This is a genomic window from Gluconobacter sp. (genome assembly GCF_047723935.1).
In the GTDB taxonomy this organism is placed as follows: domain Bacteria; phylum Pseudomonadota; class Alphaproteobacteria; order Acetobacterales; family Acetobacteraceae; genus Gluconobacter.
Map to the genome: position 1 here is coordinate 189,600 of NZ_JBDOBO010000001.1, position 57,671 is coordinate 247,270.

Sequence of the window (57,671 nt, forward strand, 5' to 3'; positions counted from 1 at the left end):
ATCAATACCAACGAAAATCAGGCCGTGATCACGGAGGTACGGACCGATCGAATCACAGATCTCCCGATCCCGCTCCGTCAGTTCCACACGTTCTGCACGGCCGCCTACATGCATGTTCGACCGTGCCTCACCCGTGGCCGGGACGCGGTTGATTGCACCGATTGGCGTACCATCCACGAGAATGATGCGTTTATCACCCAGACGGACAGCAGGCTCATATCGCTGGATCATCAGCGGCTCGTTAGTGCGGGCAAAGTGCATTTCCAACAGAGCCTTCAGATTTTCATCATCCGGCTTGATACGGAAAATTCCTGCACCACCATTGCCGTAAAGCGGCTTGACGATGATGTCTCTGTGCTGCTCGCGGAATGCCAGAATATCCCGGCTATCCCATGCAACCAATGTCGGCGGCATAAGGTGCGGAAAATGCGTGACAAGCAGCTTTTCCGGGGCGTTCCGGACGGCGACTGGATCATTCACGACCAGTGACAGTCCCTCGCCCACCCCATGAACGTGCTCAAGCATATGGGTCGCGGTGATGTATCCCATATCAAACGGCGGGTCCTGACGCATCAGGATCACATCGGTCTCGCCCAGCGGAAGAATTTCTTCTTCACCAAACGTCGCATGATCTCCGCGGACACGGCGAACCTCAACCCGGCGCGCGCGCGCCTGAAGGCGGCCGCCCTTGCCCTGACCTTCAATCAGACTGAGCGTGCTTACAGGATAAACCCAGAGCTCGTGTCCACGCGCCTGCGCTTCAAGCATGAGGGCAAAAGTGGAGTCGCCATCGATGTTGACCTGTTCTAACGGGTCCATCTGTACGGCGACCCGGAGTGAGCGGGACATGTCGGAAACTCCGGCTAAGGAAAAATGGGATTTTATTCTGTAGCGGCCAGAATGGCTTTTTCAAAGCCACCCACAACTCGCTCTCAAAAGATGTCGGCCCGGCTACGCAAAGCGGCCATAGCCTGCACTGTCGGTGTGGTCAGGGGAGAGGGAAGCTCACCCAAAGGAAACCAGCCAAAATCACTATGCTTTTCTGGCTCCATGAGCGTTGGCGTTCCAGTCAGTTTCGTCACCAGATAAACGGGGGCGATCCAATGCGTACCGCTCTCCCGATCAGACTGCTCGACCAGACACAGCATGTCCCGGGCGTGGATCGTAATGCCAAGCTCTTCCGCAACTTCCCGCTCGACAGCATGTGCAACCGGCTCGAACAGATCCACCTTACCGCCCGGCAGTCCCCAGCATCCGGCTTCGGGCGCCTTTTTGCGTCGAATCAGCAGAAGCTTTCCATCCACGAGAATGGCAGCGCCACATCCAACACGCGGTTCAGATTGCACGACGTTCTCTTTCAACCCTGAGACTCAGGATAAGTGATTTTGAGAATTTCGATTTCGACAGGACCACGAGGGGTCTGCAACATGGCCACATCCCCGACACGGGTTCGCATCAGGGCACGTGCGATCGGTGAAATGAGACTGACCTCCCCACGAACCAGATCCGACTCGTCTACACCGAGGATCGTTACGGTGTGTTCGACATCGTCCTCATCGACATAGGTTACGGTCGCGCCAAAAAAGACCCGATCCCGCGTGGTCTGCGCCGCTGGATCAACGATGACCGCATTTTCCAGCCTTTTTCCCAGAAACCTCAGACGCCGGTCGATCTCCCGCAATCGGCGTTTGCCGTACTGATAATCGGCATTCTCAGACCGATCTCCATTGCCTGCGGCCCAGGAGACGATTTCGACAATGCGCGGACGCTCTTTTTGCGCCAGTTCCTTAAGCTCGGCCCGCATGACATCAGCACCGCGCGGGGAAAGATAATGCGAGAGTGGTGTTTTTTCAGACATCAGAGCGCCTGAACCCGAAAGCGCATCCGACCACCAATCCGTGTTTTCGGTTTGAGGAGATGGAGCCCGCTGGCAACAACATCAGCCTGATTAATGGCGTCTGTCATGTTCGTAACGGGTTCCACAGCAACAAAAGGACTATCCGGTGAGGTAAAGACGACCAGATGCTTGAAGATGGGGTCCGCCTCAACCGTCACTGCCAGCCCATCGTCCGGACGCTTCAAAACAACCCGCCCGCCAAAACCTGCAAAGCAGTTATCGATAAAACGATCATGAGCAGGCTTGGGCGTATGAAAAGACCACTCCCCGTCACAGGGAGCACCCTGCACAGGCAAACCATCCGGAGACGTCAGCCAGACCTTTTCAGCATCAAATGACAGCGTTGCGTTTTCATCTGCGGCGAGAAATGGATGAAAACCAAACCCGACTGGCTGCTCCGCCTCACCCCGGTTTTCAATGGCAATTTGAACATCCAAACCTACGTCTGTCAGTTGGTAAGACAGAGCAGCACGATAGGCGAAAGGCCACGCTTGATCATTTTCCTGCGGGACGTGATCTAGCGTCAGTACCGCATGGTTTTCCCCTTGATGAGCAACAGTCCAGGCCTGCTCCCACGCATTACCGTGAATCGTGTGCGGATGATCCGCCATGTTCGGAGCCAGATCATAACTCTGTCCGCCGAATGAAAAGCGGCCATTGGCAATACGATTTGAATACGGAATCAGAGGATACGCACCGACTGCTACTCCGTTCAGTGCGCGCAAAGCATCATTCGGGGTTGGAAGAAAAATATCTTTTCCATCCCACAGCCAGAGGCCGACAGAGCCTCCCGTTTCGGGAAGAAGAGCGAGCCGGCTCTTGCCGCAACTCAGTTCAATCATGACAGTCTGCAATCCTGATAATAGCGGTCGGTCATGGGCAACCCGGGGCCCTCATATAGCCGGATCAGCGACGCCCGCCACGTTTGCGCTTGTTCGGGTCATAGCCTCCGCCGCCCGGCCCGAGGGGCGTTGGGCCTTTTGGCTTTTTCCCGCCCCCCGGTCGCCCGGCGGTAGACGTTGCCAGCGGCGGTGGCTCCAGCCCCATATCAATAGCTTCCAGACGCCGCACCTCATCACGCAGCCGGGCAGCCTGCTCGAAATCCAGATTGGCGGCGGCTTCGCGCATCCGCTTTTCCAGCTCCTGAATCGTAACAGGCAGAGACTTGCCAACGAATTCTTCCGTGTCGCCAGCATCGTCAGGGGCGACAGTGACGTAGTCCTGCTCAAAGATAGACGACAGCGCATCACCAATCTTGGAGCGAACCGTCATGGGCGTAATCCCATGAGCTTCGTTCCACTCAGTCTGCCGGGCGCGTCGCCGAGCGGTTTCCTCAATCGCGAATTTGAGGCTGTCCGTCATCTTGTCCGCATACAGCAGAACTCGACCATCCACGTTACGGGCTGCACGGCCGATTGTCTGGATCAACGATGTCCGGGATCGCAGGAAACCTTCCTTGTCTGCATCCAGAATGGCGACGAGGGCACATTCCGGAATGTCGAGCCCCTCTCGCAGCAGGTTGATCCCGACCAGAACATCAAAAGCACCCAGACGCAGATCACGAATAATCTCGATCCGCTCCAGCGTATCCACATCAGAATGCAGATAACGCACTTTGATCCCCGCTTCGCCCAGATAATCCGTCAGATCTTCCGCCATCCGCTTGGTCAGCGTTGTGACAAGAATGCGTCCACCCTTGGCAATCGTCTCACGCGCCTCGTGCAACAGATCGTCAACCTGACCTTCCACGGGCTTCACATCTGTTACCGGATCAATCAGACCTGTCGGACGAATAATCTGCTCGGCAAACACACCTCCCGTCTGTTCCATTTCCCACGGACCAGGCGTTGCCGAGACGAAGATACTCTGCGGCCGGAAAGCATTCCACTCACCAAAGGCGAGCGGGCGATTATCAATGCAGGATGGCAGCCGGAATCCAAAGTCAGACAGCACGGACTTCCGCGCCCTGTCTCCGCGCTCCATGCCGCCAATCTGCGGCACTGTGACGTGGCTCTCATCTACAATCAGAAGAGCATCTTCCGGTAGATATTCGAACAACGTCGGCGGCGGATCACCGGGGCCACGGCCCGAGAGGTAACGGGAGTAGTTCTCAATCCCTTTGCACGCCCCCGTCGTTTCGATCATCTCCAGATCAAACGTCGTCCGCTGTGACAGGCGCTCTGCCTCCAGCAACTTTCCTTCTTCTGTAAACTGCGCAAGCCTCTGCCGGAGCTCGTTCTTGATCCCGATCATCGCCTGATTCAGCGTTGGTCGCGGTGTCACATAATGCGAATTTGCGTAAACACTGATCTCAGCCAGATCAGCCGTTTTATTTCCCGTTAAAGGATCAAACTCGGTGATCTGATCAATTTCATCTCCGAACAGAGAGACACGCCAGGCGCGGTCTTCATTCTGCACGGGGAAAATGTCGATCTGTTCGCCCCGCACACGGAATGTCCCGCGCTCAAACGCCGCATCGTTGCGACGATACTGAAGCTCGACAAGGGCTTTGATGAGCTTCTCGCGATCAATCTCGCCGCCCACCTCAAGCCGGACAACCATCTTCGAATACGTCTCAACCGAACCGATACCGTAAATGCAGGATACGGACGCAACGATGATAACGTCATTCCGCTCCAGCAGAGCCTGCGTTGCCGCATGGCGCATCCGGTCGATCTGTTCGTTGATCTGGCTGTCTTTCTCGATATACGTATCTGACCGTGGAACGTAGGCTTCAGGCTGATAGTAGTCGTAGTACGAGACAAAATATTCGACGGCATTATCAGGAAAAAACTGCCGCATCTCGCCGTAAAGCTGGGCAGCCAGCGTCTTGTTCGGCGCGAGGATCAAGGTAGGCTTCTGTGTCCGCTCAATGACCTTGGCCATGCTGAACGTCTTACCCGACCCCGTCACACCAAGCAGAACCTGATCCCGCTCTCCGGCCTCTACACCCTGAACAAGCTCCCCTATTGCGGTGGGCTGATCCCCTGCGGGCTCATAGTCAGCTTTGACCACAAACTTCCGCGTCTTGGCCTTGGCAGGCTGCTTTTCAGGGATGAATGCTGTCACGGGCATTTCGGTCGCATTGCGGAGCGCGGAAGGTTTTTTGGCCATAGGGTCCAAGATGGGAAAGAAACGGGAACATCACAAGAGCGTCTCACCTGCCTTGTCGTTTCGTTTTGCAATGACGAATGATGAAAATCGTGATGATTGCCCATCATCCGTTTCCAGAACCAAAGCCACCGCGCCAACCGCCTGTCCCGGGAATACAGAAATCTGCGAAACTCAATTTATGACATAACATTTCTAAAAATGGATAGTGAGACTCGTTTTCTCGCGCTATTGAGGCGAGCACATTTCGGAGGGAAGACCGATCATGGACGTCCAGACGATCGAGCAGACGTACAATCAGCTTCAACAACAGGCTCAGCAATCCGCCCAGACGCTTCAGGCGCTAGGAGGCAAAATGCAGACTGCCGCACAGACCGGAGACTTGCAGGCTCGTGAGTGGTCTCTGGACCTGCGTGAGTTGGCTCTGTCCTTTCAGGCGGAGCAGCAACAGGTCACCAACCTGCTTCAGCAATTGCACGCTGCACTCGAAAATGCCGCTAACAGCCAGCAAGAGACGATCACTGCATCATCGTCCTACACTGTTCAACCACCCGTTCAGGCTATTGAACAGGCATCTGACAACGGATTTTTCTCCAATATCCTTAACTCCGGTTTTGCGCGCTCCGTGGAAGCCGGTGCAGGGTTCAGCATTGGAAATGATCTGATCAAAGAGATTTTTTAAATCTCCCAGTTCTGATGCAGAATGAAGGGGGCACGTGCGCCCGCCGCACAACGGACACGCTCCTTTGCCAGCATCTCCCACCACAACATCATGCGCCCACGCATTGACCGTATTCAGCCTAAAGCGCTAACCCACAACAGACTCATGCGGCCAGATGACTGGCGCGGATCGGTACCAGAACCGAGATCAGGAAAACCATGACTACAGCCCTCATCACAGGAATCACCGGCCAGGACGGCGCATATCTCAGCCAGCTTCTGCTTGAAAAAGGCTATCGCGTTGTAGGTCTCCTGCGTCGCTCCGCCTCTGCAGATGTAGTCGGAGAGAGACTTCGCTGGCTCGGCATTATTGACGATGTTGAATTGATCGATGGCAATTTGACCGATCTTTCGTCCTTAATCCGTATCATGGAAACTGTGCGACCGGACGAGATTTACAATCTCGCAGCTCAGAGCTTCGTCGCAGCCTCCTGGCAGCAGCCGCTTCTCACTGGAAATGTAACGGGCATCGGCGCCGTCAACGTTCTGGAAGCGGCGCGTATCGTGCAGAGCAAAGCCAGATTTTATCAGGCATCTTCGTCTGAAATGTACGGCCTGATCCAGCAGCCGGTACAGAACGAAAATACGCCGTTCTACCCCCGCTCACCCTACGCAGTTGCCAAACTTTACGCTCACTGGATGACAGTGAACTATCGTGAGAGCTTCGGGATGCATGCCTCATCAGGCATCCTCTTCAACCATGAGAGTCCCCTGCGCGGCATCGAATTCGTAACCCGCAAAGTCACGGATGGCGTCGCACGTATTAAACTGGGGCTGGCAAAGGAACTACCACTCGGCAACCTGGACGCAACGCGTGACTGGGGCCATGCCCGCGATTACGTTCGCGCCATGCACCTGATGCTGCAACAGGACACGCCGGACGACTACGTCGTCGCTACCGGCCGTACCACCAGTATTCGCGACCTTTGTCGCATCGCATTCTCTTACGCAGACCTCAACTACGAAGACCATGTGGTCACAAACCCGGCCTTCCTGCGTCCAGCCGAAGTAGAAGTTCTACTGGGGGATGCAAGTAAGGCCAAAAGAGTTCTTGGTTGGGAAGCCGAGACAACGCTTGAAAGCATGGTTGCCGAAATGGTGGACGCTGACCTCGCCCGCCATCGCAACCGGGCGACTATTTAAGGACGCTTCATGCGTATTCTTGTTACGGGCCAGCGGGGCTTTGTCGGGCAGCATTTAAAAGACCGGATGAAGGCTCGCTTTCCGCAAAGCAAGATCCTTTCTTCCAGTCCAGACATCCGTGACGCAGAAGCGGTTGATACCGCTATTGCGGCCTGTAAGCCGGACCATTGTATTCATCTTGCGGCCATATCAAGCATCGGCGACGCCAGGCAGGACCCTAATCATGCCTGGCAGGTCAACCTGCACGGCACGCTCCATGTTGCACGAAGCATGCAGCGCCATGCCCCGGAAGGCACAGTCCTTTTCGCCTCAACGGCTGAAGCCTACGGCTCCACATTCCAGCGCGGCCTTCCCGTCACGGAAAATGCCCCCCTTGCTCCTGGCAATACTTATGCAGCAACAAAAGCCGCAGCCGACCTTGCTTTGGGCGCCATGGCGAAAGAGGGCCTGAATGTCATCCGGATGCGGCCATTCAATCACACGGGTCCGGGCCAGTCAGTCGATTTTGTCGTCCCGGCTTTCGCCTCGCAGATTGCTCACATTGCCAAGGGCCTTCAGCCGCCGGAAATTCACGTAGGCAACCTTGATGCCCAACGTGATTTCCTGGACGTACGGGACGTCTGCGATGCGTATCTTGATGTCCTGATGACCGCCCCCTCTCTCGAACGCGGTACAATCCTCAATCTCTGCTCCGGACAGACACGATCCATTCGGTCCATTCTGGACGATCTGATCGCTATCAGCGGAATCAAGGCTGATATTATCATCGACCCTACTCGCCTGCGCCCTTCCGACACACCCATCGCACGCGGTGATGCCACCCTCGCCAGAAGCACTCTCGGATGGGCCCCTCGTATTCCATGGCTGCAAACATTGGACGATATTTACAGAGACAGCCTACAGCAAGCCACCGCGAATGGTCTGTCACTATAAAGGACGTTACTGTTCGCCCTGTTCGATCACTCCATATTCCAGCATTTGACGGGAAACTGCTCACTGGAGCAGGATGTTCTACCAACTCTGCTTCGTTGTGGAGATCTGAAGGGTCTGTCCCTTCCCAGCGACATCCATAACCTCAGCGTGCCGGCAGATTTGGTCTTGGCCGAAAACAATGTACCGAAGAGACTACGCCGTCCATCTGTGTTTCTTGACCGTGATGGCGTTATCAACCGCGATCATGGGTGGGTTGGAACACGCGAGCGCTTCGAGTGGGAACCAGACGTTCTCGAAACCATCGCTCAGATGACGGATAGCGGCCATCATGTTTTTATCGTCACAAACCAGTCAGGCGTTGCCCGCGGCTTATACACTGAAGACGATCTCAAACAGCTTATGGACTGGGTCATCGAGACTATCCGCGAACACGGTGGCACCGTTGATGACTGGCGATACTGCCCCATGCATCCAGAAGCGGTGGTGGAACAGTATCGGGGGCAGAGTCCTGACCGTAAGCCAGCGCCCGGAATGATTTTAGACTTAATCACACGATGGGAACTGGACCCGGCCCGATGTGTGATGTTTGGAGACCAGCCTACCGATATTCAGGCGGCGGACGCTGCTGGAATTAAAGGTATTCGCGTTGGCCCGTCCACTCTCGCTGAACTGGCTTCCCACAGAGGTTCATTCCAATAAGTGCAAATATTCACACCTCAGTAGCACTGGCTTTGTGTGTCCATATCAAGAACCCTTAACGGCGAGGCTTTTAGATTGGACTGTCACGCAGGCAGGTTGAAGAACACAGACCTTTCCCCATCCTCTCAAAGACGTCTGATATCTGCCTTTGCTTCAGATGCGATCTGATCGATGGCGTCCTGATCAATTATGTCAAAAACAAAGTAATACCGAGAAATAAATAACAATTTATCGATACCTGGGAAGTTAGCCCCTCACCCTTGCTCACCCAAGGACACTTATTCTACAATCATCACTCAAAATATCTTGAATGACTGCCGTTTTCGTCGGCCCTACTGAAGCTAGCCTGGACCCATGAACAAAGATTACATTATCTGGATCGACGTTGAAGACATCTTTCAGTACTTCGAAAACAATGCGCGCCCCAGCGGAATTCAGCGCGTTGTCTTTGAAATACTGCATGTCATTCGGCAGCAGGCTGCCCAGAAACCTGGTATTGGCCGCATTGTTCTGACGCGCCGCGGCCAAGGGGAAACACACCTTCTCTCGTCCGTCTCTTTTGAAGAACTGGAAGCTCTTTTTTCTGTCCGTTCGGAAGAAAAAATTGCCTCTACACGCAAAAGCGCACCAAAAAAACGACAGAATGCTCGCTCGCTCCTGCGCGGGCTGCGTCACGCATTCATCCGGCGCCTAGAAAGTCTGCCGCCAGAACTTGCACGGCCTCTTCTGAATATTGCTGTTAATCAGTTGCGTGCATTGCAGTTACTGAAACGTTATGCACGTTCGAAACTGCACCGCACATCTTCTGCGCCCGCTCAACCAGCGCCCGTTACTCAACCTTCTGCTGCCTTTGTATCAGCGAATTCTGATGCCTCCCCTCAGCCGGGTGATATTTTCCTGATCCTTGGTGCCGCATGGTCCGAGCCAGACTTTGGAGAGCGCCTAGCAAACCTCCGCAAGGTATTTGGCATTAAACCTGTTCTCCTTGTTTACGATCTCATTCCTGCCGTCAGGCCGGAATGGTGTGCCCTCTCTCTGATCTGCGATTTCCGACACTGGCTGGACACGACCCTGCCACAGTGCGGACGCCTCCTGGCAATCAGCCACTCCACAGCCAACAGTGTCGAAGAATATGCTCGCAAACAGCGCCTGACATTACAGGGCCCGGTCCAGACCATTCCAATTGGCAGTGGTTTTGGGCCCCCTCGACACGCTGAGGGCGAAAGACCCAAGGGACTTCCCGCAAAAGACAGCTATGTGCTGTTCGTTTCGACCCTTGAAGCCCGCAAAAACCACCTGCTGGCGTTTCGGATCTGGCGGCGTATGGTCATTGACCTGCCGCGAGATCAGGTTCCGACGCTCGTTTTTGCAGGACGCGTTGGCTGGCTGGTTTCTGACCTCATGCAGCAACTTGAAAACACGGAATGGCTCCGCGGGAAAATTCGCCTTCTGCGCGACCCCAGTGACGATGAACTAGCCCATCTTTACGACGGCTGCATGTTCACTCTTTTCCCGTCTCTCTATGAAGGCTGGGGCCTGCCGGTTACCGAAAGCCTCGTGAATGGCCGCCCCTGCGTGGCATCCAACTCGACTTCCATTCCGGAAGCTGGCGGTCCGCTGACCCGCTACTTTAATCCGGAAGATTTTGACGATGCCTATCGTGTTGTACGCGGGACAATCGAAGACAGGGCCGACTTGAAAGTCTGGCAGGATCAGGTCCGCACGCAGTTCAAACCCGTTCCGTGGGAAGACAGTGCAAATGCCGTGCTGGACGCCTGTCATGCCGCCTATCTGAGCGGGGACCAATCATGACGCTCTGGGTAGATATTGACGACCTTCTGTTCCACCTGCTGCATCACAGTCGACCAAGCGGAATTCAACGTGTCGTTTTCGAGATCAGCGTAGGATTGCGGGAACTCCGCGGACATGATGTCCAGTTCGCTCGCCGGGGCCCAGACCCCGAAGACCCTCGCGGTTTCCGAACTGTGGACTGGACGTCTATTGAGGCCCTGTTCCGGCAGATCATGGAAGGCAAGACTGCCAAAGCGGGCTCTTCCTCCCCCGGATCATTTCCCGTTACACCACCGATCGACAAAATTGCCTCAAAGGACGTTCTGACCACCTTCTTTAGAGCAGAAAGCCGGGCACTCCGGGAACTCAGCACGCTACCCCGCGCCCTTGCTCACCTTGCTCTGGACATCGGCCGCTCCAAGATAAAGGAACGTCAGAAAGGGCAATCCTCCATACAGTACGATGAAGGGACCAGGCTAGCTGACGCCGCCCAGCCCGGCGATGTTTTTCTGACTCTTGGAGCACCCTGGCATCATCCGAACTATGTTCAGAGCATCCGATGGATGCGTGATGAACTGCGTATGTCGTTCGGAATGCTCATGCATGATCTGGTTCCGGTTCGTCATCCCGAATGGTGCGACCGTGGGATTATCATGACCTTCAAGGCCTGGCACAGCGCAATCCTCCCACTGGCCGATATAATTTTCGCAAATAGCGATGCCACAGCGCGCGATGTGCAGTCCTATCTGGCCGAACAGGATATCGGCACCAATATCACCGTTCAGACCATTCCGCTGGGTACGGGCTTTGGTCTCGCGGATGCTCCCATGGCTCCTGAACCCGTTGTGCAGGAACCATACGTCCTCTTCGTCTCCACCATCGAAGCCCGTAAAAACCATGTCCTGCTTTTCTGGGTCTGGCGCAAACTGCTTGAGGACATGCCCGCAGAAAGCGTTCCCACCCTCGTCTTTGCAGGACGAGAAGGGTGGCTCGTTTCAGATCTCATGCAGCAGCTTGAAAACGCTCGCTGGCTGGATGGGAAAATCCGCTTCGTTCAGAACCCTACTGATGCCGAACTGCGACGTCTGTACGCTGATTGCAGCTTCACGATTTTTCCTTCATTTTTCGAAGGCTGGGGCCTGCCGGTGACAGAAAGTCTCTCCATGGGACGCCCTTGCCTGGCATCAGGGACAACATCCATTCCAGAAGCCGGGGGAGAACTCACCCGCTATTTCAACCCCGACAATATCAACGAGGCCTACACGCTCGTTCGTAAGACCATCGAGGATGCCGATGGCCTGAAAGCCTGGACCCAACAGGTGCGTTCAGACTTCAAACCCGTTCCGTGGAACGAAAGCGCCAAAGCTATTCTTGACAAGATAAACTAACGATACCTTCGATCATCACCTTGAACAAAAATTAAAAAAGGGTGTTCCCGCATGGGAGACACCCTTTTTGCGTTCAGAGTGTGGATAGCGCAGGTGGCACCTTGGCTTTGGCCAAAGCTTCTTTCTGTCGCTCAGCCAGAACATTCACATCGAAGCCTTCAATGAGTTCCTGGAACATCTGATGCCAGTTCAGACGAGCTCCCAGACGTAAGAAAGCGCTTCCCAAACCGATGGCCGAGCGATCCATCAGAACAAACTCGCGCGGCAGCTTCACACCGCCCGTTCGCTTCAGTCCATCATAGACCCGTTCCAGAACCTGCTTGGCTTCCGCCGGATCATTGCTCTCCTGCATGGAGCAGACCCGATCCGTCATGAGCGGCCGATAGAAGAAGCGTGCCCACTCGTTCAGAACTTCAGCCGTCTCACGTGACAAGCCTTCAAAGCCCCATTTGCTATAGGCGTGGAAGGCTTTGTCTTCATCGTTATCCCGAAGCGCCGCAAACAGATCCACAACACCTTCAACAAAGCGAGGGGAAAAAATGCGGACGGCCCCGAAATCCAGCAGGTTCAGACCGTAATCATCGCGCACGGTGAAATTGCCCATATGCGGGTCACCGTGAATGACACCATAGCGATAAACCGGTGTGTACCAGGCCCGGAACAACGCCCGCGCCATATCGTCCCGCTGTTCCTGCGTCGCCTCAGACGCCAGAACCGCCTTCATGCCACGACCAGACACCCAGTCCATCGTCAGAAGACGCCCAGTGGACAGTTCCTCAATGGGGGCCGGAACGGTCACAGTCCGGGTCTCAGACAGCATGTCCCGATACAGGCGCAGATGGCTGGCTTCCCGACGATAATCCAGCTCTTCCCGAAGCCGGTCAGACAGTTCGGTGTAAACCTCGTCCTGACGGATCGTTGTCTCAAACCGCTTATATACGCCAAGAGCCGCACGGAACTGCCGCAGATCAGAATCCACCGCGCCCTGCATGTCCGGATACTGGAGTTTGCAGGCCACTTCGCGTCCATCAACCAGACGGGCACGATGCACCTGCCCCAGAGACGCCGCAGCTACGGCTTCGTGACTGAAAGAGCGGAAGTTCTTTTCCCAGCCAGCACCCAGTTCCGCCATCATCCTGCGGCGTACGAAGTTCCAGCCCATTGGGGGGGCATTAGCCTGAAGGTGAGCAAGTTCTTCCGCGTATTCATCCGGCAGGGCGCCGGGAATAGTAGAAAGAAGCTGAGCGGCCTTCATGAGCGGCCCCTTCAGATTGCCAAGCGAGGACTTCAAACCTTCCGCGTGGACACCTTTATCGGTCTTAATGCCAAGACGGTTACCAGCCAGGCGCGCAGCGATACCGCCGACTGCACCAGATGTCCGAGCCATCCGGCGGAGTTCGCCCATCAAACCGGTATTATCGAGATCGCGCGCCATGGTATTTTCAGCCCTCCTGCTCGAGTTGATCAATCAGACCCGAGATCACATCCAGTCCTTTACGCCAGAAACCCGGATCCGTCGCATCAAGACCGAACGGAGCGAGAAGTTCTTTGTGGCGTAGTGTTCCGCCTGCTTCGAGCATGGTCCGGTATTTGTCGGCAAAACCGTCAGGCTGATCCTGATAGACGCCATACAGCGCATTCACCAGGCAGTCTCCGAACGCATAGGCGTACACATAGAACGGCGAATGCACGAAGTGCGGGATGTAGGACCAATAGGCGTCATAATCCGGCGTAAAGTGGAACGCCGGACCAAGGCTTCGTTCCTGTACATCGCGCCAAATGGAGCCAAGCTGCTCTGCTGACAGCTCACCCTTGGCCCGCTCGTCATGCACGCGAACCTCAAACTGATAGAACGCGATCTGGCGGACTACCGTGTTCAGCATGTCCTCCACTTTCGCTGCCAGAAGATGACGGCGGCACTTCGGATCAGTTTCCCGGTCGAGCAGAGACTGGAATGTCAGCATCTCACCAAAAACGGACGCTGTTTCAGCCAGCGTCAGAGGCGTCGCGGAGTTCAGATAACCCTGCTTCTGGCCTGCAAGGATCTGGTGCACGCCATGCCCAAGCTCATGAGCCAGCGTCATCACGTCGCGGGCACGACCATGATAGTTCATCAGAATATAAGGATGGACAGAGGGTACTGTTGGATGTGCGAACGCCCCCGAAGATTTGCCCGGCGCAGCTTCCGCATCAATCCACGGGTGCGTCAGGAAGCGATTTACCAGATCGCCAAGCGCCGGATCGAAACCCGTATAGGCATTCAGGACGATCTCCTTGCCGTTCTCCCACGGAATAATCGTGTCAGCCACGCCCGGCAGAGGTGCGTTCCGATCCCAGTGTTCCAGCTTTTCCAAACCGAGCCACTTGGCCTTCATCGCGTAATACCGATGGGAAAGACGCGGATAAGCTTCATCAACGGCGCTGACCAGCGCGTCCACAACTTTATCCTCAACCATGTTGCCACGGTTCCGACTGCTGGACGGACGCGGATAGCCACGGAGCTTGTCTCCGATTGCCTTATCCTTGGCGAGCGTGTTCGTGATCATCGTCAGCAGACGGGAATTATCGGCCAGAACAGCACTGATCTGCTCGGCAGCCGTGGCTCGCTTCTCGCGCTCTGAGCTCGTCAGGGTATTGAACGCGGCGCCCAGCGGCTTGATCTCACCATCGAGCGTGACGGTCAGGCTCGCCATTGTCTCGTCAAACAGCCGGTTCCAGGCACTACGCCCGGTTACGGACTTGTCCATCAGAACCTGCTCAACTTCATCCGAGAGCTGATAAGGACGGAACACTCGCAAATCACGCAGGAACGGCTGCCATTTAGCCATTTCTGGCGCCGCTGACACATTAGCAAGAACGTCGTCCTCCAGACGGTTCAGTTCCAGCGAGAAAAAGAGCAGGTCAGCGGAAATGTCAGTGACACGCTCCTGAACGCCCTGCGTGAAGCGGCCCCAAACCGGATCTGTCGTATGTGCGGCAAAACCCAGTTGGGCGAAGGAGCCGATGCGCCCCAGCCCTTCCTCGATCCGCTCATACTCTGCGAATGCCTTCGCCAGAGCGGTACCTTCTGCCTGACCGAGCTTGCCTTTCCAGGTTTCGCTGAAAGTCTTTGCCGCAACCGTCAAAGACTCGAAATCTTTTTCAATCGCAGGATCTTCCAGCGACGCATAGAGATCGGACAGGTCCCAGCGGGGCGGCGTACCGCTCTCGGCAGGAGGAGCGGACGGGCCAGCAGGCGCGAAAGGGTGCAGACTGTTCATACCCTGAATTTAGACTGCTCAGCCGCTTGGTCAAACGGGTGCTTAATGACAAATCCGTAGTAATTGCACTCAGCGGATCGGAGAGCGCGGGTTTAATCTGCCAGACGCAACGCCGCTTCAAGATCTTCGATTGTATGCTGGCTAAAAACCTGGATGCCATTCTGCCGCAAGAGAGCTGCCGTTACCCCCACACCGGCATGTTTATGGCCTGTAAAGCTGCCATCATAAATCGTCTGGCTTCCGCAGGACGGACTGCCCTCCATCAGTAATGCAAACCTGCATCCCTGCGTTTGGGCAACGTTGAGCGCGATGCGTGCGCCGGCGACGAATTCATCCGTAACGTCCGCTCCGGAAGTATCCATGACGCGCGCTTCGCCCTTCAGGACATTTCCGCCTGCCTGACCCCCTTCTATCTCTGCCGGAGGCCGCGGCACAGACATACCGCCCGCCAGTTCAGGACAAACCACGATCAGTCGCCCCTCGTCCTGCCATTGTTGAAGCACAGGATGCAGAAGGGTTTTTGCCTTACCATCATATCGGACTGGTTGACCCAACAGACAGGCACTGACCAGAATTCTGTTATTCACAAGCGGCAATATCCTGCTCTTAATTCAAACCTTGAGGCATCTGCCCCAATACGAACGTCGCAAATTCATCCGGGCGGACATAGCTCTTAAAAGCATCACGAACGCTCTCAGGTGTCGCGGCCTGATAGGCTCTGGCAGCATCGTTCAAATGCTCCCAGCCAAGTCCGCGCAATATCAGATTTGCGTCCCTGCGACTGGGCGCCACCATGGTCGCGTTTGAGATAATCATTTCGCGGATCAGATGTGCTCTGGCCCTGTTCAGTTCCTCAACGGGGACTGGCTTGGCTGCCATGCTTTGCAGTTCTTGCAGAACATGCTGCCGCGCGACCTTCACGGAGCCCGGATCAGCACCGAAACTCACACTGTAGGTTCCAAAATTTTTCTGGGCAAAGACCATCGATCCGACAGTATAAACGTATCCCGTTCTGATCCGCAGATCCTGATACAGGCGACTGTCAGGGCCGTTGGTTAACATGGTATCAGCCAGCATCATGTTGTAACGCTGAGGATCATTCCATCCGTGGGCATTCGCCTGTGCGATAATCACCATATCCTGTGACCGAACAGGATCATTGAGGGACTGAATTTCCGGAAGGGTACGCAATGGAAGGGCTGGCAAATCCACATCTGGCTTTGGTCCGCTGGCTTTCCAATCCCCAAAGGCCGCTGTGATCTTTCTGCGTGCCTCTTCGACGGAAATGTCACCAACAACTTCTATCGTCGTCATATCTGGCCGATAAACGGACGTGTAATAGGACAGCACATCCTCACGGGTCAGATCCGATAGTGTCTTCACGGTTTGCATGCGACGAGAGGGAAAACCTTCCGGCATCAATGTGTTCGTGATGCTTCTCTGAAAACGATAGGCAGGCATCTGCTCAGCACCTGCCTGCAGACGGATCATGTTCTGACGTATCAAATCAAACGCGTATTGGGGGAACGCCGGATGCAGTTCCAGGTCTGCCAAAATGGTAAGGGCGGCACCGAAATCCTGTGTCCGGCTCCGAATGGAAAAATTGGTCCCGCCTCTTGCAGTAGCTGCCAGATCATCCAGATTTTTCTCCAATGTCTCCCGGTCTCGTGTAACTGATCCGAACGAAAACAACTGACCTGTCAGGGCGGCAACGCCCTCTTTTCCAGTTGGGGCCTGCATGTCAGGGTCGGACTTTATGTACCCAAACAAAAACACCGTTGGACTGACATGTCTGGTTCGCACCAGCACCCGCAAACCGCTTGGAAGCATGAAGTCTGCATCCGGTGCGACGTAGATTGGGGGCGCAGGAACATTCTCAATCGGCTTGGCCCAATCAGGCAGCGGCCCCGTCGCGCCCGCCTGACCGCCAAAGGATTCTGCACCACCAAAGCCTTTTCCTGCTGGCGAAACCGCATGATCTGATGACAGCATCGTCACCGCAACGGCCCGTTCCGGATCCAGCAGTTTACGCGCCAGAGCATTGACGTCCTGCACAGTCACTTTCGCAAAACGATCGTAGACAGCATCGGGGCTATCGAAATTTTCTGCTGTCAGAGCGGCAGACCCTTGGCTAGCGAGCCCTGCAATGGAGTCCTTTTCAAAATCTTTAGAGGAAAGCGCCCCTTTTTTCATACCCTCGAGCACATCCGCCGATACACCCTTGGCCCGAATTTCAATAAGTGTCGCCTTGAGAAGGGCCATAGCCGCCTTTGGGTCGCCCCCTTGGGAATTGTCAAAGATGCTTGAACGGTTCCCGTGTGAAGACCCCGGGCGATACCCAAGTCCGCCGACAGTGCCTTATGTTGCAGCACCAATTTGTAGAGGGGCCCACGACGGTTCGAAAGAACTGCGTCCAATAGAACTGCAGCCGGAGCATCACTATCGCGGAGAGTGGGCCCTCTCCAGAACAACCCAACCCCATCGACCGCATAATTTGACTGCATACTCAAGGACTGGGGAACAACCGGTGCAATAGGAGCCTTCGGGCGCTCTGGAAGCGGATGTGCGGGAATAGACCCGAAGATCTGTTCAACATGCTTCAGGGTCGCAGCCGGATCGACATCTCCGACAATAACCAGAACAGCATTATTAGGCACATACCATTTACTGTAGAAATCTCGTAGGAGCTTCACGTCTGTCGCCTCGAAAGACGGCCGGGTTCCTAACGGCGAATGATCGTAGCCACTGTTTTTAAACAGAATAGAATTCATTTGTTCTTTCAGCCTGAAATTAGGGCTCGAAAGATCCCTGGATACTTCCTGCTCGATCGCACCCCGCTCTTTCGCCCAGAGCCCTGCATCCAGTGAGAGATGCTGCATCCGGTCCGCTTCCATATGCAGGACAACATCCAGATCCTGCGCCGGTATCAAACAGTGGTAACGAGTCAGGTCGGTTTGCGTAAAAGCATCGAACTGACCTCCCAGCGTTCCTATAACTGTTAAAAGCTGATTTCCGCTGAGCGTTGGCGTCCCGCGGAACATCATGTGCTCAAGCGCATGGGCTGTTCCTGGAAAGCCTTTCGGAGCCTCAGCAGACCCAACCATATAGGTCAGTTGCACGCTGGCAGCAGGCGCGATCGGATTGCGGACCACAACGACCCGCAAACCATTTGGCAAAGTTTCGCGCCCTACGTCTGCGCCATAAGCCGTTGAGCAGCCCAGACCCGTGAGCAGGGAAATCGCTAGAAATGTCTTTTGAAAAATATGCATCGACATGACTTCATCAGTGTATCGGTCAATGTAACGTAACAGTTACAGACCCCAAGTCATGTGGATATTTTGTGACCCGCCTTCTGCGGCGGAACTATCGCCTCAGCATGCCAAGAACCATGCTGAGGCAACAATATTCAGTGACGGATGACTTCGTGAGTGTTCTCGTCATCACCTTCGTCATCTTCATCGTCTGGTGGGCCAGCAATCTCGTCATCATCTACCAGACGACGCGGATCAATGGCGCGCCAGTCACGTTCCATCGGTGTCGCTCGGTTAGCTACAAAGTCATCCAATTCGGTAGAAGACTTCCAGCCATCATCTCCCGCATCGACAACTTCCGCGTTCTCACCAAAAGCCATCCAGCTTTCCAGCACTTCACGACTTGTCGCACCGGAAACACGGCAGCGCTCAATGCTGTCTCGCACATAGGCGCGGGCATAAGCATTGGCGTGCATCAGGTCCATGAAGTCTTTTACAACTTCTACAGTGTCATCCTCGGATGCACCGGAGAGATCGATGATCCTGACGCTCCAGGACTGGCCCTGCCCGGCGGTTTCCGTTCCGGGGTTTTCGGGTTCGTCACTCATGAGACCTCCTGTTCGGCTTTTGCCTTGTTCAGCAGAAATTCACGCCCAACCTTGACGCGAAGCGTGCCGTCATAGGCCACGATGTCTGCCGTTGCATAGGTTTCGGACCAACGATCCGGAATAAAAGAGCCACTGCCGACAACATCAATCGGCGCATGAGCATCCCGCATGCTCGTGCACTTGGACACATTAAACCCTGACGACACGGTGATTTTCACTTTCGGGAAACCAGCCTCGTTCAGAGCTTCGCGCATCCGCCAGATTGCAGCAGCCGAAACACCCGTCCCAACCAGATCCCGCAGTTCTGCGTCAGAGCGGTAACGACGGATCGTGCCCGGCGTGTAGCGTTCCAGCACGGCGTAAGACGACTGTGGGTCCAACCCTTCCAGAAAGCGCCCACCATGCGTATCAAGGCGGACACTCAACTGCCCGACAGCGGCTTTTTCCGGGAAACGTCGGCAGACTTCCAGCGCATCCGTCACTTCCTGCCCGAAATAGTCTACCAGAATGGTCAGGGGGTCATTCGGGTACACCTCAGCATACATCTCGGCCGCCCGGAGCGTTGAACCGGCATAACCGATCAAGGCGTGCGGCATCGTCCCAAGGCCATGCTCCTGCCCAAAGAAGCCTGCCGTTGCGTCGTTGGCATTACCAATGAAACCACGCGCCCCTTCCCTTTGGGCGGCACGGGAGCCGACGGCTGCCGCATAGCCCATTTGTTCCTGCATCTCGTAGCCCGCGCAATGGCGCGCTTCCATCGCCAGAAACGGGACTTCCGGTAATGCCATGGCCATCTGGTAAGCATTGTGGGCAGCCACGCAAGCAGCGCCCAGGCGTTGAAGGACGAGAGTTTCCAGAGGAGCCAGTTTTGTGAACGGGCCAGTCAGATACAGAAGCGGTTCACCCGCGCCGACCCACTGCCCTTCTTCATAAACTTCGCGGATATGGAGATCGAAATTCTGGGCCTTGGCCACATTCCGCAGCCAGGTCACTGCTATGCCACAGGCCGCAATGACCGGGCGGCGGATAAAAACCGCATAGGTGACTTTCGCGTCACCAAAATGTTCGACGATTTTTCGGGTTCGCCCGAAGTAGGCGTCTGTCCTGGATTCAATTGTTTTTTGATCCAGCGGGCCAATGGCACCGCTGGACCGTTCTAATGCGCTTTGAGAAACGGAAGAATTCATTCCTGCTTTCCTGCTCGTCGGCCTGTCAGTTCATGCGCAAGTAGAAACGCCATTTCAAGCGACTGTTCCGCATTAAGGCGCGGATCACAGAATGTTTCATACCGATCACCCAGATCAGCTTCCGTCAGACACTGGGCACCACCAATGCATTCGGTCACATCCTGACCTGTCATTTCAAGGTGGATACCACCCGGACGACGGCCTGCGGCTTCAAACACATCGAAGAAACCAAGCACTTCACCCAGAATGCTCTCGAACGAACGCGTCTTGACCTTGCTGGATGTCGTGGTGGTGTTGCCATGCATCGGGTCGCAGAGCCATGTGACCGTACGACCCGTCTTGATGACGGCATCGAGCAGCGGCGGGAGATGCTCGCGAACCTTATCCTTGCCCATGCGCGAAATCAGCGTGATTCGGCCGGCTTCATCGTTCGGGTTCAGGATTTCGAGCAGCTTCTCCAGATCCTCAACTGTGGTCGTCGGACCAACCTTGATGCCGATCGGGTTCTGAACGCCACGCAGGAACTCGACATGCGCGCCATCCGGCTGACGGGTGCGATCCCCGATCCACAGGAAATGCGCCGAGCAGTCGTAGTAGTCACCACTGGTGCTGTCGATCCGCGTCAGGGCCTGCTCATATGGCAGGAGCAGCGCCTCGTGAGACGTGTAGAATTCCGTCTCATCAATCTGGGATGCGGCACTGTCGAAACCGCAGGCGCGCATGAATGACAGCGTTTCATCAATACGATGCGCCAGATCCTGATAGCGCGCTGCGAGCGGTGAGCGCTCCACAAAGCCGAGGTTCCAGCTATGGACCTGATGCAGGTTTGCATAGCCGCCGTTTGCAAACGCACGCAGGAGATTCATAACGCCAGCGGACTGGAAATACCCCGTTTCCATGCGGGCAGGATCAGGAATACGGGAAGCCGCCGTAAATTCTGGACCATTGATGATGTCACCGCGGTAACACGGCAGCGTCACACCATCGATCGTTTCCGTATTGGACGAGCGCGGCTTGGCATACTGACCCGCCATACGGCCAATCTTCACGACAGGCACCTTGGCGGCGAATGTCAGAACCACAGCCATCTGAAGCAGCACGCGGAAGGTGTCGCGGACGATATCAGCCGTAAATTCGTCAAAGCTTTCCGCACAGGCCCCACCCTGAAGCACAAAGGCTTCACCGCGGGATGCTGCGGCCAGACGTGTCTTCAGGCGGCGGGCTTCACCCGCAAAAACCAACGGGGGATATCGATGCAGACGAGCCTCGACAGCAGCAAGCGCAGCTTCGTCTTCATAAGACGGGGCCTGGACGATCGGACGGGAACGCCAGCTTGCAGGAGACCATGACATCGTGTTGTCGGACGTCTGGGTCTTGGTCGAGGGGTGCATTGAATGCCCTCCGGGGGTCGGGAAGTGAACAGAATTGCGGGGCGCTGTTTATGGCTGAAAAAGCGTCGGGTTGATAGCGCGAAAAGTTAGATTGTAACGCATGGCACCTGTCTGCTGATGGAATGTTTCACGCACAGGGGAAACGCCATGCCACGCCAGCCGGGAAGCCCCGCCCCAGACCACGACATCTCCATGCCTCAGATCAAAGCGCCTGACCGGGTCTGTCTTTAGCATACCGCCAAAAGCAAATCGGGCTGGAACGCCCAGAGAAACAGACACAATCGGAGATGCCAGGTCGTCTTCGTCCCGATCCTGATGGAGCCCCATCTTCGCGCCCGGCTCATAGCGGTTCACCAGACAGGACGTGGGAGAAAAATCTGGAAACCCTGCCTCAACTGCTGCGGCTACAGCGATGTGACGAAATATATCCGGCATCTCCGGCCATGGATGACCAGTCGACGGGTCTTGCCGAACATACCGATAGCCGCGCTTGTCCGTATACCACCCACAGGCCCCGCAACTGGTCATGGCGACGGACATAGGCCGACCACCCGGCGTCATCATGAAGCGGAAAGGGGAAGCGTGAGAGAGGAGATGGACATGCTGCAACAGCTTTTCTGCAACGGAGTCGGCAAAGCCAGGGAGCCAGACCGCACCGCTTCCAAGGTCCGTACGGCCCCGCATTCCAGCAAAGAGATCCTCCACGTCTTCCTCCTGCTCCGATAATTCGAGATGAAAAGAACTCTTGAACCTCAGCCCAAGCGGACCGATTATAAAAAAATATGCGGTTCTGCTTTCCATATGGTGATGGGGCCGTTGATTTCCATGAATTGGCTCAGGACCAGATCCCATGCTGCCCTCTTCCCGCTTTTTCTGCCACGCCCTGCTGGCAACTGCTTTACTGGGAGGGGTGGCTCAGGCGCAGACTGCCACTTTCGGCCAGCCTTATGATGCAGCGCCCTCGCAGAACACCACTCAGTCCCAGGTGCCGGGCGCCGAACAGAAAGCCAATGGTGGCGAGCATTTCCGTGCCCGTGGCCACCGGTCCCTCCCGCCTGGCTACCAGGATGCCCCGAGCACGGAATTCGAGCACGGGCCAGATCCGGACCATGAAGCCGGTGTGGAGCGCGATAGCGTAACGGGTGCTAATCTTTCCAAATTCGGGTCGGCCTACCAGGGCAGCAACAACACCCAGTCTGGCCAGCTCGGTGATGCCACGGGCAACGGCTATGTGGCTCCACGCGGCAACGGCTGGTAAAACGAAACCAATCTCTGGCGCCGGGGTTCTGCTCTTCAGGATGCGGCTGGTATTATCCAGCCAGATCGTATGAGGAGCAGACTCCATGCCATATATTACTGCCACTGACGGAACGAGCCTTCATGTGAAGGATATGGGCGTTGGACGCCCGGTTGTTCTGATCCACGGCTGGCCGCTGACCGGCGACATGTGGGAAAAACAGACCCTCGCTCTTGTCGAAGCCGGCTACCGCGTCATTACCTATGACCGTCGCGGCTTTGGTCTCTCAGGCCACCCCATCAACTGCTACAATTATGACGTTCTGGCTGATGATCTTGCCGTCATTCTGGAACAGCTTGATCTATGGGACGCAACTCTCGTTGGCTTCTCAATGGGCGGCGGCGAAGTGGCCCGCTATCTGACACGCCATGGCCGAGCCAGAATTTCCAAGGCCGTCCTTTTGGCATCCATCGTTCCGTTCCTGCTGAAGACCGCCGATAATCCCGATGGGGTGGATATCTCCGTCTTTGACGGTATCAAGCAGGAAATCCGACAGGATCGCTTTGGCTTCCTGAAAAGCTTCCTTCCAGGTTTTTATGGCACAACGATGCTGCACCATCCGGTCAGTGAAGGCGTGCTCGACTGGTCCTTCACGCTGGCAAGCATGGCGAGCCCAATGGCGACGCTCGATTGTGTGGATGCCTGGGGAAAAACGGATTTCCGCGGGGACCTTCAGTCCTTCACCATTCCGACGCTCATCATCCATGGAACGGCTGACTCGGCAGTCCCGGCCGATATCGCCGGACGCCGGGCTGCCGATATGATCCCTGGATCGATTTTCCGTGAATATGACGGGGCGCCACATGGGCTGTTCCTGACCCATGCCGAGCAGGTCAATGCAGACCTGCTGGAATTCCTGGCGTCTTGACCTCTCGGCTCAGGTCGTTGCCCTGAGAAATGCCCTGCTGGTCGGCAGTTCTGACTGCACGATCAGCAGGGAGCCAATCGCCAGAACCAGATCATGGCGAATGGACGGGTCCTGAGACGCCCGCTCAAGGGCATAAAGCTCTGTCAATGTGGGCTCGATTGTCGCGGCTGTATGGGTAAGCGGTAACTTCCGGCGCAAAAGATTTCGGATCAGACCATCCACCGCTGCCACAGCGGTCTCCGGCAGGCTGCCATGCTGGGCCAGCTTGCGCAGCATCAGCACGTTACGCCCCACTGTCATGACCGAGAGAGTGCCACGTAGCATTTCCTCCGCCCGATCACTCTCCAGAGATCCGGCGAAGCGAACCGCACGTTCCATGCTCTGCGTGCCATCATTGATCCAGACATATTCGTCCATCACAACACCCGGTAACGCCAGTCGCCGCAGACTGCGCTTAAGCTGATAGCGAAGAACTTCCGCGGCCCGACGCGGCGTAAATGGCAAAACCGCACGGAAGATGACCACACCGGCCCCGAGACCGAGCAGCAGCGCAATGGTCGTATTGAGCCATGACAGCTCATCCATACGCCCCTGATTGTCCATGCCGAGCAGGAAGGGAAAGAACGTGCCGTAAGACGCCGCCATCACTGCCGTGCCCGGGTTCCGGGTCGCCAGACCGCCGAGCATCATGAAGAAGCCCACTGTCAGACAGAAAAACGCATAGCTGGCTGTGACCGGCATCACGACAAAGACGGGAATGACGCTGGCGAGTGCCGCGAAAACGGCTCCGTAGAAGAACGCCGCGCTGAGCAGGACGGTATTTTCGAAAGTTGCAAAGCGGGCACAGACCACCGCAATGAAGGTCAGGAAGACGCTTCCCTGCGGCCAAGCCGTCACTTCCCAGACATACGCCCCGAAAAGAAGTGCCGCCATGGTCCGCACCCCGTTTCGGGCAGCCGCTCGCCAGTCCGTATTCCGGGTCAGGCGATGACGTTCGGAAATCGGGGCACCATCTACACTGGCGCGATAGGAACGCAGTGTTTCACAGAGGTCCGAAATCATGACCTCCACGCCGGTCAGAATAATGCCTTCATTCAGGGAATCTTCATCGTCGCGTGGCAAAACTGCCTGCATTCGGCCTCGACATTCAGCGAGTAAGGCTTCTGTCTGAACAAGAGCTGCAATGCCGCGACGATCGCTTTCCAGACGTGCTGGCAGCCCTTCAAGGGCAACCCCCATGTCGTGAAGAAACGGAAGAAGTGCTTCCGGAATATGAGACACAGACGTCATACGCGTCTTGAGCCCTAGTCCGCGCGACAGAACACGCGCCACGAGGCCCAGCGTTACATAGGCGTGTTCGACTTCGTTACCCTGGCTGCGAATTTCAATCCGGGAAAACTCAATCTGATCGCTGGAAGCCTGAAGCGATCCCATGAGGGCACAGAGCGTATCTGTGGCGTTGGCTTTCTGGTTCAGAACATCCGTCAGGGCACCACTGGCTTTTGTGAGAATAGCCTGCAGCCGCTTCCGCAGTTCTTCGCGGGCGCGGTCTGCCACATTGGGCACAAACACCATGCCCATGACCGTCTCGCAGATCACGCCCAGAAAAATGTATGTTCCGCGCGCCATGGCGATATTGAACACATTGTCCGGTTCCTTGACGGCGCCAAGGGCAATGATGGTGCAGGTATAACCGGCAAGAACGAGTGCATAGCCTCGGAAGTTATGCGTCAAGGTGGCGAAACCGGCGCAAAGCCCGACCCAGATCGCCAAAGCAGGAAGAAACAGCCAAGGGTATTGCGGGAACATTCCCATCAGGGCGATGGCGGCAACCATACCGGCAACCGTACCGACAAGACGCCAGCGCCCCTTGGAAATACTTTCGCCACGGGAATTCTGTGCGACAATCCAGACCGTCATGGCGGCCCATTGCGGCTCACCAAGTTCCATCCACAGAGCAATGGCCAGAGCCAGTAGCGAAGCAATCGTCGTACGCAGGGCGAACATCACAGAGGTGATGGACGGCGCAAACAGCCAGCCGAGTTTCACGCCTGCACCTGCCCTGCTGTGTAATGGCTCATGATCTTCAGGGGCGGCAAAGGATCGTCATGAGCCATCGGAGTATCAGTTCTGTTTGTCGGAAGAAGGAGGAACATGGCGCGTTGGCGTCCGCATGGTCACGAACTCCTCTGCACTTGTGGGGTGAAGGCCGATCGTGCGGTCCAGATCGCGCTTGGTCAGACCTGCCGTGACGGCAATGGCCAGCCCCTGAATGATTTCCGGTGAATCCGGGCCAATCATATGGGCACCCAGCACGACCTGGCTTTTTGAATCCACAACCAGCTTCATGAACGCCTTGCCCTTACGACCAGACAGCGACTGGCGCATCGGCGTGAAAGACGAGGTATAGATATCGAGCGTGTGGTGTTCGGCAGCCTCTTCTTCTGTTAGCCCTACCGAAGCGAGTGGCTGACTGAAGAACACGGCTTTCGGCGTCGTGCCAAAAGACCACTCACGGCCTGTCTCACCGAACAGACGCTCCGCCAGAAGATGACCTTCGGCAATGGCGGTCGGCGTAAGGTTATAGATGTCGGTCACGTCCCCGATGGCATAAATGCCCGGAACATTCGTCTTTGCATCTTCAATGCGCGTCACGATGCGACCGTCTGTGACCTCGACCCCGGCCAGATCCAGCCGCAGGGATGTCAGGTTCGGATGCCGCCCGGTTGCCATGAAAACGCAGTCGGTTTCGATGACCTTCCCACCCTTCACGTGAAGGCTATACCCTTCGGATGTTTTCTCAATCCGCTCCGGCGTGCTGCCGGGATGGGACGTAATGCCATTCAGTGGGACCAGCTCTGCGATATGGCGACGCATTTCCTCGTCAAACCCACGCAGCGGCAGGTCCTGCCGATAAACGAAGTCCACCTGCGAACCGAGACCCGCAAAAATGCCTGCAAATTCAATCCCGATATAGCCGCTGCCAATAATGGCAACGCGCTCGGGCCGGTTCTCCAGATGAAACGCATCATCCGAAACAATCGCGTGCTCCGCACCGGGAATATCGAGGCGCGTCGGTGCACCACCCGTCGCAATGACAATGTTCTTGGCACGAACGGTCTGAACCGCAGCATCCGGAGCAAGCGCAGACGGACCGATTTCAACCGTATTCGCATCCACAAAGCGTGCATCGCCCGTGAATAGCGCGACGCCAGCTTTCTTCAGCATTGAGACGTAAATGCCATTCAGGCGTTCGATCTCACGGTCCTTGGCATCAATCAGCGTGCGCCAGTCATGCGGTCCCGGCGTCACGTCCCAACCATAAGCGCGGGCATCGTCGATCTCGCGGCCATACTCCGCCGCATAGACCATCAGCTTCTTCGGCACGCAACCGAGATTGACGCAGGTTCCGCCCCAGTGACGACGCTCCGCAATCGCGACGCGCGCGCCGTTCTGGGCAGCAATACGCGCACAGCGTACCCCGCCCGATCCGGCTCCGATGACGAAAAGATCGAATTCCTGCATAAATCCCGGCCTTCCGTGCCTGTGGTCTCAGCGCTCTGCGAACGCCTTTTCGACAACATACGAACCCTGACGGCTCATGTTGCCTTCTTCGAAGCCCATACGCTCCAGAAGCGCTTCCGTATCCGCAAGCATTTCCGGCGAACCACAGATCATGACGCGATCATGCTCAGGGTCGAGCTTGTCGATGCCCAGATCCTCGAAGATCTTGCCACTTTCGATCAGCTTCGTGATGCGATCCGTGACGGCATAATCTTCACGCGTCACAGCCGGGTAGTACTTCAGCTTCTCAGCAACGAACTCACCCAGGAATTCATGCTGCGGCAGCTCGTGACGGATGTGGTTCTCGTAAGCCAGCTCGCCCGAAATACGGACCGTATGGCTGAGAATCACGTTCTCGTAACGCTCGTAAGCGTCGGGGTCCTTGATGAGGCTCATGAACGGCGCAAGGCCTGTGCCTGTGGACAGGAAGTACAGGTTACGACCCGGCTTCAGGTTATCAAGAAGCAGCGTCCCCACCGGCTTACGACCGATCAGAACCGTATCGCCCACCTTCACATGACGCAGACGGGACGTCAGCGGCCCCTCCGGCACGGCGATAGAGAGGAACTCCATGTGGTCTTCATAGTTGGCAGACGCGATGGAATAAGCACGCAGAAGCGGCTTGCCCTCGACCTCAATGCCAATCATCGCGAACTGGCCGTTCTCGAACCGCAGGCCCGGATCACGCGTTGTGGTGAAGCTGAAAAGACGGTCCGTCCAGTGATGAACGGTCAGAACCTTTGCAGGATACAGATGAGCGTATTCCTTGCTGGGTTCAGCCAGACGATACTGTTTCGGATGGCCTTCATACGGCGTCAGGCCCGTAATGGGTTCGTCGATCTCAGGAGTCGGGGCGGCAAAACTCGGGGTGGACATATCGGTTTCTGTCTCCGGTGTGGCACGGATAACAGGTCTCGGACCTGATAAGAGCCGGACCTTTTAGCGCAATCATCACGTTTCGGAAAACCCATGCGCGTTGAACCTGCTAGCCGAATGACGCAAAAGTCTTTTCATGACAGACGACTCCGTGAGCGACGCCCCCCTCTCTCCCGCCGAACGTGCCCTGAACCAGGCTGTAGCCGATTTCGGGACACCTCTGGATATTACCCCTCGTGAGCGGCCAGCCCTGCTCCGACAGGTCGCTCGGCGGCTTGAAGGCAATGAGGCGACCCTCCCCCACGAAGCCTTGATCGACGCGCTGTGCGTCGTTCGGCGTAAGACATGGGCGTCCCAGCTCATGAATGTCGCCCGCCGTGCCGGTGAAGTCTGGGTTACGAAGGCCGACACACAGGAAGCTGCAGCCCGCACGCATGACCCTCGTGCCGACATTGCGGCCCTGCGCCTCACGCTAGAGGATGTTCTGGTCTCACGCTGGCGGGATCTGGGAGACTCGCCACGCAGCGTTCTGGAAGAGGTTCGTGCCGATCTTGCAGATGCTGGCCTGATCCTGTCTGGCGGCCAGCTTGAAAAGCTTTCCCGCAGTATTGCACGCGCATTCGGAAGCGTTGACCTAGGCTTCGAAGACGATCTCCGTCTGGCGGAAGAGCGCCGCGCCCGCGAACAGGCTGACATTCAGGCCCGTGCAGAACGCCGTCGGGAGCGTGAGCTCGAACGCCTGAAAGAATGGGAAGCCAATCTTGCCGGGTTTGAAGAAGTCCCGGGCATTCTCCATTGTTCCCGGCGTGAAGCGTTGCGGTGGGTGGCGGAAAATCGTCTTCCCATTGCCAAACGCGAAACACGTGACGACGGCATCGAGCTGTTCTTCTTCGATCCAGACGAACTGAAGAAGCTTCGTGCACGACTTCCCGAGTGGCGCAGCGGCACACCGGATCGTCCGGAGAAGCTGGAACGTGGCACCAAGGTCGGCAATGCTGCCATTGCCCGCGTTGCGGCGCTGGATCGTTTTGCGGCTCATTTCCGCACGGCGCGTTCTCTCAAGCGCCGCATTACGCTCGTTACGGGCCCGACCAATTCGGGAAAGTCCTACACAGCGCTCAATGCTCTCGCCAATGCAGAAAGTGGCCTGGCCCTCGCCCCTCTTCGTCTGCTGGCGCATGAATTTCGGGAAGCTCTGCTGACCCGTGGCGTCCCCGCATCTCTGGCCACGGGCGAAGAGCGCATTGAAATGCCCGGTGCTCGCCACCTGGCAGCAACGGTCGAAATGTGCCCGTTCCATAAGCCGGTGGACGTCGCCATCATTGATGAGGCCCAGATGCTGGCGGACCCGGATCGGGGTGCAGCATGGACAGCCGCGATCATGGGTGTGCCCGCTCGGCATGTGTACATTCTCGGCGCTGCGGACTGTATCCCGCTCGTCAAACGGATTGCCGAACTCTGTGACGATCCGGTGGACGAGATCCATCTCGAACGAAAAAGTCCGCTCAAAGCTGGCGGAACGGTTCATCTCAGCGAATTGACGGTCGGAGATGCCGTCATTGCGTTTTCACGGCGTGAAGTCTTGGACATGCGGGCCGAACTTATGGCCCGCGGACGCCGGGTGGCCGTTGTTTATGGCGCCCTCAGCCCGGAAGTGCGCCGCGCGGAAGCCGCCCGTTTCAATAATGGCGATGCAGACATTCTGATTGCGACAGATGCTATCGGAATGGGATTGAACCTTTCCATCCGCCGCGTTGTCTTTAGCGCCCTGCGCAAGTTTGATGGGCGTCAGACCCGCGATCTGATCTCGCAGGAGGTCAAACAGATCGGGGGTCGTGCTGGCCGCTACGGCAAGCACGAGGAAGGCCTTGTCTGCGTTCTTGCAGAATCTGGAAGCCCGACTTTCGTTCGCCACATGCTGGCGGCCCCTCCAGAACCTGTGACGGAACTGCGGCCACTGGTCCAGCCAGACTCAGACATCGTGCGTGCCGTTGCTGAAGAAATCGACAGCGACAGCCTCTATGGTGTTCTGACACGCATCAAGCACGCTGTTCTGCGGCCGGATGATCCAAACTACCGCCTGGCGGACATGGAACAGTCTCTCGAGATTGCGGCAGCCCTGGAAGGCGTGGAAAACCTCGATCTGACCACCCGCTGGACCTATGCCATGTGCCCGATTGATGAACGGGACAATGGAATCCAGCGCCTGGTGAGCTGGGCTGCGGATCACGCTGCAGGTCGCCCGGTTCCTCCACCGGGAACGGGTCGCCTTCCCCACCCGGAACAGGCAGGACGTGAAGAGCTGGAACGGGCCGAGAAGCGCCATAAGCGCCTTGTCGCCTGGCGCTGGCTCGCATTGCGCTTCCCGGAAGCCTATCCCGCGCAGCAGAACGCTGAGATCAACACGTCGATCCTGAATGACTGGATTGAGCAGGTTCTGCGCACCCAAAGCCGGATGCGGGAAAGCCAGAAGCAGCAGCGCGGCGGGTTCACGCCGAGAGGCCGGGGCGACAAGCCGTTTGCGGGAAAGTCAGGGCACCCGGCGAAGCCTGGCTTCAAGAAAAAAGGGAAGCCTGGCGGCTTCCCTCGGAAACGAAGCTGAAAAGCTGTTCCGAAGGGCACGAAACATCCTGCCCTTCGGAATACCTTAGCCTTCGGCGGCTTCCTCAGCCTGTCGAACGCGCCGTTCTACCCATTTCTGAGCCTGTAATTTGATGAGCGGACTCAGCTGCCGATACAGGTTGAGGAACATGCTTTCATCGGGTGTCAGCGTTTCCTGAATTTCCTTGTACGCCATGCCGGTCAGGAGCACTTCAGCATCCACCCCGAGGGCCTCAGCCAGTGCGCCCAGATGCTTACCGACATGCCCGGAGCGCCCGGTCTCCCAAAAAGCTACGGCCGAGCGCGAAATTCCGACCCGATCTGCAAGCTGTTGCTGATTCAGTCCAACCATTTCCCGAAGAAGACGGATACGGCGTCCAAGCTCCAGCCCCGGGGAGACCCGCTCTGGCCCATTTTCTTCCGTAGGTTGAGTCATTTTTTTCATCCCAAGCATCACCGTACCTTCAAGCACCTGAAATGCACGCTCTTCAGATTGAGAAGGTATCAACAAGCCCGCAGCTATCGGAAAAACTTCATCAATTTGCAAATAATTTTTATCTGCCCTCGAAGTTAAAAATAATCTGACGCGTCGAATTAAAGCGCCAGATACTTAACATCCAACAAAAATAAAAATATTTTTAAAAATGCTGTTATTTTTGACTATCAATAACTGTTGCAGTCAAAACAACCATGGCGTTTCCACTCTGTGAATTCAGAGACAGCTCTCCCTGTTGCCCAATAGACCAGGATCGAACATCTTCCAGATTTTTCACGAAATGACTTTCAATATCCATACCTGAGCCAATACAGGCCATTCGGGTCATAGCCATAGGCGCAAACCGTATTGCATTGCCCTTAATCACGGCATGGCCCATCAATCTGTTACAGCCCCCAAACCCTGAAACGCGACCATTTTGATCCAGCGTTAATATAGGCTTTCTAACTGCCTGCTCTAACGGCTTGCCATCCAGAGCCTGTACACTCCAGCTTCCATAAAGGGATGGAGCTACACTTGAAGAGACGCGCCGAACGAGAATATTCGGCTGATCAGGCCCATGAAAATCCTCAGCGGTAAAAAGCAGCGTATTCCCTACGCGAATTTCTGCACGCAAAGCATATCGGAACCCACTTTTCAGCACGGGATAACGCAACGTGTAAGCAATCGGGCCCGGATGAAGAATATCCTGACGACTCTCCGCCAGAGTAATCGCCGGGGCATCTGCACGGGAAATATCTTCCAGCTGAACTGTCAGAACAGCCCCGGCGGGAAGCGCCATACGCTCCCGATACGTCACCGTCCCGCTCAAGGTTTCCAGAGGATCAGCCTTTGCCACCTGAACAAAGGCACTTCCTGCCATAAGGGAAAGAGCGAAACGGCGTGTCATCATGTTAGAAACAGTCCTCAGCCAATACGGGTTAGTCCACCCATATAGGAACGCAGCACTTCAGGAATGGTTATGCTGCCATCTTCTTTCTGATACGTTTCCATGACAGCAATCATGGTCCGACCCACGGCCAGCCCGGAACCATTCAGCGTATTCACGAAGGCCGGACCGTTCTCGGACCGATACCGCGCCTTCATACGACGCGCCTGAAAGGCCCGGGTGTTGGAGCAGGATGAAATCTCGCGCCAGGCCTGCTGCCCAGGGATCCATGCTTCCAGATCAAACGTCTTGGCCGCACCGAAGCCCGTATCGCCAGCACACAGCAGAATACGACGGAACGTGATGCCCAAACGCTCCAAAATAGTCTCCGCAGCCTGCGTCATACGCTCATGTTCGGCATCGCTGTCTTCCGGCTTCACGATGGAAACGAGTTCGCACTTCGTGAACTGATGCTGACGCAGCATCCCGCGCACATCACGGCCCGCAGAGCCTGCTTCAGAACGGAAACATTGGGAGAGTGCCGTCAAACGGATCGGCAGAGCATCGACGGGCAGAATGTCGCCCATGACAGAGGCCGTCAGCGGAACCTCTGCTGTCGGGATCAGCCAGCGACCATCTTCCGTACGGAAGGAATCCTCAGCAAACTTCGGCAGCTTATCGGTGCCGTACATCGCCGCATCATTCACCAGGAGCGGAACGCTGGTTTCGCTGTAACCAAACTCGGTCGTATGTGTGTCCAGCATGAACTGACCCAGCGCACGCTCCAGACGGGCCAGCGCGCCACGCAGAACGACAAAGCGCGTCCCGGACAGCTTGGCCGCCGTCGGGAAGTCCATCAGACCAAGAGCTTCACCCAGCTCGAAATGCTGCTTCGGCTCGAACGTGAATGCAGGCTTCTCGCCACGATAGTGAACGACGACGTTCTCATCCTCGCTCTTCCCATCAGGAACAGATAGGTCAAGCTGGTTCGGCAGGGACGCCAGAACATCATCGATGCTCTTTTCGATGATGGCCGCCCGCTCTTCCAGACCCACAATCCGATCACGCAGTTCGACCGCCTGCGCTTCCAGAGCGGACGTATCGGCGCCAGTGCGCTTGCCCTGCCCAATCTCCTTGGCCAACGTCTTGCGGGTCGCCTGCGCCTCCTGCAACGCCGCCAGAGCGGCGCGACGCTCTTCATCTTCCGAGACGATTTTCTGCCCCACAGGTGACAGGCCCCGACGCTCAAGAGCAGCGTCAAATGCGGCCGGATCGGCGCGCAGGGCTTTCAGGTCATGCATGGTTCAGGGCTCCGTCAGTCTTCTTCGTCAGTCACGGGCTTCGGCTCAACCAGCCGCGCCACAAGAATGGATACCTCGTACAGCGCCACAAGCGGAATGGCGAGGCTCAGCATGGTGATGGCGTCAGGCGGGGCAATCACGGCCGCCACGGCGAAGGACGCCACCACCGCATAGCGGCGAAATTTCTTAAGCTGCGCCGTCCCGATCAGCCCCACACGCACCAGCAAGGTCAGGATCACCGGAAGCTCGAAGCAGATTCCGAATGCCAGGATCATCTTCGTCACGAGCGTCAGATATTCAGACACCTTGGCCTGAAGCTCGATGTCCATTCCGCCATTGCCCGATGTCTGGAACGATAGGAAGAACTTCCAGGCGAACGGGAACACGACGTAATAGGCCAACGCGGCGCCAACGGTGAACATGACAGGCGTTGCGACGAGGAATGGTGCGAACGCCTTCTTCTCACTGCGATACAGGCCGGGCGCGATAAAAATCCATGCCTGAATGGCAATCATCGGAAAAGACAGGCACGTCGCGCCAAACACCGCCACACGAATATACGTGAAGAACGCTTCATAAAGCGCCGTATAGATCAGGTGTGGCTGCTCACCCTTCTCGCGCATGATATTGCCGAGAGGCGCCGCAAGAAACCGGTAGATATCGCCCGCATAGTGATAGCAGATCGCAAAGGCGATCACGAACGTGGCAATGGACCAGATCAGCCGGCGCCGAAGTTCGACGATATGGTCGAGCAACGGCATCGGGGTGTCCTGAATCGTATCGGAGTCCGTCATGCGTCTTTCTCCGCGCTCGAGATGGCAACTCGCCGGCCATGATGAAGTGCACGGACAGGCGGCAGAATATCGGGCGCCCGCCACCGGGGGCGCTCATGCATCAGGCGCCGTGCTGTTGCGGGTGGAAGGATGGATGGCGCGTCCACAATGTCATCATTGAGCTCTTCTTCCGCCTGATCCTGAACCATCGCGTTGTAGGGGCGGCTCTCACCACCGCCAAAAGAAGATGGAGGCATCGGTGGAGGAGCCGGGACCCGTGGCAGATCGTTGACACTGGAAGACGACACTGCTGCGCCGCTGGTATCAATGTCCAGGCTACGGCGAATGGAATTATCGCTGTCGATCGCCTTCGTGACACGGTCACGCAGATTGAAGTTCTTCAGATCCCGAAACTGATCCCGCGCTTCAGACAGGTCCGCTTCCCGTACCATATCGTCAATATGAGACTGGAATTCACTAGCCATCCGGCGCATCGCCTTGATACCGTTCGAGAGTGTACGAATGGCAACCGGCAGATCTTTCGGCCGAATGAAAACCATTGCCACGACGACAAAAAGGGCAATTTCAGAGAAACTGAAGTCAAACATGCAACAATCCTAGCCCTTCCCGTCAGTCTCGCCTACGGGTGAAGGCGCATCTGGTGCTGCTTCAGTGGGAGCCCTGTCCAGCAGGAAGTCTTCACGCTTCGGCAATGACCCGATATCGGGCAATCCGAAACTCTCCAGAAATATGGGTGTCGTTCCCCAGAGAACGGGACGCCCGGGCACTTCCTTTCGGCCTTTCGGCGCAATCAGACTATCTTCCAGCAGCGCATCCAGAATAGCCTGCCCCAAGGATACGCCACGGATCGCTTCAATTTCTGCCCGTGTGCACGGCTGGTGATACGCAATAATTGCCAGCGTTTCCATCGCTCCCCGGCTGAGCCGACGGGGCTTCTCCACGATCTTGGTCAGCGCAGACGCATATTCAGCGCGCGTCCGGAACTGCCAGCCTCCGGCCACTTCAACAAGCTCGATAGCGTGGGTCGCATAACGCTCTCCCACTGCTTCCAGAGCTTCCGCGGCCGCGATTTTCAGACCCTGTGTCCTCAGAAGGTCCGCAATGATGGAAAAGCGCACCGGCTCAGGGCTGGCAAAAACAAGCGCCTCCACCAGCAGGCAGGCGCGCTCCATATCGGAAGGCATCACGAGACTGCCCGCCATTCAATTTCAGCAAAAGCTTCTGGCTGTCGGAGCTCCACCGCACCGCCCTTTGCCATTTCCAGTCCGGCAAGTAGCGTTCCCGCAAGAGCGGCATTGCGATCATACGGACCGGCTTCCAGCCCTTCCCCCAGATGTTCGGGCAGAAGGGACGTCAGCGTCTGCCAGTCCGCCACGGCATCTGTGCCCAGCATGCGGCGCAGACGGGCTAAGGCATCCTGCACGCTCCAATACCTGCGGGTGCGTGGCGCATAGACACGTTTGCGGTTCGTGCGCCTGCGGGCAGAAAGGTAAGCTGTAATCAGCGCTGACAGGTCCACTCGCAGACCCGAACGGTCAATCTCGGTGTGGTCTTCCCCTTCACCGCGACGGAACACATCCATACCAAGCCTGGGTTGTTTCATGAGCCAGGCTGCGGCCGCACGCATACGTTCCAGTTCGAACAGCCGCTCCTGAAGCTGCTCCACCGCTTCTTCGGCATCTTCCCCATTATTTTCTGCGGGAAGAAGCAGTTTGGACTTCAACCAGGCGAGCCAAGCCGCCATCACCAACCAGTCTGCTGCCAGTTCAAGCCGCAATGCCCTCGCCTCCACGCGGGCCTGCTCCACAACGGACAGATACTGCTCGACAAGCTGAAGAATGGAGATTTTTGCGAGGTCCACCTTCTGGGACCGGGCGAGGTCAAGGAGCAGATCCAGCGGCCCCTCAAACCCGTCCAGCGTCAGATGCAGAACCTCGCTCAAGCCCGGTCTCTCAGAACTGTGCCGGAGTGCAGGCGATGGACTGTGCGTGCAGCTTCACGCAGTACGCCCGGGCGGCCTTCAGATCCGCGAAGCCACCAATACGCAGCCGCACAAACGTCTTGTCCCCATGGGCAGTCTTCTCAAAGAGCGGTGAATGACCTGCGAACAGTCCGGGTGCCTGATGGCGCAGTGTGTCCCACTCCTTGCGCGCTGCGGCTTCGCTGTCGAGCGCGGCAAGCTGAACTTCGCGTGCACCACCAGCCTCAGCCTTCGGAGCAGCAGCCGTTTTCTGCTGAGGAACAGCATTTTCTGGCTCAGCCACAGGCGCTGGAAGGGGCTTCTGCACCGGCTTTGGCGGAACAGCCTTGTGAACAGGCGCATCAGGGGCCTTAGGCTGCGGCTTGACGGCTGGAACCGGCTTTGGTGCTGGAGCGTCTTCAGGCGTCTCGGCGTCCGCAGGCGCTGAAGCGGCATCTTTGCTTTCAGGAGCCGCGGGAGGCACAGCCGACGGTTCAGCGGCAGCCTTGTCCTTGCCTGCTGCGGCATCCGGAGCCGCCGCAGGAGCCGCACCGTCAGCGGCAGGCGTTGCGGGCTTGTCCGGCTGAGCCGCAGGAGGCGTCCCGGGCTGCACACCATACTGACGAGCCAGCGCCTTCGCGTCCGGCTGTTCCGGTCCCGGAGCCAGATGCGCTTCCCCGTTGCCTGTCAGATCCGTATCGCCGCTATCACTGCCCATGATCTGCATTCCTCCGGGATCGGTTGGAACGTCTTTCACAGGGCCTGGCGGTGGGCCGATAATGGGAATTCCGCCGTGATGGCCTCCTGTCAGAGACCATCCTCCGACAGCGAGCAGCAACACGGCGCCGATGCCGATGGCGCCACCGACAAGCTTTCGCGTCGCCGGATCACTGCCAAGAAGGGACGCAAGGCCACCGGCGCGTCTCGCAGTCTCCGGCGCTGCCGCCGCACGACGACGCGGTGGGGCGTCATCATCGTAGTCGTTGCTCAGGCGCTCACGCTCCGCACGCGGGGCAGACGACGGGCGGGGAGAAGAAGGTCCCGCGCCGTAATCACCCGGATCCCGGAAATCGCGATCATTCTCGCTGTCAGGGCTCATCGCATTTCCTCCACTGGCACAACGCCAAGAATGGTCAGTGCGCAACGCAGGGTTCCGGCAATCGCAGAAATAAGCGCCAGTTTTACCAGACTCGTCTCACGATCGTTCTCATGCAGAAAGCGCAGGGTCGTGTCTTCGCGTCCACGATTCCACAGTGTGTGGAAATCAGACGCCAGATCAATGCAATACGTTGCAATCCGATGCGGTTCACGCGCTGCAGCAGCCGCTTCTACAGAACGTGGGAAAGACGCGATACGATGCAGAACGGCCAGTTCCACGTCTGACAACAGACCGGAAAGATCAACAGTTGCCAGCGCTTCAAGCGTCACTGATGCGGCACCAAACATCGCTTCTGCCGAACGCAGAACCGAGCGGCAGCGGGCGTGAGCATACTGAACGTAAAACACCGGGTTATCACGCGTCTGGGCGACAACGGCATCCAGATCGAATTCCATCTGCGCATCGGCCTTACGGGTCAGCATCGTGAAGCGCACGGCATCACGTCCGACTTCATCCAGCAGATCGCGCAGCGTCACGAACGTGCCCGCACGCTTGGACATCCGGACGGGCTCGCCGTTCTTCACAACGCGCACAATCTGGCACATCACGACTTCAAAGCCGGTCTTGCCATCCGTCAGCGCCGAAATTGCAGCGCGCATGCGGGAGACGTAACCGCCGTGATCCGCACCGAGCACATCGATCAGAACGTCTGAGTTCTCGGCCTTCTGAGCGTGATATCCGATGTCATTGGCAAAATAGGTGTTGGTGCCGTCAGATTTGCGAAGCGCACGATCCTGATCGTCCCCAAAATCTGTAGAGCGGAACAGGGTTTGCGGGCGTGGTTCCCAGTCTTCAGGGGTCTTGCCCTTGGGTGGCTCAAGCACGCCTTCATAAAGCAGGCCCTTGCTTTCCAGCTTGGCAATCGCGGCATCAACCCGTCCACTCGCCAGCGTTTCCGCTTCACTGGCGAAGACTTCATGGGAGATGCCCAATCCTTCCAGATCTTCGCGAATTGCGGCCATCATCTGCACCAGCGTTTCAGCGCGAATGATATCGAACCAGACAGACGGATCAGCCGGGCTGCCATCATCGTTGGCGAGAGCGCGACCATGCTTTTCAGCAATACTCTCTGCAACCGGGATCAGATAGTCACCCTGATACTGCAAACCATTCGGGGTCAGCGGGCTGAACGTGTCAGCATCGATGTCCGTGCCGATAACCTGCAGGTAACGCCAGTAAGTTGCCCATGTCAGGGCAACAACCTGCGTTCCGGCGTCATTGATGTAATATTCGCGCGTGACCTTGTAGCCTGCCGCCTGCATCAGGTTTGCAAGCGCATCCCCCACCACAGCGCCACGACAATGACCCACGTGCATTGGGCCAGTCGGGTTGGCGGAGACATATTCAACATTGACGCGCGTTCCCTGCCCGATCGAGGAACGACCGAAGGCTTCACCGGCCTCCAGAACAGCTTTCGCCACGCCCTGCAAGACATATGGCTTCAGCGTCATGTTCACGAAACCAGGACCGGCGGCTTCAGCATGATCTATGTCTGGCAGGTCGGCGAGCTTCTGTACCAGTTCTGCCGCAATCTCCGCTGGCTTGCGCTTGGCAGGCTTTGCGGCCAGCAAAGCAGCATTGGTCGCCATATGGCCATGGGACGGGTCACGCGGCGGCGTCACTTCAACGCGCTGCACCACCTCTTCCGGCAGGCCGGGGACAACGGACCGCAGCGCCTCGCACACCTGGTCTCTGGCGCGGGCAAAAAGGCAGTCAGTCGTATGGGCAGTGGGTGCAGCGACCATTTCAGCTCGATTCCTGTAACCTGTATCGTCTTGGAGGGGCTTTATCAGCCCAGCACGGAGAGGTCCGTCAACCGTCGATGTTCTTCCATCGCGAAACGATCGGTCATTCCGGCGATATAATTGGCCACCAGACGCCGACGTTCCATATCATCTGCGGCCTTGGCACGATCCTTGAGCGGGTCTGGCAGAAGGCCGGGCTCTTCTGAAAGGATCGTAAAGATTTCAGCCAGCGCGATCTTCGCTTTACGCGCCATGCGATTAACCCGCCAGTGGCGATACATACGGGCATAAAGAAATTTGCGGATAGCCTTGTTCTTTTCCCGCATCTCGGGACTGAACGCCACAACCGCATGATCGGCATGGCGAATATCATTCGCGGACTGCGGATCAAGAGCCTCAAGATTGCGGCGCGTCTGATCCGTCAAATCCGTCGCGAGGGCGTTGATTACCACGCGGATTGTCTCATGACGGACACGCTGTGCCTGATCCATCGCTTCGCGACCCGTGCGACGCTCCATCTCACGCGACGCCCGAAGCGCATCACCCACCAGGGGAAGATCTTCAATGTCGTCGAATGTCAGAAGACCGGCTCTTAGCCCGTCATCCAGATCGTGGCCGTGATAGGCAATATCATCCGACATGGCTGCAACCTGCGCTTCCGCTGACGCATAGCTGCCGAGATCAAGATGATGGCGCGCATCATATTCAGCCAGATACGGCGTTGGGCGCTTTACCGGGCCGTTGTGCTTCGCCAGCCCTTCCAGCGTTTCCCATGTCAGGTTCAGGCCATCGAAAGCGTGATAGCGCGTCTCAAGCGACGTCACGAGGCGAAGGGACTGCGTGTTATGATCGAAACCACCCCAATCCTGCATGGCAAGAGCCAGAGCATCTTCTCCTGCATGACCAAACGGCGTGTGACCCATGTCATGGGCTAGCGCGAGCGCTTCTGTCAGGTCCTCATTCAGGTCGAGGCTTCGGGCAATCGAACGGGCAATCTGGGCAACTTCCAGGGAATGGGTCAGACGGGTGCGAAAGAAATCACCTTCATGATTGATAAACACCTGCGTCTTGTACTGAAGCGTCCGGAAGCCGGCGGAATGCAGGACGCGGTCCCGGTCCCGCTGCCATGGAGAACGGACAGGGCTTTCTGTCTCCGGGTAGAGTCGGCCTCGCGCACCTTTTTCCTGAACCGCATAGATGGCAGGCATCAACACACTCCCCTGATGATCCTTAGGCGCGGAAAGCACTCTAATTGCTGGATCAAACGCGTCATTCTACGACAGGCTCCCTTCAGCGCAACTCTACCCCTTTGCCCCTGAGCCCAGTCTGACCATATAATCAGGACCAGAACCGTCCTGCCTTTCAGCAGACCTCCAGAAACCGGGAACGAGCAATGTCCGAAACCCCTTCCTTCACCATGTCTGCCAGTGCGGCAGCACGGATTGTGGAAATCATTTCCGCCCAGCCGGAACCCGAAGGGCTGGCTTTGCGCGTGGCTGTTCTGGCGGGAGGCTGCAATGGCTTCCAATACCAGTTCAAGCTGGATCGCACGAAGAACGATGATGACGTTCTGATCCAACGCGATGGCGCGACCGTCTATGTCGATGAAACCAGCCTCGATCTGCTTGAAGGCGCCGAGTTGGAATTCGTAGACAAGCTGATGGGCGCGCACTTCACGGTCACGAACCCCAATGCCGCCTCAGCCTGTGGTTGCGGTACAAGCTTCTCGCTGGCCTGATCGAATGTCCTTTACCTTCGCAAGCTGGAACATCAATTCCATCCGCGCCCGCGCGCATCTCGTTCAGGACTGGCTGGAGCGTCACCCGGAGTGCGACCTGCTCTGCCTTCAGGAAATCAAATGTGAGGACAGCCAGTTCCCGGCGGTTTTCAAGGACGCAGGCTATCACGTCGCCACGACAGGCCAGAAAGCTTACAACGGCGTAGCGTTCATTGGCCGCCGCCCATTTGACGTTACAACGCACACCCTGCCCGGCTTCGATGACCCCACGGCTCGTTATATTGAATGTGAGCTTGATGGTCTGACGATTGGTAACCTCTACCTTCCCAACGGAAACTCCGGCGGAGAAGACGGCTATAGCAAAAAACTCGCGTTCTTTGAGGCTCTGGCGGTCCGGGGGAAAGAGTTTCTGGAAAGCGAAAAGTCATTCGCCTTCATCGGAGATTATAACGTCTGCCCCACAGATGAAGATCTCGCGCCCAAAGCCCTTTCGCCTACTGATGCGCTGGTGCGACCCGAAACCCGCGCAGCCTTCCACCGCCTGCAATGGCTTGGTCTGACAGACGCTCTACGCGCTATTCACCCAACTGGTCGTCACTACACATTCTGGGACTATCAGGCAGCCGCATTCCAGCGAAACTCCGGCCTGCGCATTGACCACGCCCTGCTCTCCCCGCGCGTCGCCGAACGGCTTGTTTCGTTCACGATTGACCGTGACGAACGTTCGGCTGAAAAAGCTTCAGACCATGTCCCGGTCATTGTGACACTCCGCTAGATAAAAAAAGCCGCCCCCTGAGGAGCGGCTTTTCCATTTCAACCCCGCGGCAGATATGGCGGCGGCCTGTGAGCTTGCACTCGGGCCAGATGGCCTGGCATCCACTGATAGCCATTTCCGACCCATTTCCACTGCCCCGGGACCCACTGCATGGTCCGTGCATGCGGCGGAATCCTTTCATTGGGAGGATGTGGCGGTGGGGGCGGCGTCTGGCGATACGGGCCCTGATAGGGAACGAACTGAGCTTGGGCCGTTCCACTGATGGGTGGCAGAGCCATGGCTCCGACAAAAAGCGCCGACGCGGCGAGCAAGCCCGACAGATGTTTCAACATAGCGTCTCACTCCTCTTACAAAAGGCGCTGCGTAGGAGTGCTACATTGCTGCCCTCACAAGGCAGTGATCAGGCGGAGTTGTGGCGGAAAAAAGATTCTCTGCTGCAATATGCAACAGCCGTTTCAATACTTTAGCCATGATGCCAGGCAGCGCCGGTGTAGAAAAACCGTCCTAGCCCAACCGTAAAAATCAGACACCCGTAAAGACTGTGTTCCAGACAGACCAGCTTCAATGACCGGTGCCGCCCGTAATCCCGAGCAAAGATCAGACCACCCAGCGTGGTCATGACAACAGCAATCCAGTTCAGGAAAATGACGTGTGCGAACCCAAAAGCCACAGCACTCGCAAGAACCGTTCGTTCTGTTGATCCGAAGACAACGCTGTAACGCCGAAAAAGAAATGCCCGGTACAGAACTTCCTGAGGCCAGACGGACAACAGAGGATACAGCGCCATGATCATCAGCCAGAAAAGTGGCTTTTGCCGTGGCAGGCTGAGAAAAGTGTCCGGCCACAGACACCATGCCAGCAACACAACAAGCGGCGCGAGAACCGCAAATCTTACGAGAATACCCCGTGCCTCAAATCGAAACTGATGCGGTTCAGTCCGATTTTGCCGCATCCAGGAAAATGCCAACAAAGCCGCGATCCAGATCATCCCGAACAAGAGCCCGGCTCGCCGCTCCATCAAAATCAGAAGAGGGCCACCTCCGTAAAGGGCCAGAAATTCCGTCCCTAAACGAAGTCGATTTAGGATAGAGGGACCATGAGAAGAGGACATACCGGGATCTTCCAAAAGACTCTGTCACACCTCACGATCTCACAGGATCCCTCCCCATGACAGCACAACCCAAAAACCGAAACCACGATGGCCGATCATGCAGACAGTGACTCTGCCTCCTGCCAGTTCGCAGGAGAGGCCTTCTCGGGACGACTTGGCTGACCAATTTCCCGCAAGGGCATTCCCGCTTCGACCCGCTGCTCGATATCTTCCAACGAGCAGTCTTTGGTTTCTGGCACAAACACATAGCCAATCACGAAGAAAACCGCATTGAAGCCTGCCAGCAGCCAGAACACGCCATAGTCGTTAATCGCCCCCATGACAGACAGAAAGACGTTGCTGATCAGCCAGTTCGTGATCCAGTTGGCGAATGTGGAACAGGCGATTGCGAGAGTACGTCCCTGCAGCGGCTGAATTTCCGTGCACATTGTCCAGGGAATGGGACCTTCCCCAAACGCATATCCAAGAATGAACAGGACAAGCAGACTGACAATAGCGATCTGCCCAAACAGCCCGCCAACATGCAGGTAAAGCAGAGTTCCGAATACGCCGAGACTTAGAGATGCCACGACAGTGCTGACAAGCAGCAAAGGGCGGCGCCCCCAACGGTCAATCAGCACAATAGCGGCAAACGTTGACACCATATTGGCCAGTCCAAGCAGCGTTGTGCACCAGACGGCAGCCGATGTGGAGAAACCCAGATGCTCCAGAATATGCGGTGCGTAGTACATCAGGATATTGATGCCCGCGAGTTGCTGAAAAATCTGTAAACCGATTCCTAGAGCAAAAGTCTTTCGGAACCCCGAAGAAGACTTCAGCAGAGCAAACCCGTTCCCCTCTGTTTTGCGCAGGTTTTCTTCAATGCGGTTGAGTTCTTCCGTCGCCCTTTTCTTGGAACCACGAACCTTCTGCAGAACCGTATGAGCTTCCTGTCGACGCCCACGCATGGCTAGCCAGCGCGGAGAATAGGGGACCTGTAAGGTTGCGAGAATGAAAACGACTGTTGGAACAGCCAGAATTCCGAGCATCCACCGCCAATGGCCGCCATAAGACAGCAGACTGTCTGATAGCAGTGCCAGCAGCATGCCTGCTGTAATAACAAGCTGATACATCGAGATCATCTTGCCGCGTCGGCTTTTTTCCGTGATTTCAGCGATGTAAAGCGGGGCCGAAAAAGAGGCAAAACCAACCCCCAGGCCCAGACAGACACGCCCTGCAATCATGACGGGGATGGAAGACGTCAGCGAGCATAAGGCCGTACCGAGCAGGAAGAGTAATCCTGCATAAAACATCGCTCCGCGGCGCCCCCGATGATGAGACAGCGGAATGGCGAGTAACGAGCCAGCCGCAGCTCCAAGCATCAGGGAAGAGACGATCCATTCCAGCGCGCGTTCGTTGGCCTGAAGGTCTGCCCCCATAAATTTCAGGGCCCCAGCAATGACACCGGTATCCAGCCCGAACATCAAACCGGCCAGGCCGGCTGCACCAGCAAAAAGAAAAGCATTTCGCCGCCCCTGTTGCACCCGACCCTGCACAGTGACGCCATCTCGTTCCGGAAGGGAGCTACTCACCGAAAAACCTTTCTTGATCGATACAGATAGCTACAGAAACGGTCGTTCCATGGAAAAGTTTTCCATCAATGAAATCATATTCCACCCTTCTTCATAGATACGTTCCTTACACAAATACAGTTCAAAAACTCTACCAAATCAGGTTGGTTTGATACTGATAAAATTCTGGATCAGTGATTTTTATACCGACCCACCGCAATCTTATCTCCAATAAAAAAGCCGACACTCCATCAGGAGCATCAGCTTTTCCGTTCCGAAAGCTGGAAGGCTTACTTTGTGACAGCTGGCTTTGGCTTCGGCAGATCCAGTGCCAGATGCAGTTCCTTCAGACGCGCTGGCTCAACCGGGGCCGGTGCTTCCATCATCAGGTCTTCGCCGCTCTGGTTCAGCGGGAAAAGAATGACTTCGCGGATGTTCGGCTCATCAGCCAGCAGCATCACGATACGGTCCACACCCGGAGCGGCACCACCATGCGGCGGAGCGCCGTACCGGAAGGCGTTCAGCATGCCACCGAAGCGCTCTTCCACAACTTCCGGGCCGTAGCCTGCGATCTCGAACGCGCGCAGCATGACTTCCGGCAGATGGTTCCGGATTGCGCCGGAAGACAGTTCCACGCCGTTGCAAACGATGTCGTACTGGTAGGCGTTGATCGTCAGCGGGTCCTGCGTGTTCAGCGCGTCCAGACCACCCTGCGGCATGGAGAACGGGTTGTGGGAGAAGTCCACCTTGCCCGTCTCTTCGTTGAGCTCGAACATCGGGAAGTCCACAACCCAGCAGAAGCGGAACGCGTTCTTCTCGATCAGGTCCAGCTCTGTCGCCACCTTGGTGCGAACAACGCCGGAGAACTTGGCAACTTCGTCACCCTTGCCCGCAGCAAAGAACACGGCATCGCCAGCCTTCATGCCACAGATCTCACGGATGCTCTCGACGCGCTCAGCCTCAAGGTTCTTGGCAATCGGGCCCTTACCGCCTTCTGCCTCGAAAATGATGTAGCCCAGACCACCCGCACCGCTCTCACGGGCCCAGGTGTTCAGCTTGTCAAAGAAACCACGCGGACGATCACCCGCACCCGGTGCCGGGATCGCACGGATCTGACCGCCGGAAGCCGCAATCTTGGCGAACAGACCAAAACCGGAATCCCGGAAAGCATCTGTCACGTCCTTGATGATCAACGGGTTACGCAGATCCGGCTTGTCAGAGCCGTAATCGCGCATGGCGTCAGCATACGGAATGCGCGGGAATGCGCCGTCCGTGATCTTCCAGCCTTCCGGCGTGAACTCATTGAACACGCCAGCCAGAACCGGCTCCAGAACCGTAAAGACATCTTCCTGAGTGACGAAGGACATCTCGAAGTCGAGCTGATAAAACTCACCCGGGCTACGGTCGGCGCGTGAGGCTTCATCGCGGAAGCACGGAGCAATCTGGAAGTAGCGGTCGAAACCCGCCACCATCGCAAGCTGCTTGAACTGCTGGGGAGCCTGCGGAAGCGCGTAGAACTTGCCCGGATGCAGACGCGCCGGCACGAGGAAGTCACGAGCTCCTTCAGGGGAAGACGCCGTCAGGATAGGGGTCTGGAACTCGGTGAAGCCCTGCGCGATCATCCGCTGGCGCAGGCTGGTGATGACCCGGCTGCGCAGCAGGATGTTCTGATGCATCTTCTCGCGACGGAGATCGATGTAGCGGTACTTCAGGCGCAGTTCTTCAGGATAGTTTTCCTGACCGGCCACCTGAAATGGCAGAACAGCCGCGTTGGACCGCACTTCGAGTTCTTCTGCAAGAACTTCGATGTCACCCGTCGGCAGGTTCGGGTTCCGCTGGGAGCCCTGACGAACCACAACCTTGCCGGTGACGGTAATGACGCTCTCAACGCGAAGACGCTCTGCCTTTTCCAGCAGGTCCGTGCCAGCCGGGATAACAACCTGCGTGACGCCATAATGATCACGCAGATCGATGAACAGCAGGCCACCATGGTCGCGCTTGCTGTGCACCCAGCCGGACAGGCGGACGATCTGTCCGGCGTCCTGTTCACGCAGGGCGCTACAGTCATGGGTGCGGTATGGATGCATGTCGGGCCTCTTCAACGTCCTGGCGGATAAGTGGGCGCAGGAAGCCGGGACGGCCCGCTCATGTCAAGCTTCGTGCGCAGTTCAGACCTTTTCCTGCACAAAACCTTCGAAATCGACGGCGGCTCTGGCCATGTCATACGCATGACCCGCACCCGCCAGCGCAACGGGCTTTCCATCCTTAAGATAGGTCGCAAGGAAGCTGAAGCCCTTGATATCCCCTTCAAGGCTGACGTTATCGAAGCTCTCGCCCCAGCCCAGCAGCTCAATTTTCTTGCCGAATTGCTGCGTCCAAAACCAGGGCGTTGGCAGATGGGTTGTTTCATGTCCCATCATGGCCAGGGCAGCGATACGCCCCTGCACCTGCGCATGGCGCCAATGCTCGATTCGCCGAGGTTTCCCTTCATGCAGGATCGCAGACGCGTCACCTGCCGCATAAACACCGGGAGCAGCCCGCATCAGATGATCTACGACGATTGCTCCGTCATCATCCCGGTCCAGCCCCTGCACAAAGTCCGTCACGGGCGTTACGCCGATGCCAGCCAGAATGAATGATGCTGGCAGCTTCATGCCGTCCTCCAGTTCCACCCCTTCCGCCTTTTTGTCTCCGTAGATTTTCACAACCTTCGCGTCAGAGACAAACGCCACGCCATTTTCTTCATGCAACTGCCGCAAACGCGTTCCGATCTCCCGACCAAAATGCTTTTCCATCGGCACATCGGTATCGGCGATAATCGTGACCCCTACTCCCCGCTGCCGCAGGCATGAGGCGACTTCCAGCCCAATGAAACCTGCTCCGATGATGGTCACTGCCTGGTCCGGGTCAACAACACGGGCAATGTCTTCTGCATCCTGTTCCCGGTGCAGCGTGAAGACGCGCTTCAAATCTGAGCCAGGGATATCCAGACGCTTTGAACGCGCACCCGTTGCGATCAAAACATGATCGCCAGTTAGGCTCGTTCCGTCTGACAATTCCGCTGTCTTCGAGGCTGGATCAAAGGTCAGAATTGTTGCGTGCTTCACACTGATGCGATGCTGCCCATAAAAAGTCTCGCTCCGCAGCGAGGGGGCATGGGCCTTTTCCGGCTCACTCAGCAATACAGTCTTGCTCAATGCAGTCCGATCATACGGACGGTGTTTCTCTTCCGTCACCATCGTGATTTTTCCGGCGAACCCTCCCTGACGAAGTGTCACCGCAGCCATCACTCCCGCAGCACCTGCACCAAGGATCAGGACCGTTTCATCTTCCTGACGCGCCGACGGCATATCCCTTTTCATACGGTTGGTTCCGACCAGCACCCGCCCATCGACAATTTCCACGGGGTAACGCGGTAACGGCTCAAGAGCGAGCGGCTCTACAAGGCTGCCATCCACTGCATCGAAAACTGCCTTATGCCAAGGACAGACCAACACACTGCCTTTTTCAGTCTTGCAGAACGCGCCCTGCTCCATCGGCGCTTCTTTATGAGGGCACTTGCCACCCAGGGCATGCACCTCCTCGCCGTCCTTCACCAGAACAACCGAAGTGCCCTCCATGGAAAAAGAGGCAATCTGTCCCTCTTCCAGATCCTTGAAGGCCACTAGGTCGCGAAAATCATTGGTGCTCATCGGACAGCCCCTGAAAATAGTGGAAAATCTCGTTACAAAAACCAACGCAGTATAGGCACCCAGGTTGGCAGACAGCAAAAAACCCGCCGGACTAAGCCCGACGGGTTTTTGTGATGCGACGTCTATTTAGGCGTAACATTGTGCGTCTTTAGAACATGTCGTCGAAGCCACCACCGTCTCCGCCACCGCCGAAGTCTCCTCCAGCGCCGCCAAAATCGGAATCCGTGAAGCCGCCGCCAGCATCCGTTCCAGCGCCACCAAAGGGATCGGAACCAGCGTCACCATAGTTGTTGTTGATAATGGTTTCGCCACCACCGCCGAAAGCACCGGCATCACCACCACCGTGATGATCGCTGAACAGACCTTCAAGCGCATTCGCTGCCATCATGCCGCCAGCCACGCCGGCAGCCGTGGTGAGAGCGGAACCCAAAAAGCCTGACCCACCGCGCTGGAACATGCCCGGCTGATATCCTGGCGGATAACCATACTGCTGCTGCGGCTGGAAGTTTGGCGGAGGCATGGCGCCACCTTGAGCTCCCCAGCCCGGAGGCGGAGCAGAAGCCTGCTGGCGGTTGTTGTTGCCACCGCCGAACAGACCACCGAACAGTCCGCCACTTCCGGAAGGACGGCTCTGCTGAGCCTGCTGAAGCTGCTGTTGCGCCTGCTGAAGCTGAAATTCCAGCTGGCGGATACGGTTCTGCGCCTGAGCAAGCGCTGCTTCCTGCACAACCGCCATCTGCGTCACGCGATAACGGGCTTCCGGATATTTCTGGAAGTTATCAGCAATGAAGCGATCAGCCTCAGGGTCAATCGGCGGAAGAGCTGGCATCTGCTGCTGGCTGAACCCACCTCCCTGCTGTGCACCGCCAACGCGGCCGATAAAGCGGGAAATGACTTCGCGTTCTTCGTTGTTCATCGTCTTTGATCCTTCCAGACGAAGAAGTTACGTTCTCCCCCATCATATGAGGCACGAAACGTCAATCGACAAGGGATGCCACTTCCTCCTGCGCGCTCACTTCCGGTTATGAACCTCAGGCTGTAAGGTAACGGCCAATTTTGCCAACCGGAGCCTATTGAATTGTCTGCGACCCGGCCGCTCAGCTTTCAGGACCTGATCCTGCGCCTTCATCAATTCTGGTCTGAAAAGGGCTGCGCCATCCTGCAGCCCTATGACACAGAAGTCGGAGCCGGAACGCTCTCCCCTCATACGACCTTGCGCGCTCTGGGCTCGAAGCCATGGGCTGCGGCCTATGTGCAGCCCTGCCGCCGCCCGTCGGACGGTCGTTACGGTGAGAACCCGAACCGCCTCCAGCAGCATCACCAATATCAGGTGCTGCTGAAACCAACCCCGGAAGAAAGCCAGAACCTGCTTCTGGAAAGCTATCGCGCTGTGGGCATCGATCCCGAAAAGCACGATATCCGATTCGTGGAAGACGACTGGGAAAACCCGACGATCGGCGCCTGGGGTCTGGGTTGGGAAGTCTGGTGTGACGGCATGGAAGTCACGCAGTTCACGTATTTCCAGCAGGTTGGCGGTATCCCGACCGTCATGCCTTCCACCGAGCTGACCTATGGTCTGGAACGGTTGGCCATGTACGTGCAGGATGTCGAGAACGTCTATGACCTTGATTATAATGGTAAAGGTTTGACTTATGGGGACGTTTTCCTGCGCGCAGAACGCGATTACTCCCGACATAATTTTGAATTGGCCGACACACAGCTTCTGTTGACGCATTTTAATAATGTGGAAAAAGAGTCCATCCGTCTGGCGGAAGCTGGCGTCGCACAGCCTGCGTTCGATCAGTGCCTGAAGGCTTCCCATTTTTTCAATCTTCTGGATGCCCGCGGCGTGATTTCCGTCTCTGAACGCGCATCCTATATCGGACGCGTCCGGACGCTGGCGAAAGCCTCCTGTGAAGCGTGGCTTGCTGGCGAGGAGGAGACGTCCAATGGCTGAACTGTTGCTTGAACTGTTCTGCGAAGAAATCCCGGCAGGCATGCAGCCCAAGGCTGCGAGCGAACTCGGTGCCCTTCTGACCAAGGCTCTTGATGGCGTTAACCCGTCCGATGTTCAGACGTTTTACGGCACCCGCCGCATTGCGACCGTTCTGAACGTCGACGCCGAAATCCCGGCTCGCACCGTCTCCGAGCGTGGCCCCCGCGAAGGCGCTCCGGAAAAGGCTCTTGAAGGCTTTACCCGCAAGCATGGCGTAACGGCTGATGAACTGACGCTGGAAAACGGCTTCTGGGTTCTCAACAAGCAGCTTGATCCCGTGAGCGCGGAAAGCCGCGTGGCTGAAGCCGTGCCGGACCTTTTGTGGAAATTCCCATGGGCCAAGTCCATGCGCTGGGGTGCAGGCTCGAACTTCTCATGGGTCCGCCCGCTTCGTCGCATCACCTGCCTGCTTAATGGCAAGGTCGTTCCCTTCTCGCTTGCCCGCGATGGCGACGATGCTCACGGCCTGAAATCCTCCAACCTGTCCGAAGGCCATCGCTTTCTGGCGCCCGGCGCGTTTGAAGTCCGATCGGCAGATCAATGGCTGGAAGAGCTGGAAACACGCTCCGTCATCGTTGATGCGGACAAGCGCCGCGACATGATCCGTACCGGTGTTCACCGTCTGGCTGAACAGCAGGGCATTACGGTTGTGGAAGATGAAGGACTGGTCGATGAAGTCGCCGGTCTGGTCGAATATCCGGTTCCGCTTCTGGGCCGCATCGACGACGCATTCATGGACCTGCCTGCCGAAGTCATGCAGGTCTCGATGCGCATCAATCAGCGCTACTTTGCCCTGCGCAGTGCAGACGGCAAGGCCGCGCCGTTCTTCGCCTTCGTCGCCAACCTGCCGTTCAAGGACGGTGGCAAGCTTACGATCGCCGGAAACGAGCGTGTTCTGCGCGCCCGTTTCGCCGATGCCCGCCACTTCTGGGATCTGGATCGCAAGACAAAGCTCGCAGACCGCGTGGCAGCCCTCGATGCCGTGACGTTCCACGCGAAGCTGGGAACGCAGGGCGAGCGTGCCAAGCGGATTTCCGATCTTGCCGGAACTGTCGCTTCTGCCATGGGTCTGAGCGGAGAGCAGATCGCACAGGCAAAGCGCGCAGGTCTGCTGTCTAAAGCTGATCTGACAACCGGTATGGTCGGCGAATTCCCAGAACTTCAGGGCGTCATGGGCGGCTATTACGCGGCACATGATGGCGAAGGCGACGCCGTTTCGAAGGCTGTAGCCGAGCATTACATGCCGCGCGGTCAGTCCGACGATACGGCAAAGGCCCCTGTCTCGGTTGCCGTGGCCCTTGCGGACCGCCTGGATCTGTTGGCTGGCTTCTTTGCGATTGGCGAAACACCAACCGGCTCGGGCGATCCGTACGGCCTGCGTCGTGCTGCACTGGGTGTAATCCGCACCATTCGTGATAACGGCCTGCGCCTCGACCTGACGGACCTCTTTGCCAAGGCGGCAAATGGTCGCACCGGCGGAGAACTCGCCAAACTGCCGGACTTCATGGCAGACCGTCTGCGCGTTCAGCTTCGCAGCGAAGGCGAACGCCATGACGTTCTGGCCGCAACCCTGGCAGGCGGTCTGGATGGCGATCTTGTGCGCCTTCTGGCCCGCACTTCAGCGCTGTCTGACATGATCCAGACGGAAGATGGCAAGAACCTTCTCGCCGCAGCCAAGCGCGCCGCCAACATTCTGCGCATCGAAGACAAAAAGGACGGTCCTCACAAGGGAACACCGGATGCGTCTCTTTACGCGCAGGACGAAGAACGCGCTCTGGCAGACGGCCTGAACAGTGCCGTGCCTGCGATCGAGACAGCCCTGAAAGACGAGCGTTTCACCGATGCGATGCAGGCGATTGCAGCCCTGCGCCCGACGCTGGACCGTTTTTTCGATGCTGTTACCGTCAACGCCCCGGAAGCCGACATTCGCGCCAACCGTCTGAAGCTTCTGGCGACTTTCCGCACGACCACAGCCCTGATCGCCGATTTCGGTCAGATCGAGGGCTGAACCTGATGGGAGCGTGGTGGTCCGGCCCAGTCGCCACGTTCCTCAACACGGACCCGGATCGCATTGGAGAGCGTCTCGCCTATGAAGCCGGGCGCAGGCGCTTCTCCAGCGAACCCCAGCAACTCCGCGCCTGGGCCACCCAACTTGATCTTCTCCGCACCACGCTAACCGTTCTGCCGCAAACGGCAGGCTGGCAGCTCCTGTTCGAATTCCCCATTCCCCGTCTAGGCGGCCGGATCGACACGGTCCTCATTTCCCCAGACGCGACGTTCGTTCTTGAATTCAAGGTTGGTGCGTCTCAATTCGACGCCGCGGCTCTCGCCCAGACTGAAGGTTACGCGCTGGACCTTCAGGACTTTCACGCGGGCAGCCGTCATCACCCGATCATCCCCATTCTGATTGCGACAGAAGCCGTACAACCTGCGCAAACATCGCCGCTCCTTTTAGGATCTGGCGTCACGCCAGTTCTGAAGTGCAATGCTACAAACCTGACTGCGCTTTTGTCAGATCTCGCGCGCCGGACACTGCACTCCATAGCGCCCAGGCGGCCGGATGAGTGGGAACAGGCGCCCTACAATCCCGTCCCAAGTATCGTTGAAGCGGCTCGCCTCATCTATTCCACGCACAGCGTCGCAGATATTCACACAGCGAGAGCAGACGCGACCAATCTGACCCTGACGTCAGACCGCATCACGGAACTCCTTGAAACCGCCCGAAGACAGCACCGGAAAACAATCATTTTTGTCTCGGGCATTCCTGGGGCAGGGAAAACGCTTTGCGGCCTGAAGGCTGCCTTCGGTACGGCGGAGCCCGATAACTCCGCCACTTTCCTCACGGGCAACGCAACGCTCGTCCATGTTCTGCGTGAAGCCCTGACCCGTGACGCTGTGGCACAGGGTCAGAAACGCACAGCCATAGAACAGCGCATGGAATCCACCATTCAGTCCCTGACCAAATTCCGGGATTACTATGTTGGACGCACCGCAGAGTGCCCGCCAGAACGGATCATGGTCATCGACGAAGCCCAGCGTTCCTGGAACGCCGATCAGGCCATTCGTAAAAGCGCACAGCGGCCTGTTCGCCTGACGCAGTCTGAACCCGCGCATCTCCTCGACATCATGCACCGGCATGACGGATTTGCCGCCATCATCTGCCTTATCGGACAAGGGCAGGAAATTCATGACGGTGAAGGCGGAATGGCCTGCTGGGGAGACGCTCTGGCGAGCCGCCCTGAATGGCAGATCCACGCATCACCGAATGTCGTCAGTTCTACCCTTGGCCTCACCACCTTGTCCCCGTCCCTTCCGGTTCAAAAAGAGCCCTCTCTGCACCTCACAGTGCCGGTTCGCTCCCTTCGGGACACAGCAACACCCAAATGGGTCAATGCTGTGCTGGACGGAAATGTCTCTCTCGCGCGCAATATTGCTGAGAACGCCAGTCTTCCATTCCGCCTGACACGAAGTCTTCCGGAGCTACGCAAAGCCCTGCGAGAACGAAGCCGCCTGACCTATCGCTGCGGCCTGATTGCCAGCTCTCAGGCTAAGCGGCTACGTGCGGAGGGCTTGGGAGCAGAATTGGCTCACATGGACTCCAACGCGGTCGCTCAATGGTTCTTGAACCGCTGGGTTCCAGACAAGGACGTTCGAGCCTCTGATGCACTGGAAACTATTGCCACTCAATTTGCCATCCAGGGACTGGAACTGGATTTTGTCGGTCTTTGCTGGGATGGAGATCTCATCCGTACAGGCTATCCACAACGTTGGCAGTCCCGGCGCTTTAGCGGGACCACATGGCAGACCGTTAAATCTTCTGAAAAAGCCCTCTGGTCCCTCAATACCTATCGTGTACTGCTGACCCGCGCGCGTTATGAGACCATCATCTGGGTGCCGGAAGGCAATCCCGATGATCCGACACGCTGCCCGGAGACACTGAATGGCATTGCTGACTTCCTTCTGGCATGTGGCATTGAACCACTGAACCGCCCGGAAACTCGCCGCCCAGTCGAAAACGGTCTTCTAGACGTATGAATGGATAGCTAAGGTTCTTGCGTCGCCCAAACGTGACTGCCTTTAGCGCACAAGATCGGTCATATCTGAGCTTCTTCATTCATGCTGCTCAGACGAAAGAGGCATAATCCATGTCCGGCCTTTCTGCCCCTCAGACAACCGAAGCTCTGGTTATTCATGAAAAGGGTGATCTGCGTTTGGAGTCCGTTGCCGTCCCGCCACTCAAAGCAGGTCAGGTGCTCGTGCGCCCCGCCTGGGGCGGTATCTGCGGGTCGGACATGCATTACTTTTTGCATGGTGGCGCTGGTGCTTCCGTCCTGCGCGAGCCAATGATTCTCGGTCACGAGGTTTCCGGAATTGTAGAGGCTGTCAGGCCGGACGAAACGCGCTTCCGGATTGGAGATGCCGTTGCCATCCATCCGGCTCGCCCCTGTGGGCACTGTCCCGAATGCGAGAGAGGCGCGAAACATCTGTGCCGGAACATGCGCTTTTTTGGTAGTGCCGCGTTTCTTCCTCATACGGATGGCGGTTTCCGGCGAGAGATGGTTGTCGAAACATCCCAGCTTTATCCGCTGCCATCAGGTCTGGATGTGAAACGTGCCAGCCTTGCCGAGCCTTTCTCGGTCGCGCTCCATGCCATCTCTCGCGCTGGCGATGTTAAGGGCAAACGCATCCTGGTTCAGGGGGTGGGTCCCATTGGCGCCCTGATTGTCGCGGGCCTTAAGGTCGCAGGAGCTTCAGAGATCGTGGCAACCGATCTTCAGGACTTTGCACTCGATGTTGCTCGTAAACTGGGCGCGACCACGACCGTCAACACCGGCCGTAACAGTCATGATGAAGAGTACGAAATCGTTTTTGAGGCCACCGGAGTCATACCCGCCCTACCGACCGCAATTGCCAAGACGCAGAAGGGCGGAATCCTCGTACAGGTCGGGATTTTCCCACCGGGCGACGTGCCTGCTCCCTTAGGGCAGATTATTGCGCGCGAAATCGACTATCGAGGGACATTCCGCTTCGATGAAGAGTTCGCAGAGGCACTGAAAATCCTTGCGGATAATCCATGGATTGCGGACGGTCTCATCACCCACAGCTTTCCGCTGGCTCAGTACAGAGACGCTTTCGACGCCTCGCTGGACCGCAAAAGCTCCTCCAAGGTTCTTCTGGAACTGTAAGAGATCAGTCGTCTTCGTCTTCAAAGCCTGGGTCACGCTCATTGCGATGAACCCAGGCTGACATCAGAAGCCCAAAGCCGAACATCATCGTCAGCATGGCCGAACCGCCATAGGAAATCAGCGGGAGCGGCACACCACCGACCGGAATGGCGCCCATCACCATCGACAGATTAACAGCACAGTACAGGAAGAAATCCATCGCGATGCCCAGCCCAAGCAGTCGCCCGAACTGATTGCGGCTCCGCATGGCGATCAGTGTGGCGCCTAGCGTTAGAACCGTTAGCAGACCAATGACGGCTATGCCGCCTGCAAAACCCCACTCCTCACCAATCATGGTAAAGATGAAGTCCGTCTGCTTTTCTGGCAGGAAGTTCAGCTGCCCCTGACTGCCATGCAGGTATCCTTCGCCCCACATACCACCAGAACCCAAGGCAATCTTGGACTGGATGATGTTGTAGCCAGCCCCCAGCGGATCATGCTCAGGGTGCAGGAAAGTATCGATCCGGGCCTTCTGATAATCATGCAGATGGCCGTAAATGAACTTTCCCAGAAACGGGATGGGCGCCACAAGAATAACAATCTGCCAAAGCCGCATTCCAGCCGCGAAAAACAGCGTAGCCCCGATCACGCCAATAATGGTCGCCGTCCCGAGATTGGGTTCCTTCAGAACCAGAACGACAGGCAATAGCGTCAGGATGGCGGGGATGACGAGACGTAGCGGATTGCCCATCCGCTCGTTTCCAATTCTGTGAAACCATGTTGCCAGCATCAGGACTAGGCCGATCTTGGCAAATTCAGAAGGCTGAAACTGCATGCCCGCCAGATTGATCCAGCGCTCCGCCCCTTTACCCACATGCCCCATTCGCAACACGAGGGCGAGCAGGGCAATGGAGAACAGATAAACGGGAACAGACATGAGACGCAGAATGCGTGGACTGACCAGCGCCACTGCAATCATCATGACCAATCCAAAACCGAACCGAACCATTTGCGGCCCAGCGAAAGGTTTGGCTGATCCGCCACCGGCCGAATACAGCGCCACATACCCAACACCTGCCAGCAAACAGACCAGCAGCACATACAGCCAGTTGACCTGAAGCAGCCGGGCCATAGGGCGGAAATCAGGCTCAGCACGCAGAAGCCGTTTATCAGATTTCAGAAAGCCAAATGTATTCATGACACCGCCCCTCACCCTTGCTCCGGTTCTGCCTGCGCCACAGTCTGCCCGGGAGGCCTGGATTGATTGGATGGATCACGAAGCAAAGTATCTGTCATGATCTGCTTGGCCAGTGGAGCGGCTTCATCTGCGCCTGCATTGCCGTGTTCCACCACGACTGAGACTGCATATCGTGGGTCATCATATGGGGCGAAACAAATGAACAGCGCATGAGGGCGATACTCCCATGGCAAACTCATGGAATTAAAGTGCCCAGACTCACGCAAAGCCCGGGACACGCGCCGCACCTGAGCTGACCCGGTTTTCCCAGCCATCTGGACATCGGGCAGATCCAAACGGGCTTTCGGGGCCGTACCATGCTGCTCATTCACGACCGCAAACATACCTGCGCGGACAACATTCAAATGTTCCTGCGGGATATCCACTGCCGGAGCGGCATCCAAAGAAGCCAGTCCGGAAATCTGGTCATTCGTTGCGCGGATCAGATGCGGTTGAACATTGCGACCTGAAGCAATCCGGGACACGTAGGTTGCAAGCGCCAAGGGCGTGACCTGCACAAAACCCTGACCAATACCCGCATTCACCGTATCACCGCCATTCCAGTGAAAGCCGTGCTGCTGTCGCCATTCCGGCGTCGGGATAACACCTGCGCGGACATGTGGCAGCTCAATATCGAGTTTCACACCCAGCCCCATGGCGTTCCCGACGGCCTTGATCGGGTCCATGCCACAGCGTCGTGCTACTTCGTAAAAATAAACGTCACAGGAAAATTTGAGGGCTTCACGCATGTTGATCATGCCGTGTCCCCATTTGTTCCAGCAGTGGAACCGCACGCCACCCATATCGAAATAGCCGGGGCAATTGAAACGGTCCTGCGGTGTCACAGCACCAGCCTTGAGGGCGCCCATCGCCACAGCGGGCTTGAAGGTGGACCCAGGCGGATACAGCCCGGAAACAGCCTTGTCTACGAGTGGCGTCCGCGGGTCATTCGCCCACTCATTCCACTGAGCATGGCTGACACCGGAATCAAACAGGGAGGGATCGAAAGACGGGGTACTGACCATCGCCAGCACTTCACCATTCCGGCAGTCCATGACCACGGAGCTGGCGACGCGATCACCCAGCCGCTCTAAAACCTTTGACTGGAGCCCGACATCCAGAGTCAGGCGAACATCCTCTCCCTGCTGGCCTTCCACACGGTCAATCTCGCCAATCACACGCCCCAGCGCGTTGACTTCCATTTCAACAGACCCCGGATCTCCACGAAGAACCGATTCCTGCGTCTGCTCTATGCCAGCGCGCCCCACGCGCATTCCTGGCAGGGACAACGTCGTGTCCTTGGCCACATCGTCTTCATTCGGCGGAGCGACATAACCGACAATATGTGCCGTCAGGTCCTGAAATGGATAGAGCCGGGTGGACCCGACATCGACGAGAACACCCGGCAATGAAGGCGCATTCAGCTCAATCCGCGCCATGTCATCCCATGACAGGAACTCATGGAGCGTGACCGGGACATATTTATGAACATGCTTCAG

General features: G+C 57.0%; 50 protein-coding genes (2 of these 50 cut by a window edge). 15 read left to right on the plus strand and 35 right to left on the minus strand.

Features of this window, described 5'->3' with window-relative positions; translation table 11 throughout:
* The 5 genes from gshB to uvrB form a co-directional block, all read right to left on the minus strand.
* Positions 1–849, minus strand: partial view of a glutathione synthase gene (gene gshB / locus ABF979_RS00870; RefSeq protein ID WP_415557358.1) — the 5' portion only. The gene continues 129 nt to the left of window position 1, outside the view; only the first 849 of its 978 coding nucleotides appear in the window; it begins with the start codon at positions 847–849; the stop codon falls past the left edge of the window.
* An 83-nt stretch (positions 850–932) separates the two neighbouring features.
* Positions 933–1,346 (minus strand): NUDIX hydrolase, encoded by a 414-nt coding sequence (locus ABF979_RS00875; RefSeq protein ID WP_415557359.1) that lies wholly within the window; start codon positions 1,344–1,346, stop codon positions 933–935.
* Between the two features lie 11 nt (positions 1,347–1,357).
* Positions 1,358–1,858, minus strand: coding sequence for a transcription elongation factor GreB (greB, locus tag ABF979_RS00880; RefSeq protein WP_415557360.1), 501 nt, complete (start codon positions 1,856–1,858; stop codon positions 1,358–1,360).
* Entirely contained in the window at positions 1,858–2,739 is an 882-nt protein-coding gene (locus ABF979_RS00885) for an aldose 1-epimerase (RefSeq protein ID WP_415557362.1), read from the minus strand. Before ABF979_RS00885 ends, greB begins: the two co-directional genes overlap by 1 nt.
* Before the next feature lie 64 nt (positions 2,740–2,803).
* Positions 2,804–5,011 carry an excinuclease ABC subunit UvrB gene (gene uvrB / locus ABF979_RS00890; RefSeq protein ID WP_415557363.1) on the minus strand — a complete coding sequence of 736 codons (2,208 nt, stop codon included), beginning with the start codon at positions 5,009–5,011 and terminating at the stop codon, positions 2,804–2,806.
* Positions 5,012–5,273: 262 nt separating this feature from the next.
* Between uvrB and ABF979_RS00895 the strand changes: the two genes are divergently transcribed.
* The 6 genes from ABF979_RS00895 (at position 5,274) to ABF979_RS00920 (ending at position 11,682) form a co-directional block, all read left to right on the plus strand.
* On the plus strand, positions 5,274–5,690 hold the full coding sequence (locus ABF979_RS00895; protein WP_415557365.1) for a hypothetical protein: 417 nt from the start codon (positions 5,274–5,276) through the stop codon (positions 5,688–5,690).
* Between the two features lie 197 nt (positions 5,691–5,887).
* The gene (gene gmd, locus ABF979_RS00900; RefSeq protein WP_415557366.1) at positions 5,888–6,871 is read left to right on the plus strand and encodes a GDP-mannose 4,6-dehydratase; all 984 of its coding nucleotides are present in this window, start codon (positions 5,888–5,890) and stop codon (positions 6,869–6,871) included.
* 9 nt (positions 6,872–6,880) lie between these two features.
* Positions 6,881–7,804 (plus strand): GDP-mannose 4,6-dehydratase, encoded by a 924-nt coding sequence (locus ABF979_RS00905; RefSeq protein ID WP_415557367.1) that lies wholly within the window; start codon positions 6,881–6,883, stop codon positions 7,802–7,804.
* A gap of 165 nt (positions 7,805–7,969) precedes the next feature.
* Positions 7,970–8,503: an HAD family hydrolase gene (locus tag ABF979_RS00910; RefSeq protein WP_415557368.1), complete on the plus strand. Its 534-nt coding sequence runs from the start codon at positions 7,970–7,972 to the stop codon at positions 8,501–8,503.
* 354 nt (positions 8,504–8,857) lie between these two features.
* Positions 8,858–10,315, plus strand: a complete 1,458-nt coding sequence (locus ABF979_RS00915) for a glycosyltransferase family 4 protein (protein ID WP_415557369.1) — start codon at positions 8,858–8,860, stop codon at positions 10,313–10,315.
* Positions 10,312–11,682: a glycosyltransferase family 4 protein gene (locus ABF979_RS00920; protein WP_415557370.1), complete on the plus strand. Its 1,371-nt coding sequence runs from the start codon at positions 10,312–10,314 to the stop codon at positions 11,680–11,682. The genes ABF979_RS00915 and ABF979_RS00920 overlap by 4 nt, the downstream gene beginning before the upstream one ends.
* A 73-nt stretch (positions 11,683–11,755) precedes the next feature.
* On the opposite strand, the gene ABF979_RS00925 is transcribed toward ABF979_RS00920, so the two are convergent.
* From ABF979_RS00925 to alkB, 9 genes are all read right to left on the minus strand, one after another.
* Positions 11,756–13,117: an ABC1 kinase family protein gene (locus tag ABF979_RS00925; RefSeq protein ID WP_415557371.1), complete on the minus strand. Its 1,362-nt coding sequence runs from the start codon at positions 13,115–13,117 to the stop codon at positions 11,756–11,758.
* Positions 13,118–13,124: 7 nt separating this feature from the next.
* Positions 13,125–14,942, minus strand: a complete 1,818-nt coding sequence (locus tag ABF979_RS00930) for a M3 family oligoendopeptidase (RefSeq protein WP_415557372.1) — start codon at positions 14,940–14,942, stop codon at positions 13,125–13,127.
* A 92-nt stretch (positions 14,943–15,034) separates the two neighbouring features.
* Complete coding sequence (locus ABF979_RS00935) at positions 15,035–15,529, minus strand: DUF523 domain-containing protein (protein ID WP_415557373.1); 495 nt, start codon at positions 15,527–15,529, stop codon at positions 15,035–15,037.
* A gap of 19 nt (positions 15,530–15,548) precedes the next feature.
* On the minus strand, positions 15,549–17,204 hold the full coding sequence (locus tag ABF979_RS00940; protein ID WP_415557374.1) for an insulinase family protein: 1,656 nt from the start codon (positions 17,202–17,204) through the stop codon (positions 15,549–15,551).
* Entirely contained in the window at positions 17,132–18,217 is a 1,086-nt protein-coding gene (locus ABF979_RS00945; RefSeq protein WP_415557375.1) for a M16 family metallopeptidase, read from the minus strand. The genes ABF979_RS00940 and ABF979_RS00945 overlap by 73 nt, the downstream gene beginning before the upstream one ends.
* A 131-nt stretch (positions 18,218–18,348) precedes the next feature.
* On the minus strand, positions 18,349–18,801 hold the full coding sequence (locus ABF979_RS00950; RefSeq protein ID WP_415557376.1) for a hypothetical protein: 453 nt from the start codon (positions 18,799–18,801) through the stop codon (positions 18,349–18,351).
* A complete protein-coding gene (locus tag ABF979_RS00955; protein WP_415557377.1) occupies positions 18,798–19,988 on the minus strand; it encodes a nicotinate phosphoribosyltransferase in 1,191 nt (396 codons plus the stop codon). Before ABF979_RS00955 ends, ABF979_RS00950 begins: the two co-directional genes overlap by 4 nt.
* Positions 19,985–21,379 (minus strand): class II 3-deoxy-7-phosphoheptulonate synthase, encoded by a 1,395-nt coding sequence (locus ABF979_RS00960; protein ID WP_415557378.1) that lies wholly within the window; start codon positions 21,377–21,379, stop codon positions 19,985–19,987. Before ABF979_RS00960 ends, ABF979_RS00955 begins: the two co-directional genes overlap by 4 nt.
* 48 nt (positions 21,380–21,427) lie before the next feature.
* Positions 21,428–22,084 (minus strand): DNA oxidative demethylase AlkB, encoded by a 657-nt coding sequence (gene alkB, locus ABF979_RS00965; RefSeq protein ID WP_415557379.1) that lies wholly within the window; start codon positions 22,082–22,084, stop codon positions 21,428–21,430.
* A 145-nt stretch (positions 22,085–22,229) separates the two neighbouring features.
* Here alkB and ABF979_RS00970 point away from each other — a divergent pair, with 145 nt between their 5' ends.
* Both ABF979_RS00970 and ABF979_RS00975 read left to right on the plus strand, forming a co-directional pair.
* Positions 22,230–22,637: a hypothetical protein gene (locus ABF979_RS00970; RefSeq protein ID WP_215748902.1), complete on the plus strand. Its 408-nt coding sequence runs from the start codon at positions 22,230–22,232 to the stop codon at positions 22,635–22,637.
* 85 nt (positions 22,638–22,722) lie between these two features.
* A complete protein-coding gene (locus ABF979_RS00975) occupies positions 22,723–23,544 on the plus strand; it encodes an alpha/beta fold hydrolase (RefSeq protein WP_202206544.1) in 822 nt (273 codons plus the stop codon).
* 9 nt (positions 23,545–23,553) lie between these two features.
* On the opposite strand, the gene ABF979_RS00980 is transcribed toward ABF979_RS00975, so the two are convergent.
* The 3 genes from ABF979_RS00980 to ABF979_RS00990 form a co-directional block, all read right to left on the minus strand.
* Positions 23,554–25,593, minus strand: a complete 2,040-nt coding sequence (locus ABF979_RS00980) for an FUSC family protein (protein ID WP_415557380.1) — start codon at positions 25,591–25,593, stop codon at positions 23,554–23,556.
* Between the two features lie 75 nt (positions 25,594–25,668).
* Positions 25,669–27,069 carry a glutathione-disulfide reductase gene (gorA, locus tag ABF979_RS00985; protein ID WP_415557381.1) on the minus strand — a complete coding sequence of 467 codons (1,401 nt, stop codon included), beginning with the start codon at positions 27,067–27,069 and terminating at the stop codon, positions 25,669–25,671.
* Positions 27,070–27,096: 27 nt separating this feature from the next.
* Entirely contained in the window at positions 27,097–27,984 is an 888-nt protein-coding gene (locus tag ABF979_RS00990) for a ferredoxin--NADP reductase (protein WP_415557382.1), read from the minus strand.
* A 136-nt stretch (positions 27,985–28,120) separates the two neighbouring features.
* Here ABF979_RS00990 and ABF979_RS00995 point away from each other — a divergent pair, with 136 nt between their 5' ends.
* The gene (locus tag ABF979_RS00995; RefSeq protein ID WP_415557383.1) at positions 28,121–30,586 is read left to right on the plus strand and encodes a helicase-related protein; all 2,466 of its coding nucleotides are present in this window, start codon (positions 28,121–28,123) and stop codon (positions 30,584–30,586) included.
* A gap of 45 nt (positions 30,587–30,631) precedes the next feature.
* On the opposite strand, the gene ABF979_RS01000 is transcribed toward ABF979_RS00995, so the two are convergent.
* From ABF979_RS01000 to ABF979_RS01045, 10 genes are all read right to left on the minus strand, one after another.
* A complete protein-coding gene (locus ABF979_RS01000; protein ID WP_237389836.1) occupies positions 30,632–31,021 on the minus strand; it encodes a helix-turn-helix domain-containing protein in 390 nt (129 codons plus the stop codon).
* A 214-nt stretch (positions 31,022–31,235) separates the two neighbouring features.
* On the minus strand, positions 31,236–31,973 hold the full coding sequence (locus ABF979_RS01005) for an META domain-containing protein (protein WP_415557385.1): 738 nt from the start codon (positions 31,971–31,973) through the stop codon (positions 31,236–31,238).
* Positions 31,974–31,987: 14 nt separating this feature from the next.
* Complete coding sequence (serS, locus tag ABF979_RS01010) at positions 31,988–33,250, minus strand: serine--tRNA ligase (protein WP_415557386.1); 1,263 nt, start codon at positions 33,248–33,250, stop codon at positions 31,988–31,990.
* 14 nt (positions 33,251–33,264) lie between these two features.
* Positions 33,265–34,044, minus strand: coding sequence for a twin-arginine translocase subunit TatC (tatC, locus tag ABF979_RS01015; protein ID WP_046899712.1), 780 nt, complete (start codon positions 34,042–34,044; stop codon positions 33,265–33,267).
* A complete protein-coding gene (gene tatB, locus ABF979_RS01020; protein WP_415543143.1) occupies positions 34,041–34,631 on the minus strand; it encodes a Sec-independent protein translocase protein TatB in 591 nt (196 codons plus the stop codon). The genes tatC and tatB overlap by 4 nt, the downstream gene beginning before the upstream one ends.
* A gap of 9 nt (positions 34,632–34,640) precedes the next feature.
* Positions 34,641–35,246, minus strand: coding sequence for an SMC-Scp complex subunit ScpB (gene scpB, locus ABF979_RS01025; RefSeq protein ID WP_415557387.1), 606 nt, complete (start codon positions 35,244–35,246; stop codon positions 34,641–34,643).
* Complete coding sequence (locus ABF979_RS01030) at positions 35,228–35,986, minus strand: segregation and condensation protein A (protein WP_086634581.1); 759 nt, start codon at positions 35,984–35,986, stop codon at positions 35,228–35,230. The genes scpB and ABF979_RS01030 overlap by 19 nt, the downstream gene beginning before the upstream one ends.
* 10 nt (positions 35,987–35,996) lie before the next feature.
* Positions 35,997–37,103, minus strand: a complete 1,107-nt coding sequence (locus ABF979_RS01035) for an SPOR domain-containing protein (RefSeq protein ID WP_415557388.1) — start codon at positions 37,101–37,103, stop codon at positions 35,997–35,999.
* Positions 37,100–38,908 (minus strand): arginine--tRNA ligase, encoded by a 1,809-nt coding sequence (gene argS / locus ABF979_RS01040; protein ID WP_415557389.1) that lies wholly within the window; start codon positions 38,906–38,908, stop codon positions 37,100–37,102. Before argS ends, ABF979_RS01035 begins: the two co-directional genes overlap by 4 nt.
* A gap of 44 nt (positions 38,909–38,952) precedes the next feature.
* Entirely contained in the window at positions 38,953–40,116 is a 1,164-nt protein-coding gene (locus tag ABF979_RS01045) for a deoxyguanosinetriphosphate triphosphohydrolase (protein ID WP_415557390.1), read from the minus strand.
* A 185-nt stretch (positions 40,117–40,301) separates the two neighbouring features.
* On the opposite strand from ABF979_RS01045, the gene ABF979_RS01050 reads away from it, so the two are divergent.
* On the plus strand, positions 40,302–40,646 hold the full coding sequence (locus tag ABF979_RS01050) for a HesB/IscA family protein (RefSeq protein WP_046899719.1): 345 nt from the start codon (positions 40,302–40,304) through the stop codon (positions 40,644–40,646).
* Between the two features lie 4 nt (positions 40,647–40,650).
* A complete protein-coding gene (locus ABF979_RS01055; RefSeq protein ID WP_086634585.1) occupies positions 40,651–41,421 on the plus strand; it encodes an exodeoxyribonuclease III in 771 nt (256 codons plus the stop codon).
* A 38-nt stretch (positions 41,422–41,459) separates the two neighbouring features.
* On the opposite strand, the gene ABF979_RS01060 is transcribed toward ABF979_RS01055, so the two are convergent.
* From ABF979_RS01060 to ABF979_RS01085, 6 genes are all read right to left on the minus strand, one after another.
* Positions 41,460–41,753, minus strand: a complete 294-nt coding sequence (locus ABF979_RS01060; protein WP_415557391.1) for a hypothetical protein — start codon at positions 41,751–41,753, stop codon at positions 41,460–41,462.
* Positions 41,754–41,884: 131 nt separating this feature from the next.
* Positions 41,885–42,532, minus strand: coding sequence for a CPBP family intramembrane glutamic endopeptidase (locus ABF979_RS01065; RefSeq protein WP_415557392.1), 648 nt, complete (start codon positions 42,530–42,532; stop codon positions 41,885–41,887).
* A gap of 95 nt (positions 42,533–42,627) precedes the next feature.
* Positions 42,628–44,103: a sugar porter family MFS transporter gene (locus ABF979_RS01070; RefSeq protein ID WP_415557393.1), complete on the minus strand. Its 1,476-nt coding sequence runs from the start codon at positions 44,101–44,103 to the stop codon at positions 42,628–42,630.
* Between the two features lie 269 nt (positions 44,104–44,372).
* On the minus strand, positions 44,373–46,169 hold the full coding sequence (gene aspS, locus ABF979_RS01075; RefSeq protein ID WP_415557394.1) for an aspartate--tRNA ligase: 1,797 nt from the start codon (positions 46,167–46,169) through the stop codon (positions 44,373–44,375).
* An 81-nt stretch (positions 46,170–46,250) separates the two neighbouring features.
* Positions 46,251–47,774 (minus strand): FAD-dependent oxidoreductase, encoded by a 1,524-nt coding sequence (locus tag ABF979_RS01080; RefSeq protein ID WP_415557395.1) that lies wholly within the window; start codon positions 47,772–47,774, stop codon positions 46,251–46,253.
* A 148-nt stretch (positions 47,775–47,922) separates the two neighbouring features.
* Positions 47,923–48,690: a DUF2076 domain-containing protein gene (locus ABF979_RS01085; protein WP_202206524.1), complete on the minus strand. Its 768-nt coding sequence runs from the start codon at positions 48,688–48,690 to the stop codon at positions 47,923–47,925.
* Between the two features lie 162 nt (positions 48,691–48,852).
* Between ABF979_RS01085 and ABF979_RS01090 the strand changes: the two genes are divergently transcribed.
* The 4 genes from ABF979_RS01090 to ABF979_RS01105 all read left to right on the plus strand — a co-directional run bounded on the left by ABF979_RS01090 (position 48,853) and on the right by ABF979_RS01105 (position 54,956).
* Complete coding sequence (locus ABF979_RS01090; protein ID WP_061511224.1) at positions 48,853–49,731, plus strand: glycine--tRNA ligase subunit alpha; 879 nt, start codon at positions 48,853–48,855, stop codon at positions 49,729–49,731.
* Positions 49,724–51,778 (plus strand): glycine--tRNA ligase subunit beta, encoded by a 2,055-nt coding sequence (gene glyS, locus ABF979_RS01095; RefSeq protein ID WP_415557397.1) that lies wholly within the window; start codon positions 49,724–49,726, stop codon positions 51,776–51,778. The genes ABF979_RS01090 and glyS overlap by 8 nt, the downstream gene beginning before the upstream one ends.
* A 5-nt stretch (positions 51,779–51,783) precedes the next feature.
* On the plus strand, positions 51,784–53,805 hold the full coding sequence (locus ABF979_RS01100) for a DUF2075 domain-containing protein (protein ID WP_415557398.1): 2,022 nt from the start codon (positions 51,784–51,786) through the stop codon (positions 53,803–53,805).
* A gap of 110 nt (positions 53,806–53,915) precedes the next feature.
* Entirely contained in the window at positions 53,916–54,956 is a 1,041-nt protein-coding gene (locus ABF979_RS01105) for an L-idonate 5-dehydrogenase (RefSeq protein ID WP_415557399.1), read from the plus strand.
* A 4-nt stretch (positions 54,957–54,960) separates the two neighbouring features.
* Here ABF979_RS01105 and rodA read toward each other — a convergent pair whose 3' ends face one another.
* Both rodA and mrdA read right to left on the minus strand, forming a co-directional pair.
* Entirely contained in the window at positions 54,961–56,133 is a 1,173-nt protein-coding gene (rodA, locus tag ABF979_RS01110; protein ID WP_215768450.1) for a rod shape-determining protein RodA, read from the minus strand.
* A gap of 11 nt (positions 56,134–56,144) precedes the next feature.
* On the minus strand, positions 56,145–57,671 hold the 3' portion of the coding sequence (mrdA, locus tag ABF979_RS01115) for a penicillin-binding protein 2 (RefSeq protein ID WP_415557400.1). It continues 399 nt past the right edge of the window; the window shows 1,527 of its 1,926 coding nt (coding positions 400–1,926); its start codon lies off the right edge, out of view; the stop codon is at positions 56,145–56,147.

Excerpts from the sequence above, each read along its gene's own strand:
- ABF979_RS00975 (WP_202206544.1), top strand. The coding sequence starts at position 22,723 with ATGCCATATATTACTGCCACTGACGGAACGAGCCTTCATGTGAAGGAT.
- ABF979_RS01100 (WP_415557398.1), top strand. The coding sequence starts at position 51,784 with ATGGGAGCGTGGTGGTCCGGCCCAGTCGCCACGTTCCTCAACACGGAC.
- ABF979_RS00915 (WP_415557369.1), top strand. The coding sequence starts at position 8,858 with ATGAACAAAGATTACATTATCTGGATCGACGTTGAAGACATCTTTCAG.
- ABF979_RS00930 (WP_415557372.1), bottom strand. The coding sequence starts at position 14,942 with ATGAACAGTCTGCACCCTTTCGCGCCTGCTGGCCCGTCCGCTCCTCCT.
- ABF979_RS00990 (WP_415557382.1), bottom strand. The coding sequence starts at position 27,984 with ATGTCCACCCCGAGTTTTGCCGCCCCGACTCCTGAGATCGACGAACCC.
- ABF979_RS00955 (WP_415557377.1), bottom strand. The coding sequence starts at position 19,988 with ATGAATTCTTCCGTTTCTCAAAGCGCATTAGAACGGTCCAGCGGTGCC.
- serS (WP_415557386.1), bottom strand. The coding sequence starts at position 33,250 with ATGCATGACCTGAAAGCCCTGCGCGCCGATCCGGCCGCATTTGACGCT.
- ABF979_RS00945 (WP_415557375.1), bottom strand. The coding sequence starts at position 18,217 with ATGTCGATGCATATTTTTCAAAAGACATTTCTAGCGATTTCCCTGCTC.
- ABF979_RS00925 (WP_415557371.1), bottom strand. The coding sequence starts at position 13,117 with ATGGCGCGCGATCTCGATAATACCGGTTTGATGGGCGAACTCCGCCGG.
- tatC (WP_046899712.1), bottom strand. The coding sequence starts at position 34,044 with ATGACGGACTCCGATACGATTCAGGACACCCCGATGCCGTTGCTCGAC.
- ABF979_RS00895 (WP_415557365.1), top strand. The coding sequence starts at position 5,274 with ATGGACGTCCAGACGATCGAGCAGACGTACAATCAGCTTCAACAACAG.
- glyS (WP_415557397.1), top strand. The coding sequence starts at position 49,724 with ATGGCTGAACTGTTGCTTGAACTGTTCTGCGAAGAAATCCCGGCAGGC.
- ABF979_RS00920 (WP_415557370.1), top strand. The coding sequence starts at position 10,312 with ATGACGCTCTGGGTAGATATTGACGACCTTCTGTTCCACCTGCTGCAT.
- ABF979_RS01000 (WP_237389836.1), bottom strand. The coding sequence starts at position 31,021 with ATGACTCAACCTACGGAAGAAAATGGGCCAGAGCGGGTCTCCCCGGGG.
- ABF979_RS00905 (WP_415557367.1), top strand. The coding sequence starts at position 6,881 with ATGCGTATTCTTGTTACGGGCCAGCGGGGCTTTGTCGGGCAGCATTTA.
- argS (WP_415557389.1), bottom strand. The coding sequence starts at position 38,908 with ATGGTCGCTGCACCCACTGCCCATACGACTGACTGCCTTTTTGCCCGC.
- aspS (WP_415557394.1), bottom strand. The coding sequence starts at position 46,169 with ATGCATCCATACCGCACCCATGACTGTAGCGCCCTGCGTGAACAGGAC.
- uvrB (WP_415557363.1), bottom strand. The coding sequence starts at position 5,011 with ATGGCCAAAAAACCTTCCGCGCTCCGCAATGCGACCGAAATGCCCGTG.
- gmd (WP_415557366.1), top strand. The coding sequence starts at position 5,888 with ATGACTACAGCCCTCATCACAGGAATCACCGGCCAGGACGGCGCATAT.
- ABF979_RS00940 (WP_415557374.1), bottom strand. The coding sequence starts at position 17,204 with ATGGCCCTTCTCAAGGCGACACTTATTGAAATTCGGGCCAAGGGTGTA.
- scpB (WP_415557387.1), bottom strand. The coding sequence starts at position 35,246 with ATGGCGGGCAGTCTCGTGATGCCTTCCGATATGGAGCGCGCCTGCCTG.
- ABF979_RS01045 (WP_415557390.1), bottom strand. The coding sequence starts at position 40,116 with ATGCCTGCCATCTATGCGGTTCAGGAAAAAGGTGCGCGAGGCCGACTC.
- ABF979_RS01080 (WP_415557395.1), bottom strand. The coding sequence starts at position 47,774 with ATGAGCACCAATGATTTTCGCGACCTAGTGGCCTTCAAGGATCTGGAA.
- ABF979_RS01005 (WP_415557385.1), bottom strand. The coding sequence starts at position 31,973 with ATGATGACACGCCGTTTCGCTCTTTCCCTTATGGCAGGAAGTGCCTTT.
- ABF979_RS01060 (WP_415557391.1), bottom strand. The coding sequence starts at position 41,753 with ATGTTGAAACATCTGTCGGGCTTGCTCGCCGCGTCGGCGCTTTTTGTC.
- ABF979_RS01065 (WP_415557392.1), bottom strand. The coding sequence starts at position 42,532 with ATGTCCTCTTCTCATGGTCCCTCTATCCTAAATCGACTTCGTTTAGGG.
- tatB (WP_415543143.1), bottom strand. The coding sequence starts at position 34,631 with ATGTTTGACTTCAGTTTCTCTGAAATTGCCCTTTTTGTCGTCGTGGCA.
- ABF979_RS00885 (WP_415557362.1), bottom strand. The coding sequence starts at position 2,739 with ATGATTGAACTGAGTTGCGGCAAGAGCCGGCTCGCTCTTCTTCCCGAA.
- ABF979_RS01035 (WP_415557388.1), bottom strand. The coding sequence starts at position 37,103 with ATGAGCCCTGACAGCGAGAATGATCGCGATTTCCGGGATCCGGGTGAT.
- rodA (WP_215768450.1), bottom strand. The coding sequence starts at position 56,133 with ATGAATACATTTGGCTTTCTGAAATCTGATAAACGGCTTCTGCGTGCT.
- ABF979_RS01055 (WP_086634585.1), top strand. The coding sequence starts at position 40,651 with ATGTCCTTTACCTTCGCAAGCTGGAACATCAATTCCATCCGCGCCCGC.
- ABF979_RS01050 (WP_046899719.1), top strand. The coding sequence starts at position 40,302 with ATGTCCGAAACCCCTTCCTTCACCATGTCTGCCAGTGCGGCAGCACGG.
- ABF979_RS00960 (WP_415557378.1), bottom strand. The coding sequence starts at position 21,379 with ATGCACCCCTCGACCAAGACCCAGACGTCCGACAACACGATGTCATGG.
- gorA (WP_415557381.1), bottom strand. The coding sequence starts at position 27,069 with ATGCAGGAATTCGATCTTTTCGTCATCGGAGCCGGATCGGGCGGGGTA.
- ABF979_RS00950 (WP_415557376.1), bottom strand. The coding sequence starts at position 18,801 with ATGAGTGACGAACCCGAAAACCCCGGAACGGAAACCGCCGGGCAGGGC.
- ABF979_RS01105 (WP_415557399.1), top strand. The coding sequence starts at position 53,916 with ATGTCCGGCCTTTCTGCCCCTCAGACAACCGAAGCTCTGGTTATTCAT.
- ABF979_RS00970 (WP_215748902.1), top strand. The coding sequence starts at position 22,230 with ATGCTGCCCTCTTCCCGCTTTTTCTGCCACGCCCTGCTGGCAACTGCT.
- ABF979_RS01085 (WP_202206524.1), bottom strand. The coding sequence starts at position 48,690 with ATGAACAACGAAGAACGCGAAGTCATTTCCCGCTTTATCGGCCGCGTT.
- ABF979_RS00995 (WP_415557383.1), top strand. The coding sequence starts at position 28,121 with ATGACAGACGACTCCGTGAGCGACGCCCCCCTCTCTCCCGCCGAACGT.
- greB (WP_415557360.1), bottom strand. The coding sequence starts at position 1,858 with ATGTCTGAAAAAACACCACTCTCGCATTATCTTTCCCCGCGCGGTGCT.